The organism is Acinetobacter sp. YH12156, from assembly GCF_013418235.1.
Lineage (GTDB): Bacteria > Pseudomonadota > Gammaproteobacteria > Pseudomonadales > Moraxellaceae > Acinetobacter > Acinetobacter pseudolwoffii.
In genome coordinates, this window is the sequence record NZ_VPCL01000003.1 from 1 (window position 1) to 57,671 (window position 57,671).

51 protein-coding genes (1 of these 51 running past the window's edge) are annotated in these 57,671 nt (G+C 44.4%); 33 read left to right on the plus strand and 18 right to left on the minus strand.

Going from position 1 to position 57,671, the window contains the following annotated elements; genetic code table 11:
• The first annotated feature begins 184 nt into the window (after positions 1 to 184).
• A complete protein-coding gene (locus FTU87_RS04870; RefSeq protein ID WP_005095591.1) occupies positions 185 to 424 on the plus strand; it encodes a DUF2171 domain-containing protein in 240 nt (79 codons plus the stop codon).
• Positions 425 to 864: 440 nt separating this feature from the next.
• Here the strand turns inward: FTU87_RS04870 and FTU87_RS04875 are convergent, their stop codons facing one another.
• From FTU87_RS04875 to FTU87_RS04890, 4 genes are all read right to left on the minus strand, one after another.
• Positions 865 to 1,005: a hypothetical protein gene (locus tag FTU87_RS04875; protein ID WP_157799602.1), complete on the minus strand. Its 141-nt coding sequence runs from the start codon at positions 1,003 to 1,005 to the stop codon at positions 865 to 867.
• A 227-nt stretch (positions 1,006 to 1,232) separates the two neighbouring features.
• Positions 1,233 to 3,371, minus strand: a complete 2,139-nt coding sequence (gene pta / locus FTU87_RS04880) for a phosphate acetyltransferase (RefSeq protein ID WP_180001556.1) — start codon at positions 3,369 to 3,371, stop codon at positions 1,233 to 1,235.
• Between the two features lie 54 nt (positions 3,372 to 3,425).
• Positions 3,426 to 4,646, minus strand: coding sequence for an acetate/propionate family kinase (locus FTU87_RS04885; protein ID WP_005172750.1), 1,221 nt, complete (start codon positions 4,644 to 4,646; stop codon positions 3,426 to 3,428).
• Positions 4,647 to 5,095: 449 nt separating this feature from the next.
• Positions 5,096 to 6,361 (minus strand): glutamate-5-semialdehyde dehydrogenase, encoded by a 1,266-nt coding sequence (locus FTU87_RS04890; protein ID WP_034609142.1) that lies wholly within the window; start codon positions 6,359 to 6,361, stop codon positions 5,096 to 5,098.
• 322 nt (positions 6,362 to 6,683) lie between these two features.
• Here FTU87_RS04890 and FTU87_RS04895 point away from each other — a divergent pair, with 322 nt between their 5' ends.
• A complete protein-coding gene (locus FTU87_RS04895) occupies positions 6,684 to 8,021 on the plus strand; it encodes an alpha/beta fold hydrolase (protein WP_005172747.1) in 1,338 nt (445 codons plus the stop codon).
• A 24-nt stretch (positions 8,022 to 8,045) separates the two neighbouring features.
• On the opposite strand, the gene FTU87_RS04900 is transcribed toward FTU87_RS04895, so the two are convergent.
• Positions 8,046 to 8,912, minus strand: a complete 867-nt coding sequence (locus FTU87_RS04900) for a class I SAM-dependent methyltransferase (RefSeq protein ID WP_005172745.1) — start codon at positions 8,910 to 8,912, stop codon at positions 8,046 to 8,048.
• A 120-nt stretch (positions 8,913 to 9,032) separates the two neighbouring features.
• Positions 9,033 to 10,055 carry a beta-N-acetylhexosaminidase gene (gene nagZ, locus FTU87_RS04905; RefSeq protein WP_005172743.1) on the minus strand — a complete coding sequence of 341 codons (1,023 nt, stop codon included), beginning with the start codon at positions 10,053 to 10,055 and terminating at the stop codon, positions 9,033 to 9,035.
• A gap of 199 nt (positions 10,056 to 10,254) precedes the next feature.
• On the opposite strand from nagZ, the gene FTU87_RS04910 reads away from it, so the two are divergent.
• The 7 genes from FTU87_RS04910 to FTU87_RS04940 all read left to right on the plus strand — a co-directional run bounded on the left by FTU87_RS04910 (position 10,255) and on the right by FTU87_RS04940 (position 20,330).
• Positions 10,255 to 12,441, plus strand: coding sequence for a carboxy terminal-processing peptidase (locus FTU87_RS04910; RefSeq protein WP_100329248.1), 2,187 nt, complete (start codon positions 10,255 to 10,257; stop codon positions 12,439 to 12,441).
• Positions 12,442 to 12,888: 447 nt separating this feature from the next.
• Positions 12,889 to 14,739: a bifunctional diguanylate cyclase/phosphodiesterase gene (locus FTU87_RS04915; RefSeq protein WP_180096753.1), complete on the plus strand. Its 1,851-nt coding sequence runs from the start codon at positions 12,889 to 12,891 to the stop codon at positions 14,737 to 14,739.
• Positions 14,740 to 15,038: 299 nt separating this feature from the next.
• Positions 15,039 to 16,631: a peptide chain release factor 3 gene (locus tag FTU87_RS04920; RefSeq protein ID WP_005095608.1), complete on the plus strand. Its 1,593-nt coding sequence runs from the start codon at positions 15,039 to 15,041 to the stop codon at positions 16,629 to 16,631.
• Positions 16,632 to 16,738: 107 nt separating this feature from the next.
• A complete protein-coding gene (locus FTU87_RS04925) occupies positions 16,739 to 17,563 on the plus strand; it encodes a hypothetical protein (RefSeq protein ID WP_180001554.1) in 825 nt (274 codons plus the stop codon).
• 49 nt (positions 17,564 to 17,612) lie between these two features.
• Positions 17,613 to 18,575 carry an RsiV family protein gene (locus FTU87_RS04930; RefSeq protein WP_180001553.1) on the plus strand — a complete coding sequence of 321 codons (963 nt, stop codon included), beginning with the start codon at positions 17,613 to 17,615 and terminating at the stop codon, positions 18,573 to 18,575.
• Positions 18,572 to 19,396 carry a TatD family hydrolase gene (locus FTU87_RS04935; protein WP_180001552.1) on the plus strand — a complete coding sequence of 275 codons (825 nt, stop codon included), beginning with the start codon at positions 18,572 to 18,574 and terminating at the stop codon, positions 19,394 to 19,396. The genes FTU87_RS04930 and FTU87_RS04935 overlap by 4 nt, the downstream gene beginning before the upstream one ends.
• Positions 19,397 to 19,523: 127 nt before the next feature.
• Positions 19,524 to 20,330, plus strand: coding sequence for an enoyl-ACP reductase (locus FTU87_RS04940; protein ID WP_005095616.1), 807 nt, complete (start codon positions 19,524 to 19,526; stop codon positions 20,328 to 20,330).
• Between the two features lie 212 nt (positions 20,331 to 20,542).
• Here the strand turns inward: FTU87_RS04940 and secB are convergent, their stop codons facing one another.
• The 4 genes from secB to rsgA form a co-directional block, all read right to left on the minus strand.
• Positions 20,543 to 21,001: a protein-export chaperone SecB gene (secB, locus tag FTU87_RS04945; protein ID WP_004278389.1), complete on the minus strand. Its 459-nt coding sequence runs from the start codon at positions 20,999 to 21,001 to the stop codon at positions 20,543 to 20,545.
• A gap of 38 nt (positions 21,002 to 21,039) precedes the next feature.
• The gene (gene grxC, locus FTU87_RS04950) at positions 21,040 to 21,297 is read right to left on the minus strand and encodes a glutaredoxin 3 (protein WP_100329331.1); all 258 of its coding nucleotides are present in this window, start codon (positions 21,295 to 21,297) and stop codon (positions 21,040 to 21,042) included.
• A gap of 18 nt (positions 21,298 to 21,315) precedes the next feature.
• Entirely contained in the window at positions 21,316 to 21,723 is a 408-nt protein-coding gene (locus FTU87_RS04955; RefSeq protein WP_005095619.1) for a rhodanese-like domain-containing protein, read from the minus strand.
• Positions 21,724 to 21,816: 93 nt separating this feature from the next.
• Positions 21,817 to 22,875, minus strand: a complete 1,059-nt coding sequence (gene rsgA, locus FTU87_RS04960) for a ribosome small subunit-dependent GTPase A (RefSeq protein WP_005095621.1) — start codon at positions 22,873 to 22,875, stop codon at positions 21,817 to 21,819.
• 124 nt (positions 22,876 to 22,999) lie between these two features.
• Between rsgA and orn the strand changes: the two genes are divergently transcribed.
• From orn to FTU87_RS04975, 3 genes are all read left to right on the plus strand, one after another.
• Positions 23,000 to 23,557 (plus strand): oligoribonuclease, encoded by a 558-nt coding sequence (gene orn, locus FTU87_RS04965; RefSeq protein ID WP_004278381.1) that lies wholly within the window; start codon positions 23,000 to 23,002, stop codon positions 23,555 to 23,557.
• Between the two features lie 457 nt (positions 23,558 to 24,014).
• Positions 24,015 to 24,785: a ThiF family adenylyltransferase gene (locus FTU87_RS04970; protein WP_005172727.1), complete on the plus strand. Its 771-nt coding sequence runs from the start codon at positions 24,015 to 24,017 to the stop codon at positions 24,783 to 24,785.
• Positions 24,786 to 24,883: 98 nt separating this feature from the next.
• Entirely contained in the window at positions 24,884 to 26,719 is a 1,836-nt protein-coding gene (locus FTU87_RS04975; protein WP_180001551.1) for a tetratricopeptide repeat protein, read from the plus strand.
• A 69-nt stretch (positions 26,720 to 26,788) separates the two neighbouring features.
• On the opposite strand, the gene FTU87_RS04980 is transcribed toward FTU87_RS04975, so the two are convergent.
• From FTU87_RS04980 to FTU87_RS04990, 3 genes are read right to left on the minus strand one after another with little or no spacing between them, the layout of a single operon-like run.
• Positions 26,789 to 28,207 carry an efflux transporter outer membrane subunit gene (locus tag FTU87_RS04980; protein WP_159516231.1) on the minus strand — a complete coding sequence of 473 codons (1,419 nt, stop codon included), beginning with the start codon at positions 28,205 to 28,207 and terminating at the stop codon, positions 26,789 to 26,791.
• A 10-nt stretch (positions 28,208 to 28,217) separates the two neighbouring features.
• Positions 28,218 to 30,194: a MacB family efflux pump subunit gene (locus FTU87_RS04985; protein ID WP_180001550.1), complete on the minus strand. Its 1,977-nt coding sequence runs from the start codon at positions 30,192 to 30,194 to the stop codon at positions 28,218 to 28,220.
• A 2-nt stretch (positions 30,195 to 30,196) separates the two neighbouring features.
• Entirely contained in the window at positions 30,197 to 31,561 is a 1,365-nt protein-coding gene (locus FTU87_RS04990) for a MacA family efflux pump subunit (protein WP_180001549.1), read from the minus strand.
• A 590-nt stretch (positions 31,562 to 32,151) separates the two neighbouring features.
• Between FTU87_RS04990 and FTU87_RS04995 the strand changes: the two genes are divergently transcribed.
• On the plus strand, positions 32,152 to 32,601 hold the full coding sequence (locus FTU87_RS04995; protein WP_005172715.1) for a bacteriohemerythrin: 450 nt from the start codon (positions 32,152 to 32,154) through the stop codon (positions 32,599 to 32,601).
• Here FTU87_RS04995 and holA read toward each other — a convergent pair.
• From holA to FTU87_RS05015, 4 genes are all read right to left on the minus strand, one after another.
• Positions 32,598 to 33,596, minus strand: coding sequence for a DNA polymerase III subunit delta (gene holA / locus FTU87_RS05000; protein WP_074384021.1), 999 nt, complete (start codon positions 33,594 to 33,596; stop codon positions 32,598 to 32,600). The two genes, FTU87_RS04995 and holA, sit on opposite strands and share 4 nt — an antisense overlap.
• 9 nt (positions 33,597 to 33,605) lie before the next feature.
• A complete protein-coding gene (locus tag FTU87_RS05005; RefSeq protein ID WP_180001548.1) occupies positions 33,606 to 34,139 on the minus strand; it encodes a hypothetical protein in 534 nt (177 codons plus the stop codon).
• A 274-nt stretch (positions 34,140 to 34,413) separates the two neighbouring features.
• Entirely contained in the window at positions 34,414 to 37,035 is a 2,622-nt protein-coding gene (gene leuS, locus FTU87_RS05010; protein ID WP_180001547.1) for a leucine--tRNA ligase, read from the minus strand.
• 123 nt (positions 37,036 to 37,158) lie between these two features.
• Positions 37,159 to 37,512, minus strand: a complete 354-nt coding sequence (locus tag FTU87_RS05015) for a DUF4124 domain-containing protein (RefSeq protein ID WP_180001546.1) — start codon at positions 37,510 to 37,512, stop codon at positions 37,159 to 37,161.
• Positions 37,513 to 38,199: 687 nt separating this feature from the next.
• On the opposite strand from FTU87_RS05015, the gene FTU87_RS05020 reads away from it, so the two are divergent.
• The 20 genes from FTU87_RS05020 (at position 38,200) to FTU87_RS05115 (ending at position 57,132) form a co-directional block, all read left to right on the plus strand.
• Positions 38,200 to 39,927, plus strand: coding sequence for an acetolactate synthase 3 large subunit (locus FTU87_RS05020; RefSeq protein ID WP_034608751.1), 1,728 nt, complete (start codon positions 38,200 to 38,202; stop codon positions 39,925 to 39,927).
• Positions 39,924 to 40,415, plus strand: coding sequence for an acetolactate synthase small subunit (gene ilvN / locus FTU87_RS05025; protein ID WP_004813125.1), 492 nt, complete (start codon positions 39,924 to 39,926; stop codon positions 40,413 to 40,415). The genes FTU87_RS05020 and ilvN overlap by 4 nt, the downstream gene beginning before the upstream one ends.
• Positions 40,416 to 40,518: 103 nt before the next feature.
• The gene (ilvC, locus tag FTU87_RS05030) at positions 40,519 to 41,535 is read left to right on the plus strand and encodes a ketol-acid reductoisomerase (protein ID WP_005172704.1); all 1,017 of its coding nucleotides are present in this window, start codon (positions 40,519 to 40,521) and stop codon (positions 41,533 to 41,535) included.
• A gap of 222 nt (positions 41,536 to 41,757) precedes the next feature.
• A complete protein-coding gene (locus FTU87_RS05035) occupies positions 41,758 to 41,991 on the plus strand; it encodes a hypothetical protein (protein WP_074384026.1) in 234 nt (77 codons plus the stop codon).
• 91 nt (positions 41,992 to 42,082) lie between these two features.
• A complete protein-coding gene (locus tag FTU87_RS05040) occupies positions 42,083 to 43,354 on the plus strand; it encodes a glycosyltransferase family 1 protein (RefSeq protein WP_180001545.1) in 1,272 nt (423 codons plus the stop codon).
• Positions 43,355 to 43,384: 30 nt separating this feature from the next.
• The gene (locus FTU87_RS05045; protein ID WP_005095663.1) at positions 43,385 to 43,936 is read left to right on the plus strand and encodes a phosphatase PAP2 family protein; all 552 of its coding nucleotides are present in this window, start codon (positions 43,385 to 43,387) and stop codon (positions 43,934 to 43,936) included.
• A gap of 87 nt (positions 43,937 to 44,023) precedes the next feature.
• Positions 44,024 to 44,224, plus strand: coding sequence for a Fe-S cluster assembly protein IscX (gene iscX / locus FTU87_RS05050; RefSeq protein ID WP_100329232.1), 201 nt, complete (start codon positions 44,024 to 44,026; stop codon positions 44,222 to 44,224).
• Positions 44,225 to 44,334: 110 nt separating this feature from the next.
• The gene (gene ndk / locus FTU87_RS05055; RefSeq protein WP_004647460.1) at positions 44,335 to 44,766 is read left to right on the plus strand and encodes a nucleoside-diphosphate kinase; all 432 of its coding nucleotides are present in this window, start codon (positions 44,335 to 44,337) and stop codon (positions 44,764 to 44,766) included.
• Positions 44,767 to 44,888: 122 nt separating this feature from the next.
• Complete coding sequence (rlmN, locus tag FTU87_RS05060; RefSeq protein WP_005095669.1) at positions 44,889 to 46,124, plus strand: 23S rRNA (adenine(2503)-C(2))-methyltransferase RlmN; 1,236 nt, start codon at positions 44,889 to 44,891, stop codon at positions 46,122 to 46,124.
• A 14-nt stretch (positions 46,125 to 46,138) separates the two neighbouring features.
• A complete protein-coding gene (pilW, locus tag FTU87_RS05065; protein ID WP_005172689.1) occupies positions 46,139 to 46,939 on the plus strand; it encodes a type IV pilus biogenesis/stability protein PilW in 801 nt (266 codons plus the stop codon).
• Positions 46,930 to 47,721 (plus strand): DUF4115 domain-containing protein, encoded by a 792-nt coding sequence (locus FTU87_RS05070; protein WP_180001544.1) that lies wholly within the window; start codon positions 46,930 to 46,932, stop codon positions 47,719 to 47,721. The genes pilW and FTU87_RS05070 overlap by 10 nt, the downstream gene beginning before the upstream one ends.
• Before the next feature lie 23 nt (positions 47,722 to 47,744).
• Complete coding sequence (gene ispG, locus FTU87_RS05075) at positions 47,745 to 48,866, plus strand: flavodoxin-dependent (E)-4-hydroxy-3-methylbut-2-enyl-diphosphate synthase (RefSeq protein ID WP_005172685.1); 1,122 nt, start codon at positions 47,745 to 47,747, stop codon at positions 48,864 to 48,866.
• Between the two features lie 3 nt (positions 48,867 to 48,869).
• Complete coding sequence (hisS, locus tag FTU87_RS05080) at positions 48,870 to 50,165, plus strand: histidine--tRNA ligase (protein ID WP_180001543.1); 1,296 nt, start codon at positions 48,870 to 48,872, stop codon at positions 50,163 to 50,165.
• A 30-nt stretch (positions 50,166 to 50,195) separates the two neighbouring features.
• Positions 50,196 to 50,894, plus strand: a complete 699-nt coding sequence (locus FTU87_RS05085; protein ID WP_180001542.1) for a tetratricopeptide repeat protein — start codon at positions 50,196 to 50,198, stop codon at positions 50,892 to 50,894.
• Positions 50,891 to 52,039 (plus strand): outer membrane protein assembly factor BamB, encoded by a 1,149-nt coding sequence (bamB, locus tag FTU87_RS05090; RefSeq protein WP_005095682.1) that lies wholly within the window; start codon positions 50,891 to 50,893, stop codon positions 52,037 to 52,039. The genes FTU87_RS05085 and bamB overlap by 4 nt, the downstream gene beginning before the upstream one ends.
• Before the next feature lie 171 nt (positions 52,040 to 52,210).
• Positions 52,211 to 53,620, plus strand: a complete 1,410-nt coding sequence (der, locus tag FTU87_RS05095; protein WP_005095683.1) for a ribosome biogenesis GTPase Der — start codon at positions 52,211 to 52,213, stop codon at positions 53,618 to 53,620.
• Between the two features lie 146 nt (positions 53,621 to 53,766).
• Positions 53,767 to 54,414, plus strand: a complete 648-nt coding sequence (locus FTU87_RS05100) for a 4'-phosphopantetheinyl transferase superfamily protein (protein WP_159138483.1) — start codon at positions 53,767 to 53,769, stop codon at positions 54,412 to 54,414.
• Positions 54,415 to 54,504: 90 nt separating this feature from the next.
• Entirely contained in the window at positions 54,505 to 55,146 is a 642-nt protein-coding gene (locus FTU87_RS05105) for a hypothetical protein (RefSeq protein WP_180096754.1), read from the plus strand.
• Positions 55,146 to 55,745, plus strand: a complete 600-nt coding sequence (locus tag FTU87_RS05110; RefSeq protein ID WP_004280831.1) for an IS607 family transposase — start codon at positions 55,146 to 55,148, stop codon at positions 55,743 to 55,745. Before FTU87_RS05105 ends, FTU87_RS05110 begins: the two co-directional genes overlap by 1 nt.
• Before the next feature lie 4 nt (positions 55,746 to 55,749).
• The gene (locus FTU87_RS05115; RefSeq protein WP_180096755.1) at positions 55,750 to 57,132 is read left to right on the plus strand and encodes a transposase; all 1,383 of its coding nucleotides are present in this window, start codon (positions 55,750 to 55,752) and stop codon (positions 57,130 to 57,132) included.
• 30 nt (positions 57,133 to 57,162) lie between these two features.
• Here FTU87_RS05115 and FTU87_RS05120 read toward each other — a convergent pair whose 3' ends face one another.
• Positions 57,163 to 57,671, minus strand: partial view of an SDR family oxidoreductase gene (locus FTU87_RS05120; protein WP_159516238.1) — the 3' portion only. 262 nt of this gene lie beyond the right edge of the window; the window shows 509 of its 771 coding nt (coding positions 263-771); its start codon lies off the right edge, out of view; it ends in the stop codon at positions 57,163 to 57,165.

The window sequence follows — 57,671 nt, forward strand, 5'->3', positions numbered from 1 at the left end:
AAATCCAGTTATAAAAATATTTGAAAACTCAAATTTAAAAAGCATCTCTCCTATAGCTTACTCAAGCCATGTTGACCATTTACATTTTTAACCCAGAAAAACTCAAAGCCTGAAAACCCTTACACATGTGGCATTTTTTATTGCTTAGACTGTTTCTCTCAACTTCTAGAAACAGGCAAGTAGAATGAACAATTTTAATGCAAGTGATATTAAAGAACATGCTTCAGTCATTGCTTCATGTGGTACTCAAGTCGGGAAGGTAGACCATTTAGAAGGTCAGGATTCAATTAAATTAACAAGAAGTGATGATGAAAATAATGAGCATCATCTGATTCCCTTGAGTTGGGTAAGCGAAATCAAAGACGATAGCGTAGTGCTCAATAAAACAGCAGAAGATGTGCGTAAAGAGTGGACCACCTTATAAAAAATTAAAGTCAGTGGACTGAAAAGCAGGGCTGTCTCAGCTTAATTTTTTATGTCACAGACTTTATTAGTAATCGTTGAAAATGCCAGTTCGAAAGACTGGCATTTATTATGCGTAGTTGATTCTTTTTTATTTGGTTTTGCATTCTGCCAGAAATGGATTTTGAGCCTGTATAATGATTTTATCTGAAAATTTCCCTTCATATTCAAAACCATTTTGTATGATTTTTAGCGTTTGAAAACCATATTTTTCCTAGGCACGACTTCCACCTAAATTATGTCCAAAGACTATCAAGCCTAAACTTTTGAGTTGTAATGGCTTAAAGAAAAACTCTTTGACCAACTTGAGCGCTTCACTGCCATAGCCTTGAGCTGTCCAAGTGATCGTTGAGATGGCAATACAAAATTCGGCATGTTGAGCACAAGATTGATTTCTAGAATTCAAAGTTTACCGATCATTTCATCATGATGGTTTAAACAAATCGCAAAGTCATAACGGGTTGGATCAGCCAAACAGCGCTGAATATGTGCCTGCATATCTTCAAGTGTAAAATGCCATTTCAAGCCGGTCATATAACGCATTTCATCGATTTGCGTGAGCGCTAAAAATGTGAGCAGATTTTCAACTTTCAGTAAGTGTAAGTAGATGCGATTCCATTTAAGATCAGTGCTGATTTGATGCTCTTTGAGAGCATTTTTTATTTTTAGAAACGTAATCGACAGATTATAGAATGTCCGACTTTAGAACAAAAATGATTAAAAAAACCACCCCATCTTGCGAGAGGGTGGTGAGTGCGGAGCTATTAAATTTATTGAGCCTGCTGTTCTGTCTGAATCGCGGTTAAGGCGATGGTAAATACAATATCATCGACCAAAGCACCACGAGACAGGTCATTCACCGGTTTGTTCAAGCCTTGCAGCATTGGCCCAACACTGACTACATTGGCAGCACGTTGCACAGCTTTATAAGTCGTATTACCCGTATTTAAATCCGGGAAAATAAAGACATTGGCACGTCCGGCCACTTGTGAATCTGGTGCTTTTTGACGGCCAACACTTTCAACCGAGGCAGCATCATATTGTAATGGCCCATCAATTAGCAGGTCAGGACGACGTTCTTTGGCGATTCGTGTTGCTTCAGCCACTTTCTCGACATCGGCACCCATACCTGAAGTTCCGGTAGAGTAAGAAATCATTGCAATCCGCGGGTCAATGCCAAAGGCTTTGGCAGAATCTGCCGATTGAATCGCAATCTCGGCCAGCTGCTCTGCATCTGGATCAGGATTAATCGCACAGTCGCCATAAACATAGACTTCATCTGGCAGCAACATAAAGAACACAGAAGAAACCAGTGAATAATCGGGTGCAGTCTTGATCAGCTGAAAGGCAGGACGTACGGTATTGGCCGTGGTATGTACCGCGCCAGAGACCAGACCATCAACCTGATCCAGCGCCAGCATCATGGTGCCGAGCACCACAGTGTCTTGCAACTGTTCACGCGCTTGCAGTTCGTTGAGTTTGCCTTTACGTAGCTCGACCATCTTGTCGATATAGTTGTCACGAATCAGATCCGGATCCAGAATTTCCAGATCTTCAGGCAATTCGATACCACGAGCTTTTGCCACTTCTAAAACAGATTCGGGATTGGCCAATAAAATACATTGTGCAATGCCACGCGACTGACAGATTGCTGCAGCTTGTATCGTACGTGGTTCATCACCTTCAGGTAATACAATACGTTTTTTGGCCGCAATCGATTTTTGTACCAGTTCATGCCGGAAGGCTGAAGGCGATAGACGTGGCTTATAAGAACCATTCAACATCTGACCGAGCCATTCCGGATTGATGTGACTCGAAACAAAGCGCGTGACCTGATCTGCACGTTCCGTATCATCTACTGGAATTTCATTGCTGAGATTTGTCAGTTTTTGTGCGGTTTCAAAGGTGCTAAGCGGTGTATGTAAAATTGGTAAACCTTGTTTGATGGCGGTCTGGCAAAATTCCAATACGTGATCATTTGGCTGATGATGTTCAGTTAGCACCAAGCCAGCCAAAGGAATACCATTGCTGCTGGCCAGACTGCTTGCCAATAACACATCAATCCGGTCAGATGCACTGATGATCAATTCACCTGCTACAAACTTATGCAATTCATGTTCAATATTGGCCGAAATCAGGCTGCTGTGCTGGACACGGCGCTGTTTCGCTTCGCCTTCATTAATCCAGTAGGCCTGAATATGTGCCGCCAGATCAGATATACGCGGCACACTTAAAGTTTTACTGAAAGGCACCAGTCCAATTACAGGTAACTTTTCTGAACCAATATGTGGATGGGTTTGCTGGATGGCACGAATAAATTGTGTGGTTTCTTCTGCAAGACGTAAATCCGGATCAAGCGTTACAGGAATCTGTGCAGATTCTTCAGGCAGACCTTTGGTTCGCATCAACAGGATGCCAGACAGGCGGGTTGAACTGGCGCCACCAAAGTTGCGAATCTGGTTTTCAACTTTATCGGCAGTCTGACCTGGCTGCTGGATATTGGCATTGCTGACCACAATCACTTTGGCATCCAAAGCCTGCGCCAGCGAGGCATTCAGATCATCGGCAAAACTGTCCTGAGCATTTGGCAATAGACCTTCGACAATAATCAGGTCATGCTGTCTGGCAATTTGACGATGCAGACGTACCGCTTCTTCCAGCAGTTCATCCTGTTCACCCAGATTAATCTGCTGCAAGACTTTGCTATAACGGATTGGTTCAACAGTTTCACTTTGAGAAATATGACGATACAAAGCCGTAGTACGGTCTTCGACTTCATTCAATTCCTGAGCAAAAGGTTTGAGAAAGCCAGCTTTAACCCCTTGGCATTCCAGTGCATAAATCAGGCCTAAACATGCAGAAGTTAAGCCTACGCCTTCCCCAGTGGGAACCAATAGAATCGTTTTCATAAGTTACGTCAGTCACACAATAATAAAAATCAGTTAAAAAGTGGCCCTGCTTGCTTATGCAAGCGCTACCTCAGCTTCAGACTTTTTTGCGTTTTTTTGCTCCACTTCAAGTTCTACAACGCTATGTACTTCTTGAGCGATACGACCTTCTTCGTCTGTTGGCACTACCCAGATTTGTGGACCTGTACCTGAATCGATACGGCCTTCAGTGCCACGTTTCAGGTCATTATTGGCACTTTTATCCAGGTTGAAGCCGAAGTGGGGCAGATAAGTCATGGTTTTTTCACGGATATAGGCAGAATTTTCGCCAATACCGCCAGTGAAGAACAAGCCATCAATACGTGGCAGACCACAGCTCAGTGCTGCCAGAGATTTGGCTAGACGGTAGCAGAATACTTCAATCGCCAATGCAGCATCTTCATTGCCTTGTTCCGATGCTTCAATCAGGGTACGCATGTCATTCGACAAATCAGACAGACCTAACAGACCGCTCTGGCTATTCAGCATCTTGTCAATTTTATAGATATCCCAACCCAGATTTTTTGCCAGGAAGCTGTGCAGGCTTGGGTCGACATCGCCACTGCGGGTGCCCATGACAATACCTTCAAGCGGGGTTAAGCCCATTGACGTATCTACACTTTTCCCATTCCACACGGCACAGGTCGAGCTGCCATTACCGAGATGTGCTGTTAACCAGCCGCCTTGTTTCAGGCTACCTGCCAGTTCAGAACCACGGTCTGAAACATAAGCATGGCTGGTGCCGTGGAAACCATAACGACGCACACCATGGGCTGTATATAAGAATTTTGGCAGGGCATAGCGATATGCATGTGCTGGCATGCTTTGATGGAATGCGGTATCAAATACTGCTATTTGCGGTAAGTCTGGGAACAAGCGTTTGGTGGCTTCAATGCCAATCAGATGTGCCGGATTGTGTAAGGGCGCAAGCGGCGTTGCTTCACGAATCTTTTCAATAATTTCATCATTGATCAATTCTGCTTTGGTCAGGCTGCCACCATGTACCACACGGTGACCAATCGCATCTGGGCGATAGTTAGCCAGACGCTCCAAACCAACTTCAAGGGCTTTTTTATGGTCGGCAAAAGGAATATGGATATCGACCGGTTCGTTACCGACAGTCACGCCTTTGATACGAGCATTCTCTGTGCCTAAATTCTCAGCTAAACCATGAATACGGAAGTTCTGTTCCTCAAGAAGTAATGCAAACTTGATTGAAGAAGAGCCACAATTAATAACTAATACTGATTTAGACACGATTGATTACCCGATTTTTAATTAAAATTCTCGTCCATTGACTTGATCCAGTGATCAGCAAAAAAGCACTAAGCTGAATCAATATTGATGTTTTAACATTTGTTTTTTTTCTGTCCTAGATAGACTTTAGCAGATTAGACTTAAGCATTATCGACCAGACTGACAATAATAACTAAAATTTATCAGTTCATAGTTTTCATTTATAAATAAAATGATGCTGAAAATATAATCAATAAAGCTGCCAAATTCTATTTTCAATGTCGTACTGGAACAGATTGCTTTCAGTTTAGTGCCTAAAACAGCAAATATGACTTATACATACAATTCTATACAGAGATTCATCAATAAAATGACCCAAAGGTTCTGATCCATTTCGGTTTTAATTTTTATATCCATAAAAAATCAGCCTTGCGAACAAAGCTGATTTTTAAAGTGATCATCTGAAATAGTTATTGGCGAATCTGACCATCACCAAATACGATCCATTTTTGTGAGGTCAGGCCTTCAAGACCAACCGGACCACGGGCATGAATTTTATCGGTTGAAATTCCGATTTCCGCGCCTAAGCCATATTCAAAACCATCAGCAAAGCGGGTCGAGGCATTGATCATCACCGAACTCGAATCGACACCGGCCAAAAATTCACGTGCCAGACTGTAATTTTCAGTAATGATCGAATCGGTATGATGTGAGCCATACTGATTAATATGTTCAATCGCTTCTTCTATGCCAGAAACCACTTTGATGGCCAGAATTGGGCCCAGATATTCGGTATACCAGTCTTCTTCAGTGGCCGCAATCACTGCATCAGCAAGAATGCGCTGGGTTTCTTTGCAACCACGGAGCTCTACTTTTTTCTCCTGATAAAGTTCTGCGATGCGGGGCAAGAACTCTTCAGCGACTTTTTCATCGACTAGCAAAGTTTCCATGGCATTACATACGCCATAGCGATGGGTTTTGGCATTTAAAGCAATGGGTAAGGCTTTTAACAGATCCGCCTGTGCTTCCACATAGATATGGCAATTACCATCCAAATGTTTGATCACCGGGACACGAGCTTCTTCAGTAATGCGCTCGATCAGGCTCTTGCCGCCACGAGGTACAATCACATCGACATATTCGGTCATGGTAATGAGCTGGCCGACTGCAGCACGATCAACGGTATTGATCACTTGTACTGCTGATTCTGGCAGGCCGGAAATTTTCAGCGCATGTTGAATTGCCGCGGCAATCGCCTGATTGGATTCCAGTGCTTCTGAACCGCCACGTAAAATAATCGCATTGCCTGATTTCAGCGCCAGTGAAGCCGCTTCCAGGGTCACGTTGGGACGTGATTCATAAATCATGCCGACCACACCCAAAGGTACACGCATCTTGCCCAGTTGAATGCCAGATGGGCGATAAGCCATATCGCTAATTTCACCAATCGGATCTTTCAGGCCAATCACATCTTTCAGGCCTTCTAACATACCTTTAAAGCGTGCGGGGTTGAGTTCTAAGCGATCAAGCAGGGCACTGTCCAGATTGTTATTATGCGCTTTGGTCATATCTTTCTGGTTGGCAGCCAAAATAGCCGGCTGGCTATTTTCCAAAGCCGTATAAATAGCCGATAGTGCGTTGTTTTTGGTTTGGGTGGACGCACGAGCCAAAATGCGAGAAGCCTGGCGTGCCTGCTGTCCTACTGTTTGCATATATTGTTCAATAGACTCTTGCATAGCGCTTTGATCACTTAGAAATTTCACTTCGATATTAACAGTCTGCTGCCGGACAATGAAGCCCATCTGTTAAAAATCATCCGTTTTCGCGGACTTCTAAACATTTTGAAATTGTTTTCTGTTTAAAAGCAGATAAGTGGTCGCTGAAGCGGTTGCTTGTGAAAAGCCGCTCTGTATAGAATGAAATAAGCGACATTGAAGTCATATATAATTATTAAAGAGCAGGATGCGTGTTCAGGCTCATCGGAATGTGTCTGAAGCATAAGATCTGTTAATCATGACTTTCACAATAAAAATAAGGCAAGGACGGAGGAAAAGGAAAATGAATTCCATTATCCACATGGATGCCCATGTATTGGATTCGCAAAGCCATTATGGTTTTTTTGATCTTTATGATAAGCACAGTTTTAAGCAGCCAGCACGAAGCACCTGGATGGATGGCTGGAAAATCGAATATATGGCGATTGCCCGTCCGGATACCTTGCATCTCAGGCCGATGGTGATCATTGGGGGCGCCTTCCAGAATTTTAATTCCTATAAATATTGTGTCGAACAGCTCTTCGCTGCCGGCCCGATCATTCTGATTGACTTGCCTTCGATGGGAGCCAACCAGCAGATCAGCAATGTGGATACTGGTCTGTCGGCTGGAACTCTGGAGCTTGAAGACCTTGCTGCCATGCTGGGGCAATGGCTGGAGCAGATGCAACTTCCTCAAGTTTCAATTTTAGGCATGTCCTTAGGCTCAGTAGTCGCCTCCTGTCTGGCAGACCAGCGCCCTGAACTGGTGGATCGGATGATCCTGATGGGCGTAATGCAGAAAACCCGCAAAAGCTGGCGCATGCTATTGGAAGAATCCTTGCATCTGATGAAAGAACAGCGCATGGATGAATTTGGTCAGGCGGTCATTTTATATCTGGTCAATCATGCCCGTCTCAAAGAAACCCGCATGTCACCAACAGCAAAGCGCTTATTCTTCAAGCAGATGTCAGAATTCACGGTGACCGAACAAGAGCGTTATGATATTAACTGCAACCGTCTATTGCGTCTGACCCACGTGCCGATTCCACAGTGCAAGGTTCTGGTGGCCTGTGGTCAATATGACAGTTTTACCTTGCCACATGAGAATGCCAATTTTGCCCTGCAATGTCCAAATATGCAGTATGTACAAATTGCCGGTGCTGACCATGTGCCTCAGTTGCAGCGCAGGAAAGAAACTATGCATCTGTTTGCCACCTTCTTGCGTGATGAAGCAGTCGAGCAGTTGCCGGGAATTATTCCGTTTAGCCGTGAACAGATGCAGCAGATTGAACGGCGCGGTGAAGAACGGATTTGTGTGCAACAGCCACAACGTTATTTGAGTCATCGTCATTCGGATCTGCTGTTGAATGTAGAAATTATCGACATGAATTTCTTTGGAGTATTGCTGGAGTTGGACGCAGGACAGACAGAGTGTGCCGCAGCTTATCCGCGTGATCTGGCCTTGCATCTGGAAGATGAAAACGGCGAGTTCAAGATCGAATGTCTGATCTTTGAACAGGATGAGACTCAAGTGCGAGCCCTGTTTAAACATGGCAGTTTTGAAGTGGCAGAACGTTTATTGGCTTTTGTGCAACAACAGAAAATCCTTCAGCAAGAAGACGCTTTCGATGCAGTGATTTAATCGGGGCTTAATAAAAAAACAGCGTCATTTAACGCTGTTTTTTTTCACTGCATGAATCATCCAGACCAGATCACCGAGATGTTCATCCTGCTCCGGTGTCAGATTTTGCTGACGAGGCTCGGCAAAATAACGTTGCGGTTGTTGTACCTCAACCTGATTGAAACCGGCATCTTGAAAAAAGTGCTGTAATTCTTGGGGGGTTTTAAAATGAAAGGTAAATGCACTGCGTGACATGAATTTAAGCAGACGGCTACAGCTCCAAATAAAATTCGCCAATTTATTTTTGACGGGTTCCGGGTAAATGTCGCTAAGGTAATGCAAGGCTGGAAAATGTCGTGCATTCTCTGCAATACCTTGCAACAGAATACGCAACATGCGTTGATCAAAGTAATTAATCAGCCCCTCATTAATTACCACCAAAGGTTGGTCGGGATCAAACATCTGAAAGATACAGTCCAACTCTTCACTAAAAATATCTGCAGTGAGCACTTCGGGAGCCTGCTGATCAATCTGCTGCAAGGCTTGGGTCTTGATTCTGGCCATGTCGGGAAGATCCAGTTCGCGATAATCAATCTCGGGAAATTTTTGCCTGAAATTCCAGCTACGTGGAGACAAACCGCAGGCAATTTCAAGAATCTGAAGTTGTGGATGTTGCTCGATCAACTGACACAGATGTTCATCAATCATCTGATGACGCTGCTTGAGTGTGGTACGCATACTGCCACCCACAGAGCGTTCTGCCCATACTTCGAGTGGATGTAGCAGTGTGGCCAGAAACTTGCCTTTAGTCGTGGCAAAGACCGGATGTGAGATTCCCATTTGATACCAGATATAGCCGGTATAATGTGCTGTAAAAGAAATATGGCGATGCTGCGAAAGTGATTTTGGCATAGGGTTCTGACCTTATTGTTATTTTAGTTGGGTGCTACAGAAGTAACGCCTTTTAACATCATAATAAAAAAGGAACACTTTGTCGTGTTCCTTTATCATCTTGATTGGATTTAAAAAGTTTCAGCTAGTCTGCTGCTTGAATACCAGTATTTCATCACGAATCTTGCGCCATTCATCACCCAGATCCAGTTCAGTGCCAATTTGAATCGCTGGAATTTGACCGCGCATACGTTCTAAACGTTCCTGATTTGGCAACGGCAGGTCGGCAATGCCTTCCAGTGCAATACATTGTGCTGCACGATCATTACAGACCAGCCCCATATCACACCCGGCTTTCAGTGCGGCCTGAATTCGGGCATCGGCACCGCCTGCCACACAGGCGGCCTGCATGCTTAAATCATCCGAGAACAGAACGCCGTCAAAACCGAGTTGCTGACGCAAAACTTTCTGAATCCAGAATTCCGAGAATCCGGCCGGATTGGGATCTACCTGACTATAAATCACATGCGCTGGCATTAAAGCATCGAGTTGCGGCTGTAACTGGATAAAGGTCTGCATGTCTTTTTGCTGAATGTCTTCATAGCTGCGCATATCAATGGCTGCGGCAACATGTGAATCCGCTTTGACTGAACCATGACCCGGGAAATGTTTACCGGTTGAGGCCATGCCGGCACGTTTCATCCCTTTTAAAAATGCGCTGGCCAGTGGAATAATATCTGAAATATTTCTGGCAAAGCTTCGGTCACCAATCACATCACTGATGTCGTTTAAATCCAGCACCGGCGCAAAACTGAAATCAATCCCGACAGCCAGTACTTCAATCGCCATCAGCCAGCCGCATTTTTCGGCCAAATCTAAAGCACGCTGCGAATCATGAGCATACAGTTCGCCAAATTTCCCCATCGCAGGGAGCAGGGTAAAGCCCTGTCTTAAGCGCTGCACACGTCCACCTTCCTGATCGACTGCAATCAAAATATCAGGACGAATCTGGCGCATGTGATCGGTTAAGGCACGGACTTGAGCCGCAGATTCGATGTTACGTCCAAATAAAATGACTCCACCGACTTGCGGCGCACCGAATAGTTCAATATCTTCTTGAGTCAGGGTTGTGCCTGCGATGTCGAGCATCAATGCGCCAATCATATGCGGAATCCGTTTTAGAATTTTTCCGGGAAACAATACCTGATTTCTGCAATGATTTGCTACACTTTGTCAGCACAGAATATGATAAAACTACACGACATAAACATATTAAGTTGTTTAAGATGCTGAATACTTTAAATTCTGGTCGAAAAGCAACACAGTCACATTGGTCTCTAGGCCAAGGAAGTACGAATTATTTATGAAATTTCAAACGATAGCTTGCGCCGTTGCGATTGCGACAGGTGGCTTCTTTTTTACCCATGTCGTGAATGATGCGATTGCAGCCAATAGTGCAGAAGTGGTCAGCAAAGCCATTCAGCCATCTCAGGAACAGGCATTGGTATCACGTCAACTGGCGACGCTGGTGGACCGTCAGCACTATTTGAATATGCGTCTGGATGCCCAGACTTCGCAGCGTATTTTCGATTTCTATATCGATAGTCTGGATCCGGAACATAGCTTATTTCTGGCACCAGAAGTTGAAAATTACAAGAAACGTTATGGGGCCAATTTCGGTGCTCACCTGAAAGCTGGCAATTTGTCGGGTTCTTATGAAATCCATGCGCAATATCGTCAGCGCCTGACTCAGTTCTATACTTATATGCTGGATGAGCTGAAAAAACCACAGAACCTGAATCAGCCAAATGTCTATATCGAAACGGATCGTGAAAAAGCACCATTCTTTAAAACTGAGGCTGAACAGCGCGCGCACTGGTCAAAAATGCTGGTGTCCCAGCTGATCAATCTAACCATCAGTAAAGAAGAAGAACAGGCCAAACAGAAAGCACTGAAGGCCAATCCAGAACTGGCCAATGGACAAGACCTTACCGGTCCTGAAGATCTGACGCCTGCACAAACCTTGACCAAGCGTTATACCCGTCAGCTGGAACGTGTCAGCCGGATCAAGAGTGATGATGTGCTCGACAAGACCTTGAATGCGATGATGCTGACCTATGATCCGCATAGTAATTATTTCCCGCCTGTAGATGCGATGGAGCTGAATCGTCAGACCACTTTGCAGCTCGAAGGGGTTGGGGTCTCGATTCGTCCTGAACGTGGCAATGAAGATTACACCAAGATTGAAACCATTGTCGAAGGTGGTCCTGCGAGTAAATCCGGTCAGGTGAAATCGGGTGATCGTATCATTGGTGTAGCCCAGGATGGCGAACAGATGGTCGATGTGATTGGCTGGCCAAGCAATGAAATTGTCGGTCTGATTCGCGGCAAGCGTGGCACTAAAGTCACTCTACGTTTACTCGGTGCAGGCGCGACCATGGGGCAGGCACGTAACGTGACCATTACCCGTGATGTGATTCAGGAAGAAGATGCCGGTGTGCGTACGCGTGTCGTCGACATTCAGCGCGATGGCAAGAAATATCAATATGGTGTGATTGAAATCCCGTCGTTCTACCTGAACTATCGTGCACGTCGTGCCGGTACAGATTATCGTTCAGTCTCTGAAGATACCAATAAGGCTTTAAAAGAACTGGCGGCCAAAAATGTTGCCGGGATTATTGTCGATTTGCGTAATAACCCGGGTGGCTCACTAGAAGAAGTGGCACGTATGTTGGGGCAGGTGATTAAATCTGGCCCAGTGGTGCAGATTCGTGATGGTAATGGCAATGTTAGCGTCTTTGAAGATGATGATGGCGGTGCACAAACCTATGCGGGTCCTTTGGCAGTAATGATCAATCTGGCCTCTGCCTCGGCCAGCGAAATTTACTCCGCAGCGATTCAGGATTATGAACGTGGGATTGTGATCGGCAGTACCACCACTGGTAAGGGTACGGCGCAGGTGCAACTGGATAGCTTGGCCCATGGTCAGGCGACACTGACACAGCGTAAATTCTACCGGGTGACTGGTGGTAGTACCCAGAATAAAGGGGTTGTGCCAGACATTAAACTGGTCGATATTTATAATGAAGAGTTTGGTGAGCGTAAGGCTAAAAATGCCTTGCAGTGGGATACCATTCCAACCGCACCGTTTAAACGTGAAGGTGCAGTACAGAAATATGTACCTGAATTGGCTAAACTTTCTCAGCAACGGGTCGTGCTGGATTCTCAGTTCAAGTATCTGGAACAGCGTAAGGCGGTGATGAAAAAAGCCGAGGAAGAAAAGCGTCAGGTACTGGACTTGCAACAGCGTAAAGCAGAGTTGATTGCCATGGAGCAAAAAACGCTGGAGGCAGAAAATACCCGCCGTATGGCTACAGGTCTTAAACCTTATCCGAACTGGGAAACTTATCAGGCTTCAATGGATGCACTGATTGAAACCCGTGCCAAAATGAAAGCCAAAGAGCGTCCGGCGCTTCCTGAAGAAGAAGCCTTTGTGATCGAAGCTGCACATGTGTTGCTGGATTATGCCAAGTTACAGGCCAAACAGTAACTTTTAAGCATGTCCATTTAAGTATCTAAGGATCTAAAAAAATAGCCTGTTTCGACAGGCTATTTTTTTATGATATCCGGCTATTTAAAAATCAGAATAAATTTTTCACATGAATTGCTAGCTGTCTAAATAAAAAGAAAAAAATTGTGACGGTGGTTGAATAAATAAACTGGAAAAATAGATTTAAACATTTGCTAAAATTTTCAAGACTCATAAGATAGAAGTCATATTTTATGCTGATGTTCATCATGATTTCAGAATCTGTTCTCGACCCTGAATTAAAAAAATATAAATTCTAATTTTATTTAAAACCAGAGGCTTTGCACAGCGACACATGTGCATTGCTTGTCAACTTTACGATTCTGACGGCTTTAAACTTGACCAGGTGGAAATAGAAATACACGTGAGGGGAATAATAACAATGATGACCAATACGGAACATTTTATATGATCCCTATTCAGCATGATATCAGTCTGGTCATCGGATCAACTCTCTTTGCTTTCGTCGCTGGCTATTTTTTGATGCCGATTCAAAAAATATGGTGGCGTGAGTCGCGAAGAAAATTTGCAACACTCATGCTATTTGCAACGGCCGCATTACTGGGGCTATTGATCTGGTCGATCCATTTCATTGGGATGACAGCAATTCATTTAAGTCATGTCTATCATTTTGATTTCAGCTGGATGTTGCTCTCTTATTTAAGTGTCTTTACGGCTTCTATTTTTACCCTCTGGTTAATGATCCAAAGCATCTGGTCATTTTCCCGAGTGGCTCTCGTGATCGTGGTGATGAGTCTCGGGGTCTCAGCCATGCACTATACAAGTAGTCTTAGGGCCAACTTTGAGAGAACAGAGATTACGCCAATCACAGAATCTTCACATGCGACTTATGATCTGTTGTTCGCGGTTGTGTTAATCAGTGCTCTGTTACTGATTGCCATGATTCGTCTGGTTCTCTCAGAATTGCGTCTGGCATCTCTGAATCGCCAACTGCGATGGGCCAATAAAGAGCTCGAAAATCAAAATATCCAGGATAATCTCACCAAATTACCCAACCGTTTATACCTGGCTGAATACGCAGATATCTTGTTTTCCAAGCAACAACATCAGCAGGAAATTGCCTTTTTATATATTGATCTGGATCGTTTTAAGGCGGTGAATGATGTGTTTGGTCATCAGGTCGGAGACCAGTTGCTGATTCAACTGACTGCGCGTATTCATCAGTTATGGGGTGACCGTTCCAAGCTGCTTAGAATTGGTGGTGATGAGTTCCTGATGGTGCTGGAAAATACGTCCGTCAGCAAAGCTTCAGAAATGTCAGAGCAGATTCTAAATCTGATTCAGGACAGCTTCCTGATTGATGGCAAAACCATTAATATTTCGGGCAGTATCGGAATCGCGATGTATCCGGAGCATGGCAAGAATCTGCAAGATTTACTGGTGAATGCCGATGCAGCAATGCTCAGTTCTAAATATCAGGGCCGCAATACCTATTCAGTCTTTAATTTTTCTTCTGATCAGCATGAATCCAAGAGCCAGAGCAAGCTGATTAATGATCTGTATAAAGCAGTTGAAGATCAGCAATTTGTACTGTTTTATCAGCCTAAATTTACCAGTGAACGAAAAATTTGTGGGGTAGAAGCCCTGATTCGCTGGCAGCATCCATTACATGGGTTACTGGGTCCCAATATGTTTATTCATGGCGCTGAGAAAACTGGGCTTATTATTCAGATGGGCTATTGGGCACTGGAGCAGGCTTGCAAACAGATCCAACTCTGGGAAAAAAATAATACCGACTTTTTCCCGATTGCCGTGAATTTGTCTGCGGTGCAGTTTGAGCATAAGCATCTATTAGCTAATCTGCAAAACCTGTTTAAACGCTATAAGATCAATCCGCAGCACTTGATGATCGAGATTACTGAATCGACCGCCATGCATTATATCGATGCCAGTATTCGTACCCTTGAACAATTACGTAATATCGGTATCCAGCTGGCGATTGATGATTTTGGAACCGGACATTCCAGCTTCTTATATCTAAAAAATCTGCCCGTGGATGAACTGAAAATTGATAAAGAGTTTATTCAGGATCTTAGCGTCGGCTCTAAAGAAGAAATGATTCTGGAAAGCATTATTCGGCTGGCGATTAAACTGGGTTTAAAAGTGACGGCTGAAGGCGTAGAAACCACGCTGCAAGCAGATATTTTGACTCGACTCGGTTGTCAGCAATTACAAGGTTATTTGCTGGCAAAGCCGATGCCAGTCGAGTCATTGGCAACACAGGATTTTCTGTCTTAATTTGAATTTTTATACGCTACTAATGCGGTATTAAATAGTACATTGAACCTATATTTAGTATTATTCAGCAGGCCAGTTGAATGACACAAACTCCCATATTTAAGCTTCATAACCGTATTGTTTCCGACTCAATCTGGGCTGAAAAATACCGCAATCAACAAGCATAGATCTTATAAATACTGTCATTTCCTTCAGCCGTGGGCATACTTATTGGCTTTAGAAATCTGCTACAATATTGCCAATTTTCATATTGATCGTTTTTGATCTTGAGCACTGCGGTTCTGCAGTAGGTATTTTCCATGAGTTTTAAAGATGAGTTAGCGGCGCAGGTCGCTCAGCGACGTACATTCGCCATTATTTCCCACCCCGATGCCGGTAAAACCACCATGACAGAAAAGCTGCTGTTATGGGGGCAGGCGATTCAGGTTGCAGGTATGGTGAAAAGCCGTAAGTCTGACCGGGCCGCTACATCGGACTGGATGGAAATGGAAAAAGAACGTGGCATCTCGATCACGACCTCGGTGATGCAGTTCCCGTTCAAAGACAAGATGATCAACCTGCTCGATACCCCGGGACATGAAGATTTCTCGGAAGATACCTATCGTACCTTAACCGCCGTCGACTCGGCATTAATGGTGATTGATGGTGCAAAAGGGGTGGAAGACCGGACCATTAAATTGATGGACGTGTGTCGTATGCGCGATACACCGATTATTTCTTTTGTTAACAAAATGGACCGTGAAATCCGTGAGCCACTCGAGCTTCTGGATGAAATCGAAAACGTTCTGAAAATTAAATGTGTTCCGATCACCTGGCCATTGGGTACGGGGCGTGATTTTGCCGGTGTATTTAATTTAATCGAAGAAAAATTCTACATTTACAAAACCGGTTTTGGTTCAACCATTCCTACAATCGAAATACGTGATGGTTATGACTATCCGGATCTTCGTGAGAAAGTTGGTGAGCTGGCGTGGGCTGCATTTGAAGAATCACTTGAACTGGTGCAAATGGCCAATGAGCCATTGGATCGTGAAGAATTTCTGGCAGGCCGTCAAACGCCGGTATTGTTCGGTACAGCCTTAGGTAACTTTGGGGTTGACCATGTGCTGGATGCCTTCAGTCAATATGCACCGCCGCCGAAGGCCCATCCTACTCAGGCTCGTGTTGTCGAAGCTGATGAAGAAGGCTTTAGCGGTTTTGTCTTTAAAATTCAGGCCAATATGGACCCGAAACATCGTGACCGTATTGCATTCATGCGAATTTGTTCAGGTAAATATGAAAAAGGCCTGAAAATGAAGCATGTACGTCTGGATAAAGATGTGCGGATTAGTGATGCCTTAACCTTCCTGGCCGGTGACCGCCAGCATCTGGAAGAAGCGTGGCCGGGCGATATTATCGGACTGCATAACCACGGCACCATTCAGATTGGTGATACCTTTACTTCAGGTGAAAAGCTACAGTTCACAGGTATTCCGCACTTTGCACCAGAAATGTTCCGCCGTGTACGCTTAAAAGATCCTTTGAAATCGAAACAGTTGCAAAAGGGCCTGAAAGAGTTGTCTGAAGAAGGTGCAACACAGGTATTTATGCCACAGCATAATAATGACCTGATCGTGGGTGCAGTGGGCGTACTTCAGTTTGAAGTGGTGGCGTATCGTTTGAAAGAAGAATATAAAGTTGACTGTGTTTACGAACCCGTGAACATCAATACTGTTCGTTGGGTGTCTTGTGATGACGAGAAAAAATTTAACGAATTTAAGAAAAAAGCCCACGACCAGTTGTCAGTCGATGGCGGTGGTCACTTGACTTATCTTGCGCCAAGCCGAGTGAATTTACAGCTCATGCAAGAACGTTATCCGGACATCGTGTTCCATAATACGCGCGAACACTAAACTTTCAGGTATTCAAATATCGTCTAAAAATATCAAACAGCTTCTCCGGAAGCTGTTTTGTTTTATGTTACATTTAAACTATTCATAACCTGATAGATTGTTTAAAAATGAAGTTCAGCAAGGAAGCCACCCTCGGTGCTGTCATTGGTTTAAGTCTTGTCCTGAGTGGCTGTGATAAAAGCGAAAAAGAACCGGAACTTGACCAGCCGGATGGAAAAACAACCCCAGTTAAGCAAAGTGCCAGTATTTTGCCTTACCTGAATATTCAAGAACAACCGGCCAAGATCGCCTTGCCATTTTGTGAAACCAAAAACTGTATTAATGTCGATATCCAGACTTTATATACGGCTGATCCATGGATGAATCACTGGATCGAAAAACAGCAGGCCAAGGTAATTCAGGATCAAATTGGCTTAAAACAGGATATGAGTTTACAACAGGCGATGAATGCCTATGTGAAAAAATCGGATGCCTGGCAGGCTCAACTCCAGCTCAATCAGGCTTATGAATTATCGCTGTATACCCGCATTCCCTATCAGCGTAATCAATATGTCTTGCTGCAAATTGGTATTGATAGTAAACAGGAAAATATCAGTGTGTATGAGCGCTATTATTTTTTTGTAGCCGATCGTCAACAGCAAAAAATGCTGACTCCACTGGATATTATCGATCCCAAACAACAGTTGTTAATGGATCAGATCATTCAAACCGCTTATGAAAAATGGTTAAAAGACAATAATCACGAGGTTCAGCAGCAAGCACCGAAAAAACTGTATTGGGGGCAGGCTGAGTGGTTCTTCGATCAGGAAGGGATTGGTCTGCATTATCGTAGTCATGACATTAGCAAAGATGCCAAACAACTGGATATCTATTTAACAAAAGAACAAACACAACAGGTCTTGAAAGCCGAAGTCTATCGGAATATGTTCTAAAGGTCGTAATCCTCTCAGGATTAATTACACGTTTTGAAAAGGGTAATGAATGCCAAAATATAAGAATATTTTTTGTCTATCGATACTGGCATCCGCAGTTTTACTGAGTGCATGTCAGCCGAAGAGCAATGAGCCGAAAGAGCCGACTTCTCCTGAAGTGGTACAAACCGAGCCAGAAGTCCTGAAACTTAGTGGTGATACCGAAAAACTCAAGCTGGTGATTCCAGAGTGTGAGGGTAAAAACTGTCCGGAAATTTCGATTGAACGCCTGAACAGTAATCAGCGCTTTATTGATGAATGGATCGATCAGCAGATTTTGCAACAGTTAAAAAATATCCTGTCTGTCGATGCGATTGAGCCGGCAAAAGCCACTGCTGCCAGTGAAGCCGAAGTGGCTGCTTCTGAACCAAAAACAGCCTTGTCGACGGTCACTACACCAAAACAGCAGCTTGAGCAGCAAATTCAGCCTTCTATGCAGACCTTCTTGAATCTGGACAAGGAGCTCAAAGCACTGAGTGCCAGTCATAGCATTAGCCTGATGATTAAGCCCAAGATTCTGAATTCGGGTGATCCATTGGCGACTGTGGTGCTAAACAGTAGCCATTATCTGGGAGGTGCGCACGGAGCATCTGCACAGCGCTATTATAATTTTGATCTTGAACAGCAAACACTGGTCAAGCTGGATGACATTATTGCCGAGAAGCAAAAAGCCAAACTCGAAGCACAGGCGTATGAGGCTTTTAAAGTCTGGGTCATGGAGTCCAAGCTGGCAAAAGATGTCGCTGAATATGAACAGGCCTGGAAGTTCATACTGACCGATAATTTTTATCTGGCCAAAGAAGGTTTGATCTTACAATATGCCGAATATGAAATCGGACCTTATGTGGTGGGTTTGCCGCGCTTAATGATTCCTTATGCGCAGCTACAAGGCGTGCTAAAACCGCAATATCTGCTGCAAGCTGAAACAGCAGCCTCTGAGGCACAGCCAGCGTTAGCATCTAAAGCCGAATGAAGTTAAAACTGTTCGATACGCATACCCATTTTGATGTTCCCGATTTTGATCCTGATCGGGAACATCTGGCCTATGCGGCCAAAGCGGTAGGTGTGGAACATCTGGTTCTAATTGGCTTTTTGCAAAACCGCTTTCAGGATTTGTTAAAAACCCATCGTTTTATCAATGGCTTGAAAGATGCACCGCATAGCCATTTGGCACCCGGCTTGCATCCGTTTTATATTGAACAGCATCAGGCTGAACATTTACATGATTTAGAGCAGCTGCTTAGAAATGAACAATGCATTGCCATTGGTGAAATCGGTCTCGACACATTTTTAAAGCAGCATAAACAACCTGAAATTTTTCAAAAGCAGCAAGATTTTTTCGCTGCACAAATTGAACTGGCACAACAATTTGATAAGCCGATTTTGCTGCATATCCGTAAATCACATGCAGAAGTTTTACAAATTTTAAAACAGCATCAGTTTAAACAGGGTGGAATCGCACATGCCTTTGGCGGAGGTGTTGAGGAAGCCAAGGCTTTTGTCAAGTTGGGGTTTAAACTGGGAGTCACCGGACAGATTACCAATCCGAATGCCAGAAAACTGCATCAGGTGGTACAGGCAGTCGGTGCAGAACATCTGGTGCTGGAAACCGATTGTCCGGATATGACGCCGTTATGCTGTCAACAGTCAGGTGAGCAACGTACCCGCAATACACCTGCCAACTTGCCTTATGTACTGGAAGGTTTGGCACAAAGCTTAGGGCAAGATCAAGCCAAATTGGCACAGCAACTCTGGCAGAATACCCATCAGGTTTTGAATTTGGCCGATGAATAATGCCGGTTTTTATTGCTCGGCTGTATCTGCTGTAATTTGGTATCTGTTAAAAAAAGATGCATTATGCAATTTCTAAAATGCCTCAGACTTGGCATCATGCATATATATTCTTTTAGGTGAGATTCACATGGCACAAGGACTTTTGGCGGGTAAGCGCTTCTTGATCGCGGGTATTGCGAGTAAATTATCCATTGCTTTTGGTATTGCTCAGGCATTACATCGTGAAGGTGCTGAATTGGCTTTTACTTATCCAAATGAAAAGCTGAAAAAGCGGGTAGATGACTTTGCTGAACAGTTTGGTTCAAAACTGGTTTTTCCTTGTGATGTGGCGGTAGATGCTGATATTGATAATGCATTTGCTGAGCTGGCAAAACACTGGGATGGTCTGGACGGCGTGGTGCATTCTATCGGTTTCGCACCGGCGCATACTTTGGATGGTGACTTTACCGAAATCACAGACCGCGAAGGTTTCAATATTGCACATGACATCAGTGCCTATAGCTTTATCGCGATGGCACGTGCGGCAAAGCCTTTGCTACAAGTCCGTCAAGGTTGCCTGTTAACGCTAACTTATCAAGGTTCTGAGCGCGTAATGCCGAACTATAACGTGATGGGTATGGCCAAAGCCTCTTTAGAAGCCGGTGTTCGTTATTTAGCTTCGAGCTTGGGTCAGGAAGGTATTCGTGTCAATGCCATCTCTGCGGGTCCAATCCGTACTCTGGCTGCTTCAGGCATTAAATCATTCCGTAAAATGCTCGACTTAAATGAAAAAGTTGCGCCATTAAAACGTAATGTAACGATTGAAGATGTCGGCAATGCAGCATTATTCCTGTGCTCGCCATGGGCCAATGGCATTACCGGTGAAATCCTGTATGTCGATGCCGGTTTCAATACCGTGGGTATGAGCGCTGATTTAATGGCGGATGCGGAATAAAAGTCTATTCTCTGCCGTGGGGGGGAAGAGTTCCTCCCTTTTTTAAAGGAAGGTTAGGAGGGATTATTTTTCTTTAATCTTGCTAAACCCTTTCTTTAAAAAAAGAGTAAATGAGCAAAATCCCCTCATTCCCCCTTTGATAAAGGGGGAGTTCACTCAAGGCCATAAAAAAGACCGCATAAGCGGTCTTTTTTAGATTTGCAGGACAGCGATTAAGCCTGACCATCTACAGCGGCAGTTTGTGCACGTTGCATATTGGCTTCAAATTCAGCATCGAAGTTGATTGGGGTAAGCAGCAACTGTGGGAAGCTACCTTTAGTCACCATATCATTCACTGCTTCACGCAGGAACGGGAACAGAATGTTCGGGCAGTATGCGCCCAGGATGTATGGAAGACGCTCTTCTTCAACGCCATCTACCAAGAAGATACCGGCTTGAGTCACGTCGACGATAAAAGCAGTATCACCTTCATTGGTCGCTTGAACAACGACTTTTAAAGCCACTTCAAAATGAGTCTCATCAATTTTTTCTGCAGAAGAAGAAAGGTTGATGTTGAGCTCAGGTTGCCATTGCTTGGTAAAAACTTGTGCCCCAGGAACCTCAAAAGAAATATCTTTGGTGTAAATACGCTCTAATGCCAATTGTGGTTGAGCTTGTTGTTCTTCACTCATTCTTTGATCCTTAATATAAAGTGATGATTTTAGTAGAATTAAGCCAGTAATTCATCAAGTTTGCCTTCACGCTCTAAAGCATAAAGCTGGTCGAAACCACCGATGAATTGATCCTTAATAAAAATTTGTGGCACAGTGCGGTGATTGGTACGCTGCATCAATTCAAGACGTACTTCAGGTGCTTCTTGAGATAGATTAATTTCTTTATATGCGACACCTTTGCGCTCAAGCAACTGTTTTGCACGCACGCAATAAGGACACACAGTCGTTGAATAAACAATAACGTCAGCCATGATCAATCTCCTGTTCGTGGATTATTTGCTTTTCACCAAAGGTAAACCCTGGGCTTTCCAGTTGCTGATGCCGCCATCAAGACGGTATGCATCGGCATGACCCACTTGTTGTAGCGCAGTACCAGCCACCTGTCCAAGGTTACAAATGAACACCAAAGGGCGATCAGATGCTTTCAGCTCTTCAACATGCTTTGTAATCTGGCTATATGGAATGTTACGGCTGCCGCTGATATGACCTTCACGGAAGTCTTTGGCATCCCGTAAATCAATCAGCATGGCATTTTTTGCTTTGACTAAAATTCCCAGCGACTGCGGAGAAATTTTACGACCGTTACGTTGACCTTCGATAATGAAGAACAAAACTACCAATACCGCGAGTGTTCCAAATAAGAAGGGGTGATTCCCCATAAACTCGAACCAACGTTCCACAATTCACCTAATTACAATTTTAAAATTGCCAAGAGTATAGCTCATAAATATGGTGATCAAAATCACCGCTTCAAGGGTTGAGGCACAAGAAAATTAATTTTTTTGCTGTGCTTCAGTGATTTCATCGATTAAACGCAAATAGCTGTCCAGTCGGCGCGGTAAAATTTCACCCGCACTCGCGGCCTGACGTAAAGCACATTGTTTTTCATGCTTATGCGTGCAGTTCCGGAACTGACAGTGTCCGAGCAGGTTTTCAATTTCAGGAAAACCGATTTGTACCTTATCTAAAGGCAGATGCCACAGGCCAAATTCACGAATTCCCGGAGAGTCGATCAGGGCAGCACCTTCACCAAAACCGATCAAACGGGTTGAGGTGGTGGTGTGCTGACCGAGTGCCGAGTTTTCCGAAATAATATTGGTTTTCTGGGCTGCATCTGGCACGATCGCATTGATCAGCGTACTTTTACCGACACCCGATTGACCGACAAAAGCCACCGTTTCATTTTCCAGACGATTGGACAATACAGTCAGATCACCATCGGACTGGGTTTGCATTACTTCATAACCGAGGTCTTGATATTCTTGTAGCAGAGTCAGAATTGGATCGTTCTCTTTTAACAAATCGGCTTTGTTCATCACTAGAAGCGCAGGAATATCGGCATCGGCACAGGCCACCAGATAACGGTCGATCAGGCCCGGTGCTGGCTCAGGCAATGGTGCAAACACAATCACAATCAGTGAAATATTGGCCGCTACCGGTTTAACCTTGTGATAGCGGTCAGGACGGGTCAATAAGGATTTACGTGGATGAATCGCCGTAATAATCCCCAATCCGGTATTCGGATCGGCTTGCCATTTAACCCGGTCACCCGTGACCAATAAATCCAGATTGGTTCGGGTATGACAGCGCCAGACACTGCCCAATTCAATTTCTTTCCAGAAAGGTTCAGGCTCGCCATCGGCAACCACAGGTTTTTCAGGGTGAATGTCAGGAGTAGACAAAGCTTGCACTTCAAGTTGGCGGCCGTAGTGTTGCACTACCAAACCTTCCAGATCACTGGAGGTATCGAGATCTTCTTGACGTGTTTTCTGTTGTTTCTGAATGCGGCGCTGTTGTTGCTCTGTCAGACGACGCTTACGTATTAAGGCCATTCATATCCTAAAAAACCGGGTAAATCAGATGGCAAAAATAGCATGAAGCAGCCCCCGAATGACACCCAAGATGTAATTAATTTGCTACTATAGTTGTTTTTAAACCCAATAAGATTGCACATTTATGAGCAGCACCGCTGATACCCGCCTGATTTGGATTGACCTTGAAATGACAGGTCTAGACACAGACAATGACCAAATTATTGAAATTGCGACGATTGTAACCGATGACAATTTGAATATTCTGGCAGAAGGTCCTGTGCTTGCGGTGCATCAGCCTGCACGTCTGTTAAATGCCATGGATGAGTGGAACACCCGTCAACATGGTCAATCGGGTCTGATTGAACGGGTGCGTCGCAGTAAACTGACGGCTCAGGATGCAGAACAGCAAACTATTGAATTCCTGAAGAAATGGGTCAATCCAAAATCATCCCCGATGTGTGGTAACTCGATCTGTCAGGATCGCCGTTTCTTGCATCGCCTGATGCCTGAGCTGGAACAATATTTCCACTACCGTAATCTGGATGTATCTTCAGTGAAAGAGCTGGCAAAACGCTGGCGTCCTGAAATCATGAGTGGTCTCAAGAAAAATGCTTCGCATCTGGCGATGGATGACATTCGTGATTCAATTGCCGAACTGAAATACTATCGTCAATATTTCTTTATCATGAATAAAGACTAAATTCCGATGAATTGAAAAGAGGCGAAAGCCTCTTTTTTTATGAGATTGATGCTTTTTTCTTTTGATATAAACTCTCAATCAGTTCAAATATCACCCAGGATATCAGTACCAAAATCAGATGGGTCTGGGTTTCATGGCGATCTAGGATCACATATCCGAATAGGCCTAAAATCAACAAACGAATAAAAATACTCAGCGCATAGTTTTTCTGTTTTTGGCTACTGTAAAAATAAAAATGTAGAGTGATCAGTATAAAATTGAGAGCCAAAAGAGCATTGATCAGCACAGTGTTTGACTCCCATATTTAAAGTTTTATGTATGAATTTTATCCAATTATAAATGTTCCTGAATTTATCTTTCTGATTTTGCTGATAGATTTTGTATCAAAATTTTAGAAGCAGTAAAAAAATGCTGACTTTGCTAAAATAAGCCGTGATTTAACAGCTATTGATGACTTATGACTGAACTGCTTCAAGACGATGAATATGAGCGCCGCTTTGCGGGTGTTGCCAAAATTTATGGAGAAGACAGCTTCAGTCATTATGAAAAAAGTCATGTGATGGTGATTGGCATCGGTGGTGTCGGTTCTTGGGCAGTAGAAGCGCTGGCACGTAGCGGTGTGGGCGAGCTGAGTTTGGTCGATATGGATGTGGTGGCGGCATCCAATATTAATCGTCAATTGCCTGCCATGAGCACGACCTTGGGCCATGAAAAAATTGCAGTGATGGCCGAGCGTTGTCATGCCATTAATCCACGGATCAAGATCAATCTGATTGATGATTATCTGACGCCGGAAAATATCAAAGAAATTTTAGCAGGTAATCCTGATTTAATTCTCGACTGTATTGATGATGTGAAGGCCAAATTTGCCTTGATGCTGCATTGTCGCTTTAACAAGATTCCCTTGATTGTGTCAGGCGGAGCAGGCGGTAAACTGGATCCCCTGAAAATTCGGGTGGCCGATTTATCTAAAACCGAACAGGACCCGATGCTGGCCAAATTGCGTGCCCAGTTACGCGGCAAAGGTATTTGTAAAAAACCTAAAGAAAAATTCGGCATTACCTGTGTCTATTCTATCGATAATCCGTTCTCGAGTGCCGATGTCTGTGCCAGTGCCGGCTTGCGCTGTGGTGGTTATGGCTCTGCCGTGGTGGTGACTTCAAGCTTTGCCATGGTCGCTGTGGCAGAAGGCTTGAAGAAGCTGGATAGTAAAAGAGCAAAAGCCTGATTTACAAAATAAAAAGCACAAGATATGTGCTTTTTTTGAGACGGCGTTTAGAATGAAAGGATTCATTTGCAGAACAAAAATAATGTTTTGGAGCAGTTATGTGGTTCTTGCTGGTATTGATTTTGGGGATAGGGGCTTTGGGGATTTGGATGTGGAAACGTCCGGATCCGGTAAAACGTGATCAGGCCAAAGCTGTGCAGCATGATCTATGGATTGAGCAGCTTGATGCACAGCTCAAGCATGCGGCGCGCTTGAGTTCAGATCCTGAACATCCGAATTATGCACGTGCCTATCAGATTTACCAGAATCTTGCCCAGCAACAGGAAATTCCACAGGCTTATGTCGGCATGGGGCTGATGCATTTGCAGGGTCTGGGACATGCGCAAAATACGGAAACAGCCATCAGTTATCTCGATAAAGCCTTTCATCTGGGCAGTGATGACGCGGCTTATTATCTGGGGCAGATTCATGAGGAGCAACGCTATCAAATGGCTGACCCGGAAAAGGCGCTGTACTGGTACCGACATGCCGTAGCCCGTGGCAATCTGGATGCCCAGTACCGCATCACTGAACTTTCTTATACTACAGAAACAAATCCAGAAGATAAGAACGCTGAACAGCAGCGCTTGGCCTTACTCATTCAAAATGCCGGGCAGGGACATAGCAATTCGCAGTATCAACTGGCGCAGTATTATTTAACAGATTCAGCGGCTCAAGATTTGGTTCAGGGAATTCATTATCTGTTTTTAGCTGCGCAGCAAGATCATCTGGCTGCCAATCAGCAGATCGCCGATGATTATGCGCGTGGACAGAGGCTGCCCCAAGACCAGACTCAAGCCCTGCAATTTATTAAACGCTGTATCAGTCTTGGTGATCAAAAAGGTCTCTATGATTATTATGCTGGCGTACTGCAAGGCCGTATCGATACCGACCAGCGTCAGCGCGTGTTCCAGCATTTGATGCAGCAGTCCAAAGAACATGCCGATGCGCATTCCAAGACTTTAATTGGACTGGCTTATTTTCATGGTTGGTATGTCGATAAAAATGAAACCATGGCGTTTCGTTACTGGTCTGAAGCTGCCAATACTCAGCATCCGCCCGCTTTATGCATGATTGCCGCGCTGTATTTTGAACAGCATCTAGTGGCTCATGAGCCGCAAAAGGCATTTGAACTGTATCAGGCAGCATTTCAGCTTAGTCCCGATGATGCTTATGCACAAATGGGTCTGGCACTGTGTTATTTAAATGGCATCGGTACTGTAAAAGACACAGCCAAAGCCACCCGCATGATTCAGGCAGTGGCCCAGCAATACTGGCAGATCGAGGCTCAGTCTGAGGCAGATTTAATTTATGTGGTCGGGCGTTTTTATAGTCTGGCGGAATATCCATTGCCGACACGCGACAAAGCCATTCAATATCTGAATCAGGCGGTTGCGAAAGGCTCCAAGGAAGCAGCCTGGTTCCTGTATCAGGCTCTGTCAGGTATTTATCCGGTCTTTATCTGTCATCCAGAGCAGGCCAATCGTTATCTGCATCAGGCTGCACAACTGGGACATGCACAGGCACAGGCAGAATTGGGCTTGGAGTATCTTAAGGGACAACAGATTGCGCAGGATATTGCCTTAGGCTTGAGCTATCTGCAAAAAGCGGCTGCTCAGCAGAATGGTGTGGCACTGAATGCGCTGGGGGAAGCGTTTGAAAATGGCATAGGCACTGAGGCAAATATCGAACAGGCGGTACAGTATTACCGTCAGGCGGCAGCGCAGGTCAATGCCGATGCTTATAGTCATCTGGGACGTTTATATACCAAGGGAATTGGGGTGGAACGCGATATTGGAGTCGCGCGGGACTGGCTGGAAAAAGGCAGTTTGCTCGAGCATGAGCGATCAACTGAATTATTGAAAAATGTGCATGCCTATTTAGAAATGAAGTAATTTTTATTGACATCACGCAATATAAAAAACCGCTGTCTGGCAGCGGTTTTTTTATGGTTCAAGCTTTGTTTAAGGTAATTGCTGGATTGGACTGCCACCTAATGCCTGCATTAAAGTCACATAGGCATTGTACTGGTTCTGTCGGGTTTGTACCAAAGACAGCCGTGCATTCCGTGTGGTTTCCTGTGCATCCAGCAGGTTCTTTAACGCCACCGCGCCATTACGATAACGTACTTCAGTCAGACGTTCGGTACGTTCAGCCAGTTCGACATTACGTTGCTGCAAAGTGACTTGCTTACTGATTTCAGTCCGGTTCGATAAGGCATTTTCCACATCGGCAAAGGCTTCATACATGGTCTGGCGATATTGCATAATCGCTTTTTCATATTCCAGCTCATTGACTTGCAGATCACGTTTCATGTCATTCCATTGCAGGAAGGGCAAGGTCAGACCCGCACCTAAAGTCGCCACCGGATTCTTCAACGCATTTGAAAGCGAAGTACTGCTGCCAATACCTGTGGTCAAATTCCCAGTCAGACTGATTGAAGGATAATAACTGGCTTTGTTGGCATCCTTATTGGCCAGCGCTTTACGCAAACGTAGTTCAGTCGCTTGGAGGTCGGGACGACGGGACAATAAACTCGCGGGTAAGTCGGCCTGAATACTCGGTAATTGAATATTCGGTAAACGGCTTGGCTCCTGAATAGAAAGCTGTTGTACTGGCATATGCAGCAATACTGCGAGGCCGGTACGCGTTTCCACCCGTTGCTGCTCAATCTGGCTTAAGGTGGCTTGCTGGCTTTGAATCGCCTGTTCGGCCTGGGTTAAATCCAGACCGGACACCGCACCGGCACGATATTGTACCTGCACCAGATCATAGGTTTTTTGCGCCGTTGCCAGATTTTGCTGTACCACGCTATAACGCTCGTTTAAATAAGCCAATTGCCAGTAAAGCTGTGCCGTGGTGCCAATCAGGCTCTGCGCTGTCGCCTGTAAGTCCTGTGCAGATGCCAAGGCTTCCCAGCGCGCCGCTTCAGTCTGATTGGCCAGTTTGCCAAACAGATCCAGTTCATAGCTTAAGCCCGGATAGCCCAGTGAAAGACCCGTCGAAGCATTGCTGCCACCCTCCAGATCAAAACGCTGGCCCGTTGAAATTCGTGCATCACCGACACGGACGCCTTGCTGGCTTTGTGCCTGTCTGGCCTGAATGCGCGCCTGCTGTAAACTGATGCCAGCCACCGCCAGATCTGTATTCTGCGCCAGCACTTGATCGACCAGACTGTTCAATTGCGGATCTTTAAATAAGGTCCACCATTGATCTGCCAGAATGTCGGCATGGATCTGCTGACTTAAAACCTTATTATTTTGAAAATTGCCAGGCATATTAATCGCAGGCTGCTCATAAGGTGTTTTTACCACTGCCGCACAACCGGTCAGCGAGCTTCCCAGCAACAGGGCACTGGCAAGCTTGGTTAAATTCATTTGCATATCAGGTTCCTTATTCGCGAGAGAGCGCATCGACTGGATTCAGACGAGCGGCATTACGTGCCGGGATAAAGCCAAACACAATCCCGATCAGGCTTGAGCAGACAAAGGCCGCTACAATCGAAGTGGTTGAATAGGCCATCTGGAAAGTACCGCCGGCAAAATGGGTAATTAATTGGCCAATCCCGAGGGAAAGCAGCACACCCAAAATACCACCCAAGATACAGACCAGAACGGCTTCAATCAGGAATTGCTGCAAAATATCACTTTGACGGGCACCCACCGCCATACGCACACCAATTTCCTGAGTACGTTCAGTCACGGACACCAGCATGATATTCATCACCCCGATCCCGCCGACCACCAGTGAAATCACAGCAATCGCCGAAATTAAAAGCGTCATAGTCGCTGTGGTCTGCTGAATGGTTTCACGAATACTGTCGGCATTCTGGGTAAACACATCCTGCGCACCATGGCGCTGTACCAACAGGTTTAAAATTGCATTTTCAGCCGCCGCACTTGGGTATTCATCCTTAATCCGCACAATGATGCTACGTACATTGGATTGCCCCAGCATACGGCTCATCACGGTGGAATACGGCAGATAGACATTCAGGCTGTCATTATTGCCCATCATGCCTTTTTGCGCGTCGATCACCCCGATAATCCGGCTCGGTACGCTCCCGAGTAAAATCACCTGACCCACCGGATTGGTGCCATCCTTAAAGAAGGTATTTTTGGTATTGGTGTCAATGACGACATCTTGCGCCTGTTGCATGACGCTACTGCGGTCAAAGGGCTGACCGGACTGGAAGGTCATGCCACGCACATAGAAGAAATCTTCACTGACGCCGTTGACCGTGGTTGAAGCTTCAATTTCTTTATAACGGCCGGTGACACTGCTATTCACCGACGGACTGACGCCATCGACATACGGCTGTTCGGCCAGTGCATCGGCATCGGCCGGAATCAGGGTTTTGGACTGTGAAGATCTGGAATTGTCCCCAAAGCCTCGGCCCTGAAATACGGTAATGGTATTGGTGCCCAGACTGCTGATATTTTCCAGAATCTGTTTTTGTGAGCCATTGCCCAGTGCGACCACCGAGACCACCGAAGCGATCCCGATAATGATTCCGAGCATGGTCAGGAAAGTCCGCATGCGATGTGCATTCATGGCCAGCAAGGCCATACGGAAGGCCTCACCCAGACGGTCAACTGCAGAACGCCATGAAGAAATCTTCTTTTGTTCACTGCGGATTAGCGGCTGTTTTTCCAGATGCTCTTCGACTTCAGGAACATTGGGCTGATCGGAAATGATATTACCGTCTGAAATCTCGATAATTCGTGTCGCATTTTTAGCCACATTATGATCATGCGTGACCAGAATGATGGTATGACCTTTGGCATTCAGTTCACGCAAAATACGCATCACTTCAATACCGCTGTTCTTGTCTAATGCACCTGTCGGTTCATCGGCCAGAATCACGTCACCGCCATTCATTAGCGCACGGGCAATCGAAACACGTTGCTGCTGACCACCAGAGAGCTGACTTGGACGGTTCTGGGTTTTTTCACCCAGACCCAGATCAGTCAGAATCTTGATGGCTCGCGCATGCCGTTCAGATGAATCTGCACCGGCATAAATCGCAGGAACTTCCACATTGCCTGCTGCGTTTAAATCACCCAGTAAATGATAACGCTGGAAAATAAAGCCGAAATATTCACGGCGTAATTGCGCCAGTTCATCCGCTTCCAGTTCGCGGGTTTCACGGCCTTTGACCTTGTAGCTACCGGTGGTCGGTTTGTCCAGACAACCCAGAATGTTCATCAGGGTTGATTTACCGGAACCGGACTGGCCGACAATCGCCACCAGTTCACCCGGATAAATCTCCAGATTTACCCCTTTTAAAATCTGGACCGTGCTTTCACCCGCAGGGAATTCACGAACCAGATTTTTCACCTCGAGGAGAGGCTGTTGTTGTGAATTCATGCTTACATTCTCATTGGGCCACGGCTATTGCCACCGCGTTTTGCTGCATCATTGGAGGTGTCAGAACCATCAGCAATCACCACCTGATCACCACGTTTTAAACCTTTCAGCACTTGCGCAGTCGCGCGGTTATTCAAACCGATTAATACAGGGGTTGGTTTTGCAGTACCATCGGCTTGCAAGACACGAACCATGCCACGCTGTGCTTTGCCTTGTTCAATCAGCGCAATTTCAGCGTCAGACAGATTTAGGCGGGCAGGGCGTTCAGCGGCAGGGCGGTTGCCTTGAGCCGATTCAGTTTCAGGACGTGCTGCTGGATTAGCTTCGCTACGGGAACCTTCTCCGCGAGAACCTTCACCCCGATTGGCACGTGCCGGACGATTTGAGCTCTGAATCGCAGCGGCTGGAATGGTCAGCACATTTTTAGCTTCATCCAGCACGATATAAACCTGCGCCGTCATATCAATACGCAGTTTGCCGTCTTCATTTGGCACATCAAATAAAGCGTTGTAATACACCGCAGAACTTGACGATGAACCAGATGTATTTGAATCGGTATTAATCGAATTGGGTGCAGGTTCAACCTGACGTAGTTTGGCGTAAATCTTTTTCTCGTTATTGCCCAGCGTGGTGAAATAAACGGTTTGGCCTTCTTCCACTTTCATCACATCTGCTTCAGAAATTTCAGCTTTGATGGTCATGGTGTCGAGCTTGGCCAGTTTCACAATGGTCGGTGCACTTTGATTGGCATTCACGGTTTGACCTTCTTCGGTCACAATCGCCACAATCGTGCCATCCATCGGTGCCACAATCTGGGTATAACCCAAGTCTTCTTTGGCAGTTGCCAAGGTCAGGCGCGACTGTTCGATCTGTGCATTGATTGCCGTGATATCGGCCTGAGCCGTTTTATAACTGGCAAATGCAGATTCCAGCTCTGAACGGGAAGTTGCATCCTGTGCATACATGGCTTTCTGACGATTGTATTCAGCTTCAACTTTGGCCAGATTCGCCTGTCTCACTGCAAGCTGTGCCATCTGGTTTTTAATGCTGGCTTCAGCAGTTTTTAAATCATTTTCCTGACGAACAGAATCAATTCGTGCAATCAGCTGACCCTGTTTAACCTGATCACCGAGTTCCACATACATTTGTCTCACCTGGCCAGAAACCTGGGCACCTACGCTGACCATTTTGGTGGCTTCTAAAATACCGGTCGCCAGTACAGAACTTTCAATATCACCCTGTGTTACTTCAGCAGTAATATACTGTGGCGGCTGTTCTTTAGGTTTGAGGAAATACCACCCCGCAGCGATTAACACAATGGCAATCACGGCGGCCATAATTAGTTTCGTCGGTTTTATTTTTGGCATATTGAGTACGAATTCGGATCAAAGATAGGGATTGATTATAAAAGCGAAATTGGGATAAATCGTGAATTTTTTGAATTATAATGAGAATTATTTTCTATTGGCCGATTTCTGAAAATATCGTCCATACAGACCATTTTAAAATGCTCCATGAATTGCTTGTTCTGACATTGATAACAGGATTTGACCCTCTATAGATAACATCGATCCTATTTAAAAGATCATCAGCTGACTCTTAAATAAAATGATCACTGTTCCCAACAGTATTTTTTCAATCAAAGCGCTGCACAAATAAAATCGAGTGTGAATCAATAAAGACATAAGACCAAACATACTAGATTTGTTGTGTGATATTTGTTCTAAGGCTATTTCTGGCTTAATTTTCCTCCCTTTAGTCCCAATAGTAAAAACCAGTTGAAAATTAAGTAGAAAAAAATTTTAAAAACCCATGTTTTATATATGGATTTAAATAAATAAAGCTTGTAAGATTTAATTCCATAAAAAAATTATGGTTTTACCGCTTAACAAGAAAATGCACATTTATTGTGCAAAAATAATACAACTTTGCTCGCAACATTGATGAGGGTTTAACGATGGAATGGAATGAAAGCTATAATATTGGAATCGACGTAATCGATAATCAGCACCGTCAAATTTTAGATTATATCAATGCTTTGGAGCAGGTAAAAAGCACAGGAGATCGCGATCGAATCAAAGAGGTCTTGGAGGATTTAATCGATTATACCCAGTCACATTTCAGCTTTGAAGAAAACCTGCTGGAACAGGTCAGTTATCAATACCTACCTTCGCATCGCGGTATACATGAATTATTTGTGAAACGACTCAATGATTATCGTCTCAAGTTCGAGAAGGGAGAATCGATTGAAAATGATTTATATCGTTTATTGTCCAAATGGCTGATCAATCATATTCAACATGATGATCAGGACTATGTCGATGCAGTGCGCGATAATATGTTGAGTTATTTACGTGCTCAGGAAAGCAAAAAAGGCAAGGGCTGGTTTGCACGTTTCTTTGGTTAAGCACTCGGCGCTAAAAATAAGCGTTGACCGCACATTTCAGCAATGGCCTGTAAGATGAGATGTTCAGGGTTCTCTTTGGACATTCCTTTAATGGCTGCATCAATACGGATTAACAGCTGGGGCCAGCTCAAAAAGCGTTGGGGGCTGAGACGGCGTAAAGCTTGCTGATATAGCCCGACTTTGGTTTTCCAGATTCCAATTTGCAAGGCATTTTGCGGCTGTTCAAACAATTGCATCAACAGACGCATTTCCTTGCTCAGGCTCCATAAGATCAGGCTCATCGGTTCACCTGAAGCGACCAGATACTGGAAAATCTTGATCGATTGCGAGAGATTGCCTTGCAGCAGGGCATCACTCAAATCATAGGTGCTATAGCGTGATTGATCCTGTAAGCAGGCATATAAATGATCAATCTGAATCACATCAACTTCAGCAAAGGTGTCACTGACCCGCATCAGGCTGTTTTTGGCTGCCAGCAAGTTGTGCTCATGATGCTGTTCCAGCCATTGCCAGGCATCATGGGCCAGTTTAATCCCCAGTTTCTCTGCTTCAACTGCCAAAATTTGCTGACGATCGCGTGGATAATTTGCAGTAAGCGCAACGCAGACACCATTGGCCTCAACCGTCTGGAAGAAGCTGGATTTGAGGCTGCTCGCATCTTGCTTGGGCATAACGACCAATAGCAGATTATCACTGTCTTGTTGTAAATAGCTTTTCAGCAGTTTGAGGCTACTGGCATCTGGTTTGATATTGCCATGCACTTCAACTGCCAGTTGGGTTGAGAACAATGACAAACTGTTCAATGCATTAAAGACATTTTTCCACTCAGAAACTGAACTGACATCATAACGTTGACGTTCGATGTCTTTGGCTTGCCAATGTGTGCGAAAGGCATCGATCAGGTTTTGTTCTAGCAAAGGCTCTTGACCATGCAAGACCCAGGCACCGCGAGCTTCATCGACACGTTTTAGGGCTTGCAGATAGTCAAGTTTCATAAGGCGTTCTTATTGAGCAGGTTGCGCTGGGGTATTTTGTTTGGCCAAGGGTAGGCGGTTCGATGAAATCTGACGCGCGATCTGCTGTGCCACATCATCAATAATCACCTGATTCAAAAACTTTTGTTCCTGGTCATCAGTGTTGACTGTTTCAATGTCATATTGATAAGTACGCGTTGCCACCACAGTGCGTGGTTCGGTCACCGGATTGCCTTGCGCATCTTCAATGCGGAAGGTTACATTTAAACGCAGCAAGGTTTCAACCAGCTTACCATTCAATTCTAAGCGGCGCGGCGTGTAATCGAGAACACGTAAAACATAAGCTTCTGGTACATTACTGAGTTGTACGCCCGCAGCACCTAAATAAACCGCCAGCTTTTCTTGTAATTCTTCAGTATTGGGGGGTAAAGAAAGGCTCATAACCGAATAGGCAACAGGTGCAGAACTCGGATTGGTTCCTTTTAGATGAAAGCCACAGCCGACTAAGCCTGCACTTAGACCACAAGTTAAAACAATTGCTGCTAAACGTTTGCCTAAATGCATGAGTATCCTCTTTTTCCCTCAGGGAAATATTTGAAATCCTGAACCGGATTGTAAAGTCAAAGCCCGCTGGCTGGCAACGGGCTTTGTGTTTTTTAAGCCTCCCTTTGGCAAAGGGAAGTTTGGAGGGATTATTTCTTAAAGTCCTTCTCCTGAGTGAGGTTTTAAAGCAGCGCTTTTAAAACTGAACGCAAGTGAGGGTTAGGGAGAGGTGAATTATTCGCCCTCATCCCCTTGCAGAATTGTTTAAAGCAGTGCTTAAACAATTCCTCAGGATTTAAACCACCAAATTCACCAATTTATTCGGTACCACAATTTCTTTCTTGGTTGGACCAGTCAGGAATTGTTGAACTTCAGGCAATGCTTTGGCTTGCGCCAAGATGTCATCTTTTGATGCACCCACAGAAACTTCAAGTTTGCCACGAAGCTTACCGTTCACTTGTACCACAATGGTTTGCGTATTACGTGTCAGTGCAGATTCGTCCACAGCAGGGAATAGGGTTGAATTCAATTCAATCCCAAACTCAGCCAATAAAGTTTGGCTTAAGTGCGGTGCAAATGGAGCTAACAAAGTCAGAAGTGTAGTGATCGACTCACGTGCTACCGCAACGTCATTGTCATCTTGGGCTTCAAACTTGTTGTTCGCGTTTAGAAGTTCCATCAATGCAGCAATTGCAGTGTTAAATGCATGACGACGTTCGATGTCATCACCGACTTTTTGGATGGTTTCATGAGTTTTACGACGTAGGTCTTGTGCAGCCGTAGACAGTGCCGCTTTGTCGATGTTTGATGCACCGTTACCTTTTTCAAGGAAGCCTGTTGCTAAACGCCATACACGTTTCAGGAAGCGGTTTGCACCCTCAACACCGGCGTCAGACCATTCTAGTGATTGATCTGGTGGAGCTGCAAACATCATGAACACACGTGCGGTATCTGCGCCGTACTGGTCGATAATGGATTGCGGGTCGATACCGTTATTTTTCGATTTCGACATTTTTTCCTGACCACCAACAATTACGTCCTGACCATCACCTTGGTATTTCGCAGACAGAATACGCCCTTTTTCATCACGTTCGAGGTCGATATCTGCAGGGTTAAACCAGGTTTTCTTGCCTGATTCAGCTTCACGGTAATAAGTATCTGCCAAAACCATACCTTGAGTTAACAGGTTGGTAAATGGTTCATTACCTTGTACTACACCTTCATCACGCATCAATTTGTGGAAGAAGCGTGCATAAAGTAAGTGCAGAATCGCGTGTTCAACACCACCGATGTATTGATTTACTGGAAGCCATGTTTGAGCAGCTTCAGGTTTTACCATGCCATCGGTAAAGTCAGGCGATGCATAACGTGCATAGTACCAAGATGATTCTACGAAGGTATCTAGCGTATCTGTTTCACGACGCGCGTCGCCACCGCAGCTTGGGCATGACGTTTCATAGAACTCAGGCATCTTGTTCAATGGATTACCTGAACCGTCTGGAACCACGTCAGTCGGAAGTACAACAGGAAGTTGCTCTTCAGGCACCGGCACTTGACCACATGATGGACAGTTAATCATTGGAATTGGACAACCCCAATAACGCTGACGGGAAACACCCCAGTCACGTAAACGGAATTGAACTTTAGAGCTTGCCAGACCTGTTGCTTCTAGTTTAGCTAGGAATGCATCGTATGCACCCTGAAAATCTAGACCGTCAAACTCGCCTGAATTCACCAGTTTGCCTTCTTTCGAACCGTACCATTCTTGCCATTCTGTTGCAGAAAAGTCGCTATCGTCAGCGCCTTTGGCATCAATGACTTGTTTGATGCTTAAGCCATATTTATTGGCAAATTCGAAGTCACGCTCATCGTGTGAAGGCACCGCCATCACCGCACCTGAACCGTAAGACATCAACACATAGTTGGCGATCCAGACCGGAACTTCTTCGCCAGTCACAGGATGCTTCACAGATAGCCCGGTTGCCATGCCTTTTTTCTCGGCAGTGGCAAGATCTGCTTCTGCCACAGAACCCATACGGCATTCTTCAATGAATGCAGCCAATTCTGGGTTTGTTTCAGCCGCTTTCAGTGCCATTGGGTGTTCAGCTGCAACTGCAACATACGTTACACCCATCAAGGTATCGGCACGTGTTGTGAAGACTGTTAAACCATCTGCATAGATTTCAGGATTTGCTGAAGGGAAGGTAATATCCATCCCTTGTGAGCGACCAATCCAGTTACGCTGCATGGTCAACACTTGTTGTGGCCAGCCATCTTTAAGCGTGTCCAGGTCGTCAAGTAACTCTTGCGCATAATCAGTAATGCGGAAGTAGTACATTGGAATATCACGTTTTTCAACCAGTGCACCTGAACGCCAGCCGCGACCATTTTCAACCTGTTCGTTGGCAAGAACTGTCTGATCGACTGGATCCCAGTTTACAGTTGAAAGCTTACGGTAAATCAAGCCTTTTTTATAAAGCTGAACAAATAACCATTGTTCCCAACGATAGTATTCAGGGGTACAGGTGGCAAATTCACGATCCCAATCCACTGCAAGACCGAGTTTTTTCAACTGGTCGCGCATGTAAGCAATATTTTCAAATGTCCATTTTGCCGGAGCAACCTGGTGTGCAATCGCTGCATTTTCAGCAGGCAGACCAAAAGCATCCCAACCCATCGGTTGCAGCACAGTTTCACCTTTTAAGCGATGGAAACGGCTGATCACGTCACCAATCGTATAGTTACGCACATGACCCATATGCAGCTTGCCACTTGGGTAAGGGAACATCGAGAGAATATAACGACGTGGACCTTCTACTTTGTCGGCAACTTTAAAGGCTTTGCGAGATTCCCAATCCTGTTGGACTTGAGGCTCAATCGCACTGGCTTGATATTCGGAATCAATGTGAGTAGTCATAAACGTATCAGTGAATTACGGTGAAAAAAGTCTGTTGCACAGCATAGCGCAAAATGCACCTAAAAGTGAATTTTGCGCCGGTATTTCCCGAAGAAAAAACATGCTGTTCTATATGGAGGTGTCTTATAAAGCGACTGCACGATTTTTAGATTGCTGCAAGGCTTCGTTGGCTTCACGTTGTTGCTGGTCCTGATTCGCAGGAACTTGAGGGGCTTGTTGCTGTTTTTCTTGCGATGTGTTCTCGGTTTGCACTTCAGTTTCAGCCATTCTAGGTGATGTCGGTGCTGAATTTTTCCAGCCATACGTATCCACTGTGGTGGCTTTTTTTGCAGATTTCGGCGGTGGCGTCTTGGTGTAGTGGGTGACGCCTTTCGCATCGACCCATTTATGATACTGGATCGCGGAAGCGCTAGTGCTACAGATGCTCAAAACAACTGCGCAACTCAAACTGAAGACGGTTAAAAAAGATATTTTCATTGTTCTTGGGCCTTGGCTTGCTAGGCATGGAATACTGCAATTATTGTAGTGATTTTCACAGTAAAAATAATGAATTTTTATCTGCTCTATTCATGATCACGGATCGAACAGCTTCTGCATCTCGTTTTGTAGAAGTGGTGAGCAAATTTTCAGACACAAAATTTATTGATAAACAACTTCACTGGATTTATTAAAAATTCATTCATTTTTTTTATATAAGACATACTAAAAATTTATAAAATTAAATATATAAGTTTATGAATTTTATTGGATTAAATATTATTAGATTAATTCTTTATTACTGTCCTTGCTCTAGATCGCTGTTAAAAACAGCAAATCAGGTGTTTTTAAGCGCATATTGCCTGTTTTTTAAACTTGACTTTAAAGCCTGAAAACACAAGAATGCTGCAATAGTTTTATATGCCTTAATCGATCACCCTTCGACTAAGTGTCATTTCATGCAGTGGGCGATTTCTCTAGCCGAGAAATTGAACAAAGCTAAGCAAAATATGTTTATCCCAACATGTTTTAGGTCTTGTATTGCTCGAACAGCCAAGAGATCAGATTTTTTTCCTATTGCTATGAAAACTATGAAATTTGTGTGCTATAACAGTGCAGACAGTTAACAAATGAAACACTGCAAATGCCTCCCATTTGTGCAGTGTCATAATATTAGGGTGAATCACGTTGGAACTTCTATCTGGTGGTGAAATGCTTGTTCGCGCATTAGCGGACGAAGGCGTTGAACATGTTTTTGGATACCCAGGCGGCGCAGTTCTTCATATTTATGATGCGCTATTTCAACAAGACAAAATCAATCATTACCTCGTACGTCACGAACAAGCTGCCGGTCACATGGCGGATGCTTACTCACGCGTTACAGGTAAGACCGGTGTGGTGTTGGTGACCTCAGGTCCGGGCGCAACCAATACGGTAACGCCAATTGCAACGGCCTATATGGACTCAATCCCGATGGTGATTTTGTCAGGTCAGGTTGCGAGTCATCTGATTGGTGAAGATGCATTCCAGGAAACCGATATGGTCGGCATTTCACGTCCAATCGTGAAGCATAGTTTCCAGGTGCGTCATGCCAGCGAAATTCCTGCAATCATCAAAAAAGCATTCTATATCGCGTCATCTGGTCGTCCAGGCCCTGTCGTAATCGATATTCCTAAAGATGCGACCAATCCTGCAGAAAAATTTGCTTACGAATACCCGGAAAAAGTGAAGATGCGTTCGTATCAGCCACCGTTTCGTGGTCACTCAGGTCAAATTCGTAAAGCGATTGAAGAATTAGTCAATGCTAAGCGCCCAGTAATTTATTCGGGTGGTGGTGTGGTTCAAGGCAATGCATCTGCACAATTGACAGAGCTTGCGCATCTATTGGGCTATCCGGTAACCAATACCTTAATGGGCTTGGGCGCATTCCCGGGTGATGATGAACAGTTCATCGGTATGCTCGGTATGCACGGTACTTATGAAGCCAACATGACCATGCACAATGCAGATGTGATTCTGTGTGTAGGCGCGCGCTTCGATGACCGTGTCACCAACAATCCGGCAAAATTCTGTCCGAATGCCAAAGTGATTCATATTGACATCGACCCGGCGACGATTTCAAAAACCATTATGGCGCACATTCCAATTGTCGGTGCGGTAGAGCCGGTATTGACTGAAATGTTGAACCAGTTGAAACAGCTCAATGTTTCCAAGCCAAATCCTGAAGTGATTGCGGCATGGTGGTCTCAGATTAATGAATGGCGCAAAGTGCATGGCGGTCGTTATGCAGCAGGTGTTGATGGTGTGATGAAGCCACAACAAGTGGTTCAGGTATTGGATAAAGTGACCAATGGCGAAGCGATCATTACTTCGGACGTAGGCCAGCATCAAATGTTTGGTGCGATGTATTACAAATACAAGCGTCCGCGTCAATGGATTAACTCAGGTGGCCTAGGCACTATGGGTGTAGGTTTGCCTTATGCGATGGCTGCGAAGCTTGCTTTCCCGGATCAACAGGTGGTGTGTATTACGGGTGAAGCATCGATTCAGATGTGTATCCAGGAGCTTTCGACCTGTAAGCAATATGGCTTGAACGTAAAAATCTTGTGCCTGAATAACCGTGCTTTAGGTATGGTGAAACAATGGCAGGACATGAATTACGAAGGTCGTCATTCTAGCTCTTATGTAGAGTCACTGCCTGACTTTGCCAAGTTGATGGAAGCGTATGGTCACGTCGGTATTCAGATTGATCATGCCGATGAGCTTGAGTCGAAACTTGCAGAAGCGATGGCGATTAACGACAAGTGCGTATTTATTAACGTCATGGTTGATCGTACTGAGCATGTTTATCCGATGTTGATTGCAGGTCAATCGATGCAAGATATGTGGTTAGCAAAAGGGGAGCGCACAGCATGAGACATATCATCTCTGTACTTGTTGAAAACGAAGCAGGTGCGCTTTCCCGTTTAGTGGGCTTATTCTCACAGCGTGGCTACAACATCGAAACATTAAACGTTGCGCCAACTGAAGATCCAACACTTTCTCGTTTGACTTTGACCACTTATGGCGATGATCACAAGATTGAGCAAATCACCAAGCAACTCAACAAGCTTGTTGAAGTGGTGAAAGTGGTTGACCTGTCTGAAGGTGCGCACATTGAGCGTGAACTGATGCTGATCAAAGTCAAAGCATTGGGTTCATCTCGCGACGAAATTAAGCGTACCGCAGATATTTTCCGTGGTCAGATTGTCGATGTAACACCAACGACTTATACCATTCAAATCGCAGGTACGACTGAAAAAGTTGATGCGTTTATTGATGCACTTGCAGAACACACCATTTTAGAAGTGGTGCGTTCAGGCGTTTCAGGTATTGCGCGCGGCGAAAAAGTTTTAACCATCTAATTTAAATATTTCCTCATCCTAATAAGAAGGGGGTATCAGGCAATGTAAATACAAGGGTCATTGCCTGATTTAACGGACAAACAAGCATTAAGCGGAGACAGCAATGCAAATTTTTTACGATAAAGACACTGACTTATCTATCATCCAATCTAAGAAAGTAGCGATCATTGGTTACGGTTCACAAGGTCACGCGCATGCGCTTAACCTGAAAGATTCTGGCGTTGATGTCACTGTAGGTTTACGTGCGAACTCTACTTCTTGGAAAAAAGCTGAAAATTCAGGTCTTAAAGTTGCTGAAGTTGCTGCTGCTGTAGCGCAAGCGGATGTAGTCATGATCTTGACGCCTGACGAATTCCAATCTCAACTTTATCGTGACGAGATTGAGCCAAACATCAAGCAAGGTGCTACTTTAGCGTTTGCTCACGGTTTCTCGATTCTTTACAACCAAGTTGTTCCACGTGCTGACCTTGACGTAATCATGGTTGCGCCTAAAGCACCTGGTCACACAGTACGTTCTGAATACCAGCGTGGTTCAGGTGTTCCTGACTTAATCGCAATTCACCAGGATGCATCTGGTAACGCGCGTAACGTTGCACTTTCTTATGCTTCAGGCGTAGGTGGCGGCCGTACTGGTATTATCGAAACTTCATTCCGTGAAGAAACTGAAACTGACCTTTTCGGTGAGCAAGCAGTTCTTTGTGGTGGTGCAGTTGAGCTGGTTAAAATGGGCTTCGAAACTTTGGTTGAAGCTGGTTATGCGCCTGAAATGGCGTACTTCGAATGTCTACATGAACTTAAATTGATCGTTGACTTGATGTTCGAAGGCGGTATCGCGGACATGAACTACTCTGTATCGAACAATGCTGAATATGGCGAATATGTAACGGGTACTGAAGTAATTAACGAGCAGTCTCGTGAAGCGATGCGTAATGCACTTAAACGTATTCAGTCTGGTGAATACGCGAAGATGTTCATTCAAGAAGGTGCGTTGAACTACCCATCTATGACTGCTCGTCGTCGTCAAAACGCTGCTCACGGTATCGAAGTAACGGGTAACAAACTTCGCGCGATGATGCCTTGGATTCAAGCAAATAAAATTGTTGATAAAGAGAAAAACTAATTTCTCGAATCAATTGATTTGAATGCGAAGACCCACTCATTTTGAGTGGGTTTTTTATTTTTGGTGTTACGTGCCTCAAGAAGAATAAAGCAGTGCTTTATTTTTTTCGTACCTTGGATTCAAGTAGACAAAATCGTTGATAAGTAAAAGAATTAATACTCCTTTTGGTTGAATTTTATGCTATAAAGACCTCGTTATTATGGGGTTTTTATTGGAAAATGCATGAAAGTTAAATGCTTAGGATTTGAGATTAGTACAGAAAATAATCTAATAAATATTAATGATTTTATTGAGAGCAATTTAGTTTTTGAGATAAAAGATATTTTTAAGCGTGATGTATTTATTGATTGTAATGACCCTAATTACTACAAAGGATTAATTCTAACTATTAAAGATCAAAAAGCTTCTACAGCCAAAATGATATTCAATTCAGAAGGCTTATTTTGGGTTGCATAGCACCCATTATTAAGTTTTTGCTACTTCATCAAACAGTCACACAGAACACCTATGCTTTGCTTAAAACATAAATAAGTAAGATAGGTGCGACATGAATCAGCCCTACAGCCAAGCCTTAACAAAACAACAAGCATTCCTTGATGGCTTTCAATTTGACTTAAAACAGCAACGTCTGAAAAGTCCTCAAAAATCATCTGCGCTTGCAGATTTGGTACGCCCCCGCTTAAAAATTGCCATAGTGACCGAAACATGGCCACCTGAAATTAATGGTGTAGCCCATTCACTGTTACAACTCTGCAAAGGGCTGAAAAAACAGGGGCATAAAATTTTATTGATTCGACCCGAGCAAAAAGGCATCTGTGCTGAATTTCAACCCTATCGGGAATGTTTGGTTAAAGCACAGCGTATTCCCAAATATTCAGGCTTACAGTTCGGTTGGCCGCAGTTTCTAAAAGTTCGCCATGCGGTAGAAGTCTTTGCACCCGATGTAGTGCATATCGTCACAGAAGGCCCATTAGGGCTTGCCGCGCAGCAAACTGCAAGATTCCTTGAAATTCCTGTATCAAGCGGCTTTCACTCTCCATTTCAGGAATTTAGCCGTTTTTTTGATTTGGCATTCTTGGTTAAACCTATTCAGCATTATCTCAAATGGTTTCATAACCATACCGCAATTACCTGTGTACCGAGTCGTGAAACTGCCGAAGCACTCCACAAATTTGGAGTGACGTGTCCACTGGTTGTGGTGGGGCGAGGGGTAGATACACAAGCCTTTTCACCTAAATGGCGTTCTGATTCCCTACGCCAGAACTGGGGAGCTTCCAAAGAGACCCGTGTCATGTTGTATGTCGGGCGTTTATCGCCTGAAAAAGAAATACCAGTGGTGATTCAGGCATATTTCACATTGCGTCATATGTATTGTCAGGATGTGCGTCTGGTGGTGGTCGGAGATGGTCCAGACCGACAGCGCTTAGAGCAGTTGAATCATGATGCTTCGATTGTGTTTACCGGGAGTTTGCGTGGTCAACAGCTTGCTGAAGCCTATGCCAGTGCCGATGTGTTTTGCTTTGCGAGTCAGGTTGAAACCTTTGGCAATGTGGTATTGGAGGCGATGGCCAGTGGACTGCCGGTTATTGCTTATGATTATGCTTGTGCACATCTACATGTACAACACGACCGAACAGGCTGGCTCAGCTCACTGGGTCTGCAAGAAGATTTAACAGCCAATATCTTAAAGTTACCAGATTATCACACACTTAGAAGAATGGGTGTGTATGCTTCACACTGTGCACAGAAGGTCGGATGGCAACATCCTGTAGAGCAGTTTGAACAGGTTCTGTACTCAATCACAAGGCAAAATAAATGACCTAATTAAAACAAGAGCGGGAGCAACATGATGAAAATCCACAATGCCAAACTCAAATTTTTAGAAATAGATTTAAAAGGCTGTGTCTACCTCAATCATCTCTCCCACTCAAATCGAATCGCTGCTTTTTTTAAAATCATTAGCCGTTTGGGGGATGGCGTGTTTTGGTATGTGATGTGTTTTGCTGCATGGGGACTTCGTGGCTTGGAGTATGGGCTACAGATGCTCTATATCATTTTGGGTGGAACGTTCGGTACGCTGATTTATAAAATTCTCAAAACAAAAACTGTACGTCCAAGACCTTATCAGGTGCACCAGGTGATTCGACTGGGTGAGCGGCCGCTTGATCATTTTAGTTTTCCGTCTGGACATACCTTGCATGCGGTAATGGCAACCACAGTCTTGGGTTATGTTGCACCGCTATTATTGCTGTTGATGCTCCCTTTTACGCTGCTGGTGGCTTTATCGCGCATGATTCTGGGATTGCATTATCCAAGTGATGTCGCGGTTGGGGCAATGATCGGAGGCATGATGGCCGTGGTCATTGTGCTGAGCGCACCTTATCTCAATATTATGTTGTAAAAGTAAGTGAAAACTGGGGCGAAAGCTCGCAGATTTTTATAAATTTGCTAAAGTACAGCATTAAAGCAAATATGGTGAGAAATAGAGATGGGTTTACGTTGGACTGATACCCTGGATATCGCGATTGAACTCTACGAAGCGCATCCAGATGTGGACCCGCAGTGGATTCGTTTTACTGATTTACACGCCTGGGTATGTGCCTTGCCTGAGTTTACGGATGACCCGACTAAATCCACAGAAGGTCTGCTGGAAGCGATTCAAATGGCATGGATTGACGAAGCGCGTTAAGTGCCCGATTGAAAAAAGCATATTTTTACAGTGTAAAAGCAGAAAAATGCGCATTATCTCGGTATAATGCGCCAAATTTTCATGTCAACAATTGACTTAAGGAGCCTATCATGGCTATCGAACGTACTTTATCTATCGTAAAACCAGACGCAGTTGCTAAAAACCACATCGGCGACATCTTTGCTCGTTTTGAGAAAGCTGGTCTTCAAATCGTTGCAACTAAAATGAAACACTTGACTCAAGCTGAAGCTGAAGGCTTCTACGCTGAGCACAAAGAACGTGGTTTCTTTGCTGATCTTGTTGCTTTCATGACTTCTGGTCCAGTGGTTGTTTCAGTTCTTGAAGGTGAAAACGCTGTTCTTGCTCACCGTGACATCCTTGGCGCGACGAATCCTAAAGAAGCTGCTCCTGGTACAATCCGTGCAGATTTCGCTGTAAGCATCGACGAAAATGCTGCTCACGGTTCTGACTCTGTAGCATCAGCTGACCGTGAAGTTAACTACTTCTTCGCTCAAACTGAGATTGCTCCACGTACTCGTTAATTCGCAGTATTCAAACCAGATAAGTGTTATTATACTTATCTGGTTTTTTTATTCTTTGAATAATTCTTTGCTCACATATTGAGCTTCTCCTTTGATCTTTAGACATGGTTTAGGTAATACACATGAGTACTGAAGTCGTCGCTGTATCTGCAGTTTCAGCTGCACAGCAACCATCTCCGTCCACTCCCACACAGCAGAATGCTGTGGAAAAAGTGAACCTACTCGGCATGTCTCGTCCGCAAATGGAGAAATTCTTTGAGGATATGGGGGAGAAGAAGTTTCGTGCCGGGCAGGTAATGAAATGGATTCACCAATTTTTCGTGACCGATTTTGCCGAGATGACCAATATCTCGGGCAAACTGCGTGAAAAACTGGAACGTATTTGTGAAATTAAAGCGCCCGAAGTGGTGCATAAAAATTATTCTAAAGACGGTACCCGGAAATGGGTCTTCCGTGTCGGTGATGGTGACGGCTCTCTTGTCGAAACTGTATTGATTCCTGCTGAACATCGTAGCGGCCTACGTCGTACCTTGTGTATTTCGTCTCAAGTGGGCTGCGCACTGGACTGTTCATTCTGTTCAACCGGTAAACAGGGTTTTCAGCGCGATTTAGATCAGTCAGAAATCATTGGTCAGTTGTGGGTGGCGAACTATTCCTATATGGAAGATGTGCCTGTGGCAGATCGTGAACGTTCAGTCACGAATGTGGTCATGATGGGCATGGGCGAACCACTGCTTAACTACGATGCCGTACTTAATTCCATGCGCATTATGCTGGACGACTTTGCTTATGGCATGTCGAAACGTCGTGTGACCTTATCGACATCAGGTGTGGTGCCGAAAATCGATCAAATGGTCAAAGACATTGATGTGGCACTGGCAATTTCATTGCACGCACCAAATGACGAACTGCGTAATGAACTGGTGCCAATCAACAAGAAATATCCGTTAGAACAACTGATTGCGGCGTGTCAGCGTTATATTGCCAAAGATGGTAATGAAAGTTCACGTAAACACGTCACCATTGAATATGTGATGCTGGATGGTGTGAATGATCATCCTGAACATGCACAGCAAATGATTAAGCTGCTGAAGAACTTGCCGAGCAAGATTAATTTGATTCCATTCAACCCTTTCCCGCACGCGCCTTATGGGCGTTCAAGCCGTAACCGCATTATTTCTTTCCAAAAAACTTTGTCTGATGCCGGTTTTGTGTGTACGATTCGTCAGACACGCGGTGATGATATTGATGCGGCGTGTGGACAGCTTGTAGGTCAAGTGGCTGATCGTACCCGTCGTGCGGAACAGTGGAAAAAGAAAATTGCGCAGTCAAATGAGATTATGCGTTCACAAGGATAATAAGAGGTCGCCAGTTGAGAAATCTAACATCTAAAATTGCTTTGATTTCAACAGTATGTGTGTCTTTAGCTTTGGTTGCATGTCAAACGCCAGATTTGGGTCAGAAAGATCCTGAAAAAGCCACCAAAGTCCGTACCCAATTGGCGGCAGAATATTTAAGAACAGGTGACCTAGATGCAGCCAAACGTGCGCTGGATCAGGCACTCGAAACGACTCCGCGTGATTCGCAAGCGAATATGATGATGGGCGTGCTATTGCAACAGGAAGGTAGTCAGCTCAATCTTGAGAAAGCAGATGCTTATTTCAAGCGTGCAATTTCGGCAGATCCGAAAAATGCACAGGCACGCAACAACTATGGCACGTATTTATATCAGCTAGAACGCTATAATGATGCGATCGAGCAGTTTAACATTGCCGGTGCAACTTTAGGTTATGATCAGCGTTTCCGTGCGCTGGAAAATATGGGACGTATTTACCTGAAAATGGGCGATGTGGTGAATGCTGAAAAATCATTCAAACAGGCGCTTCAGGCGAATCGCGATTCATATATATCAATGTTAGAGTTGTCAGAAATTTTTTATTTAAACCAGCAGTTCCCGGCAGCGACACAACTGTATCAACAGTTTGCGCGTGGTGTGGGACAGAAAAATCAGGGTGCCCGTGCGCTCTGGGTTGGCATTCGCACTGCGCGTGCCAGTGGTGATCAGTTGGGGATGCAGGTATTGGTGAACCAGTTACGTGCATTGTTTCCTGAAAGCCAGGAATACCAACGTTATTTGCAATTACAGTACAGTACTGAGGCCGTATGGAAGTAAATCCTAATTCACCTTCGAATCATTCGAGCGTAGCTCCAAATGCGTTAGGAAATATTCAACGTCCGGGCGAGTACTTGCGCCAGATTCGTCTCAATCAGCAACGTGATCTGGAAAATGTGGCCAAAGAGCTGAATATTCCGGTCAAAACCCTGACTGCACTTGAGCAGGATGAATATAAGTCTTTGCCTGAGGCGACTTTTATCAAAGGCTATTACCGGATCTATGCCAAACTTTTGGGTGTAGATGCGTCGACTATTATTCAGCGTTTTGATGAAATTTATACCAATGATACGGGTTTGTTGCCCAATCATGCGCTGAATAATTCCCCCATCAAAATTATGGGGAAATTGCCAGGTTCCAAGCGTGACCGTAACCGTAAATGGTTAAAGCGCATTTTTATTACGCTGGTCTTGCTGCTAATTTTGGGCGCACTGTTTGCCATGGTTCAGAACTGGTCGAGCAGTAGTTCGCAAAATAGCAGTGAAGTTTCTGGAGTCGGTGCTTCCAATATCGAGATTCTGAATCTGGATGCAGGCGCCGCACTGTCTGGCGACCAGCTAAAACTCGATTTTAACCGTCCGACCTCTGTGCATATCGTCGATTCAGCCGGTAACGTTTTAGCGACTGGCCGTCAGGCATCGAGTTTGCAACTCAATGGTGAAGCGCCATTCCAGATTCGTCTTGATGATGCGGCAGCTGTATCACTCAGCCTGAATAATGAAAATATTTCATTGTCACCTTATACCGTAAACGGAAAAGCAGAATTCCGTTTGTCACCTTAACAGATCAAGAGTAGAGCAAAACCATGATCGTAAATCCAATTAAACGTCGTCCAACACGTAAAATTCGTGTCGGTTCAGTTTATGTGGGTGGTGATGCACCAATCAGTATCCAGTCTATGACCAATACTGAAACCTGTGATGTGGCAGCCACGGTTGCACAGATCCAGCGCTGTGTCGATGCCGGTGCAGACATCATGCGGGTTTCTGTGCCTACGATGGAAGCGGCGGCAGCCTTTGGTGAAATTCGTAAGCAGGTGAATGTGCCTTTGGTGGCGGATATTCACTTCGACTATAAAATTGCTTTGGCAGTTGCGGACTTCGGTGCAGACTGTTTGCGGATTAACCCGGGCAATATCGGCTCAGAAGCAAAGATTCGTGAAGTGGTGGCAGCAGCACGTCATAATGATATTTCAATGCGGATTGGTGTCAATGCCGGTTCACTCGAAAAAGACATTCAAAAGAAATATGGCGAGCCGACAGGCGCAGCATTGCTTGAATCTGCGATGCGTCATATCGACATTTTAGACCGTCTGGATTTTCAGGAATTTAAAATTTCAGTTAAAGCATCCAATGTGTTCCTGACCATGGATGCGTATCGTTTGCTGTCTCAGCAAATTGATAATCCGCTGCATTTGGGTGTAACCGAAGCCGGTATTTACCGTACAGGTTCGGTTAAATCTGCAATCGCCTTGGGTGGTTTGCTGATGGAAGGCATTGGCGATACCATGCGTATTTCGCTTGCTGCCGAGCCTGAAGAAGAAATTAAAATCGGTTTTGATATTCTAAAATCGCTGGGTCTGCGTTCTAACGGCATTAATTTTATTGCCTGCCCAAGCTGTTCACGTCAGGAATTTAATGTGATTTCCGTGATGCAGCAGCTTGAAGAACGTCTGGAAGATATTCGTACTCCAATGGATGTGTCGGTGATTGGCTGTAAAGTAAATGGGCCGGGCGAGGCTAAAGAAGCCGATATCGGTGTCGTAGGTGCAGCGCCACGTTCACTGGTGTATCGTAATGGTGAAAAAAGCCATCTAATTGATACCAATCAACTGGTTGATGAAATCGAAAATATGGTTCGTCAACGCGTTACCGAGCTTGAAGAAGCTAAATCTAAAGAAATTATTCGTACAAGTTTTTCTGAGTAGATCATGAGTTCAATCGTCGCAATCAAAGGTTTTAATGACATTCTCCCAACGCAAAGCCCAGCTTGGAGACGTCTTGAACAGCATCTGTCGGGTTTGATGGATGCTTATGGCTATCAACAAATCCGTTTGCCTATCGTTGAACAGACCAATCTGTTCAAACGTTCGATCGGTGATGCCACCGATATCGTTGAAAAAGAAATGTATACCTTTCTGGACAAAGGTAATCCGCCTGAGTCTCTGACACTACGCCCTGAAGGAACTGCAGGCTGTGTACGTGCCATGCTGGAGCATAATCTGCTTCGTGGTGCAACTCCTCGCGTCTGGTATATCGGGCCAATGTTCCGTTATGAAAAACCACAGAAAGGTCGTTACCGTCAGTTCCACCAGTTTGGTGTAGAAACCTTTGGTGTGGCGACTCCGGACATGGATGCAGAGCTGATTTTGATGACTGCACGTCTGTGGAAACGTATGGGCGTAGCGGACAAGGTTCAACTTGAATTAAATACTTTAGGCGAATCGGATGAACGTGCAGCCTATCGTGCAGCCTTGGTTGAATTTTTAGAGTCACATAAAGCCGATCTGGACGAAGATTCTCAGCGCCGTCTGACCACAAATCCACTGCGTATTCTGGATTCTAAAGATGCCAAAACCCAAAGCATCCTAGAAAATGCACCGAAACTGCATGACTTTATGGGTGAAGAAACTCTGGCGCATTTTGCCCAGTTACAACAGTACCTGACTGATGCCGGCGTGAGTTTTGTGATCAACCAAAAACTGGTACGTGGCTTAGACTACTACAACAAAACTGTGTTTGAATGGACCACAACACATTTAGGTTCACAAGGAACCGTGTGTGCCGGTGGCCGTTATGACGGTCTTGTTGGTCAATTGAAGGGCAAGCCTGATCAGTCTGTACCTGCGGTTGGTTTTGCCATGGGTATCGAACGTTTATTGCTTCTGCTTGAACAGGTTGAAGACAATACCCCGACACGTGATTGTGAAGTCTTCCTGGTGGCTGAACCGGCTGCTCAAGGGGAAGCTTTAGTCATTGCTGAACAGATTCGTGATCAGCTTGAAGCAGTAGGCAGTCAGGTTCGTCTGAAAGTAGGCTCCCAGGGTTCAATGAAATCGCAAATGAAAAAGGCCGATCAGGCGGGTGCTTTATATGCAGCGATTTTAGGGGAACGTGAACTAGAAGCTAAGGCGTTTACTGTGAAAGAGCTGGCAACCGCAGAGCAATCGAATGTACCATTTACGGACTTCGTTGCATTTTTTAGTACTAAAATTTCTTCAAAATAATCGATAAAACATTAGGAAAAGGGTAATCTCATGAGCGCAATGAGTGGTGATGAACAGTTTGAAAGCTTAAAATCCTTTACGAAGAAATATGGTTCTTCGATGATTACTGGGATTTTAATTGCGCTGATTGCCTTTTTTGGATGGGAATATTGGCAGAAGAAAAACCTGGCAGAGTCGCAAATGCACACTGCCAAGGTTCAGCAGTTGATGGATGATGCGCAGGCATCGAAAGGTGATGGTTTTGCCAAGTTATCTGAAGCTGCGGACAAGATTGTCAAGGAAGCACCAGATTCAGCACAGGCGATTCAGACCCAGCTGATGATGGCGAAACTGGCTTATGACAAAGAAGATTATGCTGCGGCCGAGAAAGCGCTACAGAAAGTTGAAAATTCGAAAGTAGATGATAAAGGCCTGGTTCAGGTGGTCAAACTTCGTCTGGCTTATGCGCAACTGGCACAGAAAAAATATGATGCTGCATTGAAAACTTTAGAAGCAGTGACTGAACCTGCGTTTAAAGCAACTGCCGATGAAGCACGTGGCGATATCTATGTTGCCAAAAATGATATTGAAAATGCGAAAAAAGTATATCAAAGTGCATGGGATGCCTTGATTGAACGTAAAGAAGAACGTCAGATTTTACAAATTAAGCTCGAAAGCGTAGGCGTGTTGGTCGATGATCCAGAAATCGAACGCCCAATTATAGAAACACAAGCGGAAGAAGCTGCATGAATAGAAAATACAAAATTACCTGTGCCTTGACTGTTTTAACGCTTGCACTGGCTGGCTGTGCAGGTAAAACAAATAAAGTTCCAGAAGTAAAACCGAACCCACTTCCAAAACTGACCCAAGCCAAAACACTGGTTCCTGTATTTTCCACCAGTGTATCTGCGACAGATGCTGCCGATCCATTGCGTTTACGTCTGGATGCAGACAATGGTGTGGTTTTTGCGATTGATCCAAAAGGTGAGGTGTCTGCATTTAAGGGCAAACAGCGTCTTTGGCAGAAAAAAGTCAGCAAAGATAATCTAAGTTCTGGCGTTGAAGCGGCCGAGGGTCTGGTTGTTGTCGGTAGCCAGAAGGGCCAACTGTTTGCACTCGATCAGCAAACCGGTGAGCAAAAATGGACTGCACAATTGACGGGTGCTTTACTGGCGCCTTCACTGATTCATGCAGGTCGTGTGATTAGTGTGAGCAATGACGGTATGGTCTATGCGCATGAAGTGGCAAGCGGTGCACAAGTTTGGACTTATAACCTGCCTAATGTACAATTCAGCCTGCGTGGTATGGCGGCTCCTGTGCCATTAGATGCGCGTAATGTGCTGATTGCATCTTCAAATGCGTATATTTATGCACTGGATGCCTTAAGTGGCGTACCAAAGTTACAGCGTCGTGTCGCCGTGTCGGATGGCCGTTCTGATATTCAGCGTCTGGTCGATATCGACGGTGAGCCGGTCGTTGCAGGTCAGTTTGTGGTGACGACCAGTTATCAAGGTCAGGTGACTGTGCTGGACTTGGCTTCACAGCAAGTGATCTGGAGTGAAGATGCCAGCAGCATCCAGCGTCCAGAAGTTGTCGGAAATGGCGTATTCGTGGCGCAAACTGATGGCAAAATTAAAGCTTTTGAGATTAGCTCGGGTCAACCGCTTTGGGAAAATGATCAATTGCTGAATCGTCAGCTCAGTAATCCAGTGATGTTAGGCACGGATTTGGTGGTCGGTGATCTGGATGGTGTGTTGCACCTGATTGACCCGCGTACCGGACAAATTACTGGTCGTTCGAAAACCTCTGGTGAAGTGCGTAACTTACGCGTGATCGACAACCAGCTTTATGTTTCTACACGCAAGGGCGCATTAAGCATTTGGCAGAACCGTTAATTTTAACGAGCCTTATGTTAAACTAGCCGCAACCGTATTTTTGTGAACGCGGGGTGATTGAAAAATCAATGCCCCGTGTTTTTATTTAGGGTATTTTTCCCCTTATATCTTCCTATACTTTCTGATGTTCAGGCCACTTTGACTGCCTGATTATTGAATAAAGGTTACTCTATGAAACCCGTAATTGCGCTCATTGGTCGTCCGAACGTCGGAAAATCAACTCTGTTCAATCAGATTACCAAGAGCCGTGACGCATTGGTGGCAGACTTTGCTGGTCTGACACGCGACCGTAAATATGGCGATGCAACCTATCAAAATAAATCTTTCATTGTGGTTGATACCGGTGGTATTGGTGAAAATGAAGGCGGTATTGACTCGTATATGGCAGAGCAATCTAAAACTGCCATTCATGAAGCCGATATTATCATTTTTGTGGTCGACGCGCGTGCCGGACTGCTGGCTTCCGATGAGCAGATTGCGCGTGAACTGCGTACTTTAGGTAAAAAGGTCTTTCTGGCGGCCAATAAAGTCGATGGCGTACATGCTGAAGCTGCCCTGGTTGAATTCTACAAACTGGGCATGGGCGAGCCGCTACAAGTTGCTGCTAGCCATGGTCGTGGTGTTCAGCAAATGCTGGAAGACGTGCTTGCCGATGTACCGGAAGATGAAAACCCGGAAGAACATGATAAAAACACTGGTCTGCGTTTAGCGATTATTGGTCGTCCAAACGTGGGTAAATCTACGCTGGTGAACCGTTTGCTCGGCGAAGAGCGTGTGGTGGCATTTGACCAGCCGGGTACAACACGTGACTCGATTTATATTCCATTCGAGCGTGATGGCCGTCAATATACCCTGATTGATACTGCAGGGGTGCGTCGTAAAGGTAAAGTGGATGAAATGATTGAGAAATTCTCGATTGTTAAAACTTTACAGGCGATGAAAGATGCCAACGTGATTGTGGTTGTGGTCGATGCACGTGATGGTATCGTTGAGCAAGATTTGCATCTGATTGGCTATGCGCTTGAAGCCGGTCGTGCCATGGTCATTGCTGTCAACAAATGGGATAACATGACTGAATATGATCGCAAGCAATGTAAGCTAGATGTAGAGCGTCGCTTCGATTTCATTCCATGGGCAAAAGTGCATTTGATTTCTGCATTGCATGGAACGGGTGTGGGTGAGCTTTATCCTTCGATTCACCGTGCCTATGATTCATCTCGTTTGAAAGTATCACCGGCAAAAATCACCCAGATTTTAAATGATGCAACAGATGCCCACCAACCGCCTATGGTTCAGGGTCGTCGTATTAAAATGCGTTATGCGCATATGGGCGGACAGAATCCACCAACCATCGTGATCCATGGTAACAAGGTCGATAAAACCCCTGCGGATTACCGTCGTTATCTTGAAAACGTGTTCCGTAAAGTATACAAGCTTGAAGGTACGCCGATTAAAATCGAGTTTAAAACCTCTGAAAACCCGTTTGAAGGGCGTAAGACGGTGATGGATGAGCGTATTGCAGCGCGTAAACGTCGTTATGTACAGAAGTTCAAGAAAGCCGAAAAGAAATTTAAGCGTTAATTTTTTGTGTTAAGTTTTCGATAAAAAGCCTGCTGATGCAGGCTTTTTTCCCTCTTAGATTCTCAAATGTAAGGCAATTCTCATGGTCAAAGATTGATGAACTCTCTTACAATAGATTTAAAGTAAATATAGATTGAAAAACCATTGTGACTTCACTTATTCGAATTGATCTGCATGCGTTGTCTGACGCGAGTCAAAGCAACCAACTCCTGGAACGTAAGGCACAGATTCAAGCGCGTAAGATTGAGATAGCCGCGTTAAGAAATCAGTTTTTATCCAGTCATTTGGAATCCGCTGTCTTCAATCAGGATGTTGTGCGGACTACATTCGGCAAACCCTATCTCCACACTCATCCAGACTTCAACTTTAACCATAGCCATAGTCAAAATTTCTATGCTCTGGCAACGAGCAATAATGTCCAAAATTTGGGAATTGATATTGAAGAGCTGAGCCGTAAGGTTCGATTTGAAGCCATGGCACAACATACCTTTCATCCTGAAGAGCTTAAACAGTGGCAGGCACTGGACTATGATTCCGAATACTGGTTTAAGGTCTGGACCACCAAGGAAGCTGTATTAAAGGCCTCAGGACTGGGCATACGCATCAACCTGAATGAGTTAAATACCCAGATTCATCCAGATCAGAATGGTGGAAGATGTGAACATCCAGAGATCGGCGTCTATGCCTATCAAAATTATAATATGGCAGGATGTATGCTCACCGTGGCCTGGCAAAGTGAGCATTCATGCAAGGGTTTCAGATTTCCGCTAATCCAGATTCACCAATCTGTTTAAATCAGCAGAGTGATTGATAGTAAATAATTATATTGACAAATATAGTCAAACATATACAATTTAGGTATTAAATTTTAAAAAAAACTTGCAATGAAATACTTGACTGAAAGCTTAAAGAAAGTAGAGCAAGACCTTGCTTATTTTGTATCCCCTGAAAATAAAGATGGGTTTATTAAGGAATTTGCATCATGGGTCTATGGTGAGTGGTCAAAGAATGATTTCTATGAAACCGATATTGTAGATTTAGGCTATGATTGTTCTTCGTGCCCTGAAAAAACGAATCAATCACTCTCCGATAAATGCCCCACCTATGCTGATTTTATTAATGCAAATACAGGCTTTTCTGAATGTACTCACGTTTCAGGACAAGGTATGCGCTGTCAAGAATATGAGGAAAAATTATTAGAGATTTTTGGTGATGCTTGCGCTAAAAAACTAGATGATTTAGTAGAGCTATATCAACTAGAAGTGCCTGAAAAATACAAAAAATTTGCAGAAAATATTAGTGAACTAATTTTCCTTGAAGTTGTTGATCATCATGAGGATTCAGAACTTTATGAGGTTTGTGACGATATTTTATTAAAATATAATCAGCTAGGAGTCGCATCATCCCCTTATACATGCCCTATCTGTGGATGGGATGAAGACAATGATCTAGCCATATATTGTGATGAATCCATATTTAAAGACTATACACTTGAGGATTTCAAGAAGTTAGCGGAGATTGATTAATGTATTCTCCTGCTAAATTCGGTGAAATGATTGGGAAGTCGGTTAAAACTCTACAAAGATGGGATGCCGAAGGTATTTTGGTTGCATGTCGAAATCCTAAAAATCGCAGATACTACACGCACGATCAATACCTTGAATATATCGGTATAAAAGCAACGGAAGCTAAATCGTCAGTAATTGTTTATTCAAGGGTATCTAGTGTTGCTCAAAAGCCCGATTTAGCTAATCAGGTGTCAGCTTTAGAAACTTTTTGTACTGTAAATGGCTATGCTGTTGATGATTGGGTGTCAGAGATTGGAAGTGGTTTGAATTATAAAAGAAAGAAATTCAATCAGCTTTTTCTTGATATTGAAATGGGTAAAGTTTCAATGCTTGTCATCGCTCACAAAGACCGTTTGGTGCGTTTTGGTTTTGAGTGGTTTGAATCTTTTGCTGAAAGACATGGTTGTAAAATTATTATTATGAATCAAGAATCTCTTTCCCCAACGGAAGAAGTAACTCAAGACCTGTTAGCGATTATTCATTGTTTTTCTTCTCGACTTTATGGATTAAGAAAATACAAAGAAAAAGTTAAAGAATTAGTGAATAGTAAGGAATAACTTTTTGAAACTAACACGCATCCATCACTGTAAAAACTTGAATGTGCAAAAGTACAAGCAACTTGAAAAACAAGCTGTTTTACTTGGTCGTGTTCGTAGCGAAGTGTGGGCTAAATATGGTGCTGTTGCAGGTTTAAATATCAGCGACAGAACCATTCGTGATGCGTGGATGAAAGAAAGTCGTGACTTTGGTGTTTCTGCAAATGCGTGGAAAGAAACGCTACGTGATTGCGTAGGTGATATTAAAGCCTATCGAGAAGCATCAAAAGACAAAGTAAAGCAGGCGATCCGAAAACGCACCTCCTGTAATAATGAACAAAAAAGACTATACACCTTGCTTAAAAAAGATGAATGGATGACTGATAATTTCCTCCATCGTCAAATGCGTAATCACTTTAAGCATGGTGTTAATCACACACATAATCAAATTATTGTTCGTGCGGATATGTGTAAAACCTTTGAGCTAAACGGTCAATGTTGGCTTAAAGTGCCAAGTCTAGTCCCTCGACAAACCATTAAAATTCCACTAAACACCACTGTTGATTTTGCGCCACAAGGCACACTTAGAATCATTCTAAAAAACGGTAATGTTGAAGTTCACTCAACTTATGATGCAGTTGAAACACAGGATTGTGGTCAGGAAACCGTAGGTGTTGATAAAGGTTATTCAGAAGCCTTTGTGGATTCTGATGGTGAAGTATATGGCAATGGTTTAGGTAAATTGATCTCAAGTGAATCAGACTGCCTAAATCAAAAGTACAAACGTAGAAATAAGCTCAGAGCGATTTCTAAAGCCAAACCGCACAAGAAACAGAAAATTGAGTTAAATAATCTAGGTCGCAAGAAGCTAGATAAAAGGCAAGATGCTCAGAAAGCAAAGCTCAAGACATTGATATTTACAGCAACTCACAAGTTGGTTGATAAAGCCAAAGTGATTGTTGCGGAGGATTTAACCGCACCAATCCAAAGTAAGCGTAGCTATGGTAAAAATACCAATAGACGTTTAAACACATGGGTTAAAGGCTTATTAGCCGATGCCCTAACAGGCATATCTCACCGTAGAGGTTCTACGGTGCATCTAGTCAATTCTGCATACACTTCGCAAAGTGATTCTTTCTTACGTGGGCTTTTAATAGGCACACGCAAGGGAGATCGCTTTCATCGTTTTAATGAGGAAGTTGTGCAAGCTGATTGGAATGCTGCGAGAAACGTGCTTGCAAGATTAAACGACAATGAGATAAGTCGTTATACGCCTTACAAAACTGTAAAGCGTATATTGCAAGAACGGACTGATCGCTATAAGTCGGAACTGACCGACTCAGGCTCTAGTTACACGTTTGGCAACAAGACATTAACAGAGTGCGAATTAGTCCTTGACTATGTTTGACTACATTTTAAGGAACAGTAGAAATAGACTCTATTGTCTGGCAATCAACAGGTTGCTGATTCGGTTCACAAACTGTGGACTCATACGTGATAGATGAAATAAAAATTTACTTTTTAATCCAACCGGATGGTGCGTAGCTTGCCAGATAGAGTCTTTAAGCTGTACCAGTTTCAGAATATCTTGTGCGACATCCTCTGCTTTCAAATGTACGCCCATTTTTTTAATACTTTCTGCCTGCATATCTTTCACCATGGCTGTACTGACGAAAAGTGGCATCACATCAAGCACCCGAATCCCATAGGGTTGCCATTCAATATCCAGACTTTCAGTCAGACCGCGCACGGCAAATTTACTGGTCGCATAAGAGGCTAAATCGGCCTGTCCATAAATGGCGGATGCCGAAGATAAATTAATGACACGAGCAAATGAAGATTCTTTTAAATAAGAGAAAGTGGCATGACAACCATTGAGGAGGCCTTTAACATTAATATCCAGCGTGCGATGATGCGCTGCAATTGTGGTGTCTTCAAAAGGCCCTG

Excerpts from the sequence above, each read along its gene's own strand:
- FTU87_RS05045 (WP_005095663.1), top strand. The coding sequence starts at position 43,385 with ATGAAAATCCACAATGCCAAACTCAAATTTTTAGAAATAGATTTAAAA.
- ispG (WP_005172685.1), top strand. The coding sequence starts at position 47,745 with ATGATCGTAAATCCAATTAAACGTCGTCCAACACGTAAAATTCGTGTC.
- hisS (WP_180001543.1), top strand. The coding sequence starts at position 48,870 with ATGAGTTCAATCGTCGCAATCAAAGGTTTTAATGACATTCTCCCAACG.
- FTU87_RS04870 (WP_005095591.1), top strand. The coding sequence starts at position 185 with ATGAACAATTTTAATGCAAGTGATATTAAAGAACATGCTTCAGTCATT.
- FTU87_RS04995 (WP_005172715.1), top strand. The coding sequence starts at position 32,152 with ATGGAATGGAATGAAAGCTATAATATTGGAATCGACGTAATCGATAAT.
- orn (WP_004278381.1), top strand. The coding sequence starts at position 23,000 with ATGAGCAGCACCGCTGATACCCGCCTGATTTGGATTGACCTTGAAATG.
- FTU87_RS05110 (WP_004280831.1), top strand. The coding sequence starts at position 55,146 with ATGTATTCTCCTGCTAAATTCGGTGAAATGATTGGGAAGTCGGTTAAA.
- FTU87_RS05035 (WP_074384026.1), top strand. The coding sequence starts at position 41,758 with ATGAAAGTTAAATGCTTAGGATTTGAGATTAGTACAGAAAATAATCTA.
- pta (WP_180001556.1), bottom strand. The coding sequence starts at position 3,371 with ATGAAAACGATTCTATTGGTTCCCACTGGGGAAGGCGTAGGCTTAACT.
- ilvC (WP_005172704.1), top strand. The coding sequence starts at position 40,519 with ATGCAAATTTTTTACGATAAAGACACTGACTTATCTATCATCCAATCT.
- FTU87_RS04985 (WP_180001550.1), bottom strand. The coding sequence starts at position 30,194 with ATGAATTCACAACAACAGCCTCTCCTCGAGGTGAAAAATCTGGTTCGT.
- FTU87_RS05070 (WP_180001544.1), top strand. The coding sequence starts at position 46,930 with ATGGAAGTAAATCCTAATTCACCTTCGAATCATTCGAGCGTAGCTCCA.
- nagZ (WP_005172743.1), bottom strand. The coding sequence starts at position 10,055 with ATGATTGGCGCATTGATGCTCGACATCGCAGGCACAACCCTGACTCAA.
- FTU87_RS04900 (WP_005172745.1), bottom strand. The coding sequence starts at position 8,912 with ATGCCAAAATCACTTTCGCAGCATCGCCATATTTCTTTTACAGCACAT.
- ndk (WP_004647460.1), top strand. The coding sequence starts at position 44,335 with ATGGCTATCGAACGTACTTTATCTATCGTAAAACCAGACGCAGTTGCT.
- FTU87_RS04930 (WP_180001553.1), top strand. The coding sequence starts at position 17,613 with ATGCCAAAATATAAGAATATTTTTTGTCTATCGATACTGGCATCCGCA.
- FTU87_RS04980 (WP_159516231.1), bottom strand. The coding sequence starts at position 28,207 with ATGCAAATGAATTTAACCAAGCTTGCCAGTGCCCTGTTGCTGGGAAGC.
- FTU87_RS04935 (WP_180001552.1), top strand. The coding sequence starts at position 18,572 with ATGAAGTTAAAACTGTTCGATACGCATACCCATTTTGATGTTCCCGAT.
- holA (WP_074384021.1), bottom strand. The coding sequence starts at position 33,596 with ATGAAACTTGACTATCTGCAAGCCCTAAAACGTGTCGATGAAGCTCGC.
- der (WP_005095683.1), top strand. The coding sequence starts at position 52,211 with ATGAAACCCGTAATTGCGCTCATTGGTCGTCCGAACGTCGGAAAATCA.
- FTU87_RS04970 (WP_005172727.1), top strand. The coding sequence starts at position 24,015 with ATGACTGAACTGCTTCAAGACGATGAATATGAGCGCCGCTTTGCGGGT.
- bamB (WP_005095682.1), top strand. The coding sequence starts at position 50,891 with ATGAATAGAAAATACAAAATTACCTGTGCCTTGACTGTTTTAACGCTT.
- FTU87_RS05085 (WP_180001542.1), top strand. The coding sequence starts at position 50,196 with ATGAGCGCAATGAGTGGTGATGAACAGTTTGAAAGCTTAAAATCCTTT.
- FTU87_RS04910 (WP_100329248.1), top strand. The coding sequence starts at position 10,255 with ATGAAATTTCAAACGATAGCTTGCGCCGTTGCGATTGCGACAGGTGGC.
- FTU87_RS05040 (WP_180001545.1), top strand. The coding sequence starts at position 42,083 with ATGAATCAGCCCTACAGCCAAGCCTTAACAAAACAACAAGCATTCCTT.
- FTU87_RS04890 (WP_034609142.1), bottom strand. The coding sequence starts at position 6,361 with ATGCAAGAGTCTATTGAACAATATATGCAAACAGTAGGACAGCAGGCA.
- FTU87_RS04895 (WP_005172747.1), top strand. The coding sequence starts at position 6,684 with ATGAATTCCATTATCCACATGGATGCCCATGTATTGGATTCGCAAAGC.
- FTU87_RS04920 (WP_005095608.1), top strand. The coding sequence starts at position 15,039 with ATGAGTTTTAAAGATGAGTTAGCGGCGCAGGTCGCTCAGCGACGTACA.
- FTU87_RS04925 (WP_180001554.1), top strand. The coding sequence starts at position 16,739 with ATGAAGTTCAGCAAGGAAGCCACCCTCGGTGCTGTCATTGGTTTAAGT.
- ilvN (WP_004813125.1), top strand. The coding sequence starts at position 39,924 with ATGAGACATATCATCTCTGTACTTGTTGAAAACGAAGCAGGTGCGCTT.
- FTU87_RS04875 (WP_157799602.1), bottom strand. The coding sequence starts at position 1,005 with ATGCGTTATATGACCGGCTTGAAATGGCATTTTACACTTGAAGATATG.
- FTU87_RS05005 (WP_180001548.1), bottom strand. The coding sequence starts at position 34,139 with ATGCATTTAGGCAAACGTTTAGCAGCAATTGTTTTAACTTGTGGTCTA.
- leuS (WP_180001547.1), bottom strand. The coding sequence starts at position 37,035 with ATGACTACTCACATTGATTCCGAATATCAAGCCAGTGCGATTGAGCCT.
- secB (WP_004278389.1), bottom strand. The coding sequence starts at position 21,001 with ATGAGTGAAGAACAACAAGCTCAACCACAATTGGCATTAGAGCGTATT.
- FTU87_RS05105 (WP_180096754.1), top strand. The coding sequence starts at position 54,505 with ATGAAATACTTGACTGAAAGCTTAAAGAAAGTAGAGCAAGACCTTGCT.
- rlmN (WP_005095669.1), top strand. The coding sequence starts at position 44,889 with ATGAGTACTGAAGTCGTCGCTGTATCTGCAGTTTCAGCTGCACAGCAA.
- FTU87_RS04915 (WP_180096753.1), top strand. The coding sequence starts at position 12,889 with ATGATCCCTATTCAGCATGATATCAGTCTGGTCATCGGATCAACTCTC.
- FTU87_RS04975 (WP_180001551.1), top strand. The coding sequence starts at position 24,884 with ATGTGGTTCTTGCTGGTATTGATTTTGGGGATAGGGGCTTTGGGGATT.
- rsgA (WP_005095621.1), bottom strand. The coding sequence starts at position 22,875 with ATGGCCTTAATACGTAAGCGTCGTCTGACAGAGCAACAACAGCGCCGC.
- FTU87_RS04940 (WP_005095616.1), top strand. The coding sequence starts at position 19,524 with ATGGCACAAGGACTTTTGGCGGGTAAGCGCTTCTTGATCGCGGGTATT.
- FTU87_RS04990 (WP_180001549.1), bottom strand. The coding sequence starts at position 31,561 with ATGCCAAAAATAAAACCGACGAAACTAATTATGGCCGCCGTGATTGCC.
- iscX (WP_100329232.1), top strand. The coding sequence starts at position 44,024 with ATGGGTTTACGTTGGACTGATACCCTGGATATCGCGATTGAACTCTAC.
- FTU87_RS05015 (WP_180001546.1), bottom strand. The coding sequence starts at position 37,512 with ATGAAAATATCTTTTTTAACCGTCTTCAGTTTGAGTTGCGCAGTTGTT.